The organism is Emticicia sp. W12TSBA100-4 (assembly GCF_040253585.1).
Taxonomy (GTDB): Bacteria; Bacteroidota; Bacteroidia; order Cytophagales; family Spirosomataceae; genus Emticicia.
In genome coordinates this window covers 1-57,671 of the sequence record NZ_JBELAU010000012.1, presented here as the reverse complement: position 1 = coordinate 57,671, position 57,671 = coordinate 1, and the positions used below count along the sequence as shown (strand labels likewise).

The following is a 57,671-nucleotide window of genomic DNA, read 5'->3' as shown; positions in this document are numbered from 1 at the left end:
TCTCCGACTTTTTATACCATTGTTTGAGCGTATTGTTGCTCAAAAGTGGCATTGTTCGTTCAGGATGGAAACCAATCACACGATTGGCAATCTTACGCAAAGGAGCATTTCCTAAAACCAAATTATAAGCCCATGGCACATACGATGCGATATTACTCATTTTTGAATAATTGCCAATCAACCAAGACCGCATCGGAACACCGTTTTTTTCTTGATAATGCTGCAAAAACTCCATTTTCAGCTTTGCAACATCGACATTTGATGGGCATTCCGACTTACAACCTTTACATAAAAGGCACAAATCCATTACTTCCTTAACCTCTTTGCTATCAAAGCGGTCAAGTTTTTCTGAGTTTGTCAGCACTTCACGCAAAATATTGGCTCTGGCACGAGTAGTATCTTTTTCGTTGCGAGTGGCCATATAACTCGGACACATCGTTCCACCACTCAATTCGGTCTTGCGGCAATCGCCCGAACCATTACATTGCTCAGCGTGCTGGAGTATATTTTGGTTATTGAATCGGAAAACTGTTTCAAATTCTGGAACTTTGTGGTCAGCCTCATAGCGAAGGAATTTATCCATCGGAGGCGTATCAACAATTTTATTTGGGTTGAAGATATTCTGTTCGTCCCAAACCTTTTTCAAATCCTTAATTAGAGCGTAATTTTTATCACCAATTTGTTGACGAATAAATTCACCTCGCAGGCGGCCGTCACCATGTTCGCCCGAAAGTGACCCTTTATATTTTTTGACTAAAGTCGAAATCTCCTCGGCAATCAACCTAAACTGGCGGTGTCCTTCGGCAGTTTTAAGGTTAATGATTGGTCGGAGATGAATCTCGCCCGAACCTGCGTGAGCATAATGCACCGACGACATACCATTTTTAGTCAGAATTTCATTAAATTCTCTAATAAAATCTGGCAAATCGTTTACGTCAACGGCCGTATCTTCGATAACTGCCACAGCTTTTTCGTCACCTGGTAGATTTGAAAGAAGCCCTAAACCAGCTTTGCGTAGTGTCCAAATCTTTTTGGTGTCTTCGCCGAAAAGAATTGGAAAATGATAACCCAAGCCAGCAGCACGCATTTCGGCTTCCATTTCGGTAGCACGAGCCTTTACTTCATCAATATCATCGTTTGAAAGTTCTACCACCAAAATCGCCCCAGGGTCGCCTTGTACAAAGAAACGATTTTGACTTTGTTCCTTATTTTCTTTCGTACACTCTAAAATATAATGGTCAATTAGTTCAACGGCCGTTGGTTTATATTTCAAAGCAATCAAGTTTGCTCTTAAAGATTCATCAACCGAATTGACATGCACACACACCAAACCTTGTACTTTTGGCGGAAGCGGGTTTACGTGAAGTTTGATTTCGGTAATAAACATCAAAGTTCCTTCCGAACCAGCAATCAGTTTACAGAAGTTAAAAGCACCACCCGATGAAACGCCAGATAAAGGTGGAGTTTTGATGGTTTCGTTTTTGCCTTGTTTTGTAAAAACCTCGGTTTCCAGAAGTTCATCAATGGCATAACCTGTATTACGACGCTCGATGCTCATCTTCGGAAATTCTTTACGAATTTCGTTCTGATTATCTTCGTCGCTCAGAATAGCATTAATATGATTGTAAATTCGCCCTTCAAGAGTTGTAGTATCATCCAGTTTTTGTTTGAATTCTTCAAGACTTAAATTTTTGAACTCAACAAACGAACCATCGCTCAAGAAACCCTTCACTTCCATCAAGTGGTTTCGGGTACTTCCATAAACTACTGAGTTTGAGCCACAAGAGTTATTGCCGACCATTCCGCCAATCATAGCACGATTTGCCGTTGAGGTTTCAGGGCCGAAGAATAGTCCGTTTTGTTTCAAGAAAAAATTCAACTCATCACGCACAACTCCCGGTTGTACTCTTACCCATCGCTCTTCTTTGTTTAGTTCGAGTATTTTAGTGAGAGTACGAGATACATCAACGATAATACCATTGCCCACTACTTGCCCAGCCAAGGAAGTACCAGCAGTACGAGGAATAAGCGAAGTATTATTTTTACGAGCAAAAGCTATCAATTTTTGAATGTCGGATTCATCTTTCGGAATTGCTACTGCCAGTGGCATTTCACGGTAAGCAGAAGCATCAGTAGCATACAGCGTACGCATGACATCATCCAGATAAAACTCTCCGGCCAATTCTTTGGCCAGTTGCTGTAATTGTTGATTAATCATTGATTCTCAAAGTTTTTGAATTTTTCAAAGATATTCATTTTTTAAGTTTACCATCAAAAAACAATATCTGTAAACATATTATCTTAAAAAAATACAAATCGAACCCTTACTGGTCGATTTGCTAATAATTAATTTAGTTGTTGACTTTGAAGCAATAATTGATGAATGAAATGGGAGCACAAAATTACGACTAAAAACCTAAAGCTATATTGTTTTTGTACAATTTTTAAAAATTGAATTATTTAAAGAAATTTTATTTTTTAATATAATATTTTGGACTTTATATATTTCTTTTTGTAATTTTGAGAGTTAATTAGAAAAATAATTCAACGATTTCTAAACAAATTTCTATATCACAAGGTTGGATTCGTCTAACCAACGTTATATAGACTATGAAAAAACAAGAAAAAGACGATTTATTTTTTAAGTTAAATTAATCATTTATTAATCTTTCTTTAATTACAACCTATGATGAAGTCCTACCAAGTGGGTCGCTATATTGGGCGACTATCAGCTTGTGTGAAAAAATCTATTTTCACAGTCGCTGCAATGCTGTTAACATCACTTACTTTCACTGTGATGGCACAAGAAGTAACTGTTTCGGGTACGGTAAAGGGTGCTGATGGCAGCGGATTACCAGGAGTAACTGTACAAACAAAAGGTACAACCAAAGGTACTCAAACAGGCCTAGATGGTACTTACAAATTGGCTGGTGTTCCGAAAGGCGGAATATTAGTTTTCAGTTTTGTAGGTATGGAAACTAAAGAAGTTGCTATCGGTAACAAAACTGTTGTTGATGTAACTTTAGTTGACGACACTAAAGCTCTTGAAGAAGTTGTTGTTGTTGGTTATGGTACTCAAAAAAGAAAAGAAATTTCAGGTACTGTGACAAGTCTCGGTAGCCGTGATTTCAACGCTGGTATCGTTACAAACCCATTAGCGGCTGCTCAAGGTAAAGTTGCTGGTTTGGTAATTACACAAAGTAGCGGTGACCCGAACTCAAGACCAACTGTACGTTTGAGAGGTACTGGTTCATTGAATGCTGGTTCTGAACCACTTTATGTAATTGATGGTGTGATTGGTGCTCCAATCGAAAACATTGCTCCAGAAGATATTCAAACAATGGACATCTTGAGAGATGCTTCTTCTGCTGCAATTTATGGTTCAAGAGGTGCGAATGGTGTAATCATCATTACTACCAAAAGAGGTAAATCAGGTGCTCCAAGTGTAGATTTCAACTCTTATGTGGGTACAGAGTCTATCTCTCAAAAACCAGATTTGATGAATGGTGCTCAATTTAGAGAAGCTGCAAAAAAATACAATCAACCATTTACTGATAATGGTGCTAATACTGATTGGTTAGATGTTATTACTCGTCGTGCAAGCACCCAAAACTACCAAGTTGGTGTTTCTGGTGGCTCTGAAAAAACTTCTTACCGTGCATCAGTTGGTTATTTAGACCAAGTTGGTACGTTGATTGGTTCAGGAAAAGACCGTTTGAACGCTCGTTTGAATATCGACTCAAGAGCATTGAATGACAAATTAAGTTTAAAATTCAATTTCTCTGCTTCACAAACAAACAGCGACATCGCTCAGAATATCGCTCTTGGTTTAGCTCAAAATATGCGTCCAACTGACCCTATTTACAATGCAGATGGCACTTATTACCAAATTCCAGGTACATTTGCTAACTATAACCCATTAGCAATTGTTGAGAACAGAACTCAAAAAGAGAAATTAAGCGATTTATTAGGAAATGTTCAGGCTGCCTACACAATTGTTGACGGTTTAATATTCAACGTAAGTGGAACGCTTCGTACACAAGCAAAAAATATCAGTGGATTCCAAAATTCATTTGCTAATGTGCCAATTAGAGGTTTCGCAGGAAACTCTGCTCTTCGTGAATTGAATGCTGTAACAGACCAACAATTGGAAACTACTTTGAGCTACAGCAAAGCTGTTACTTCAAACAGTAACTTAAATTTATTAGCAGGTTATACTTACCAAGATGTTGTTAATGATGGTTTTGGTGTAATTAATAATAACTTCTTGACTGATATCTTAGAAGGTAATAATATTGGTTCAGGTCTTGGTATCAGAACAAACCCAGGTTTTATTGGTTCTTACAAAAACGAATATAAATTGGTTTCGTTCTTAGGTCGTGCTCAGTATAGTTTAGCAAACAAATATTTTGCTACTGTAAACATACGTCGTGACGGTTCTACAAAATTTGGTGATAACAACAAATGGGGTTTCTTCCCATCGGTTTCAGTTGGTTGGACGCTTAGCGAAGAAGCTTTCTTGAAAGGAAATGCTGCAATTGATAACTTGAAACTACGTGTTAGCTGGGGTAGAACTGGTAACTCTGAAGGTATCAGACCATTGCTTTCTAAATCATTCTATGGCCCAAGTGGTTCTTATTATGATGGAAATACAGGTAGCTTCTTACCAGCTTATGCAATCCAATCAAACCCAAATCCAAACTTGAAATGGGAAGTTAACGAAAACTACGGTGCTGGTATCGACTACTCATTCTTGAAAGGAAAAATCTCAGGTACATTAGACTGGTACACTCGTCAAACAAAAGACTTGTTATTTACAGTAAATGCTCCGCAAGAAAAAGGATACGTATATCCAACAATCTTAGCTAACATTGGTAGTATGCAAAACCGTGGTGTTGAGATTTCATTATCTTACCAATGGATTGATACAAAAGATTTCTCATTTAGCTCTACATTCGCAGGTTCATTCAACAGAAACAAGGTATTGAGCTTGAAAAACAATGAATTTGCAGCTCCAGACCAAGTATTCTTAACAACAAGCTTAGGTAACTTCATCAGAGGTACATCTGCGGTAAACTTCTCTGTATTACAATCAGGTCAACCAGTTGGTGTATTCTACGGTGCTAAAGTTGCAAGCATTTCAGATAAAGGAACTTATGTATTCCAAGATTTGAATGGTGATGGTAAGATCGAGCCAAGTGCTGGTGACAGAGATTACTTAGGAGATCCAAATCCTTTCTTCGTTGGAGGTTTAACTAACAATGTTAAATACAAAAACTTTGACTTCCAATTCCAATTAACAAGCAATATGGGTGCAAAAATCATGAACACTAACGCATTGTTACTCGGAAGACAAGATGGTCGTATTGCAGAAAGTAATGCTTTAGTTTCAGCATTGACTTCAAAAATCAATGACTCACAAACAATCCCGATGGACTACTATGTTGAATCTGGTAACTATGTACGTTTAAACAACGCTTCATTAGGCTACACAATTCCAGTAGGAAAAGGTATTGTTAAAAGAGCTCGTGTATATGTTGCAGGTAACAACTTATTATTATTCACTAAATACTCAGGTGTTGACCCAGAAGTTAGCCAAGCATTGTCAATTGGTTCACAAGCACCTGGTATTGATGTTCGTGAAACTTACTACAAAACTCGTGGTCTAACGGCTGGTGTTAATTTAAGTTTCTAAAACATTTTATTAAACATTCTGTTTAAACATAATAAATATTAATTTTATCATGAATAATATAAAAAAACACATTTCAAAAGTACTTTCTGCTGCTGTTGTAGTGTCGGCGATGTCGCTACAATCTTGTACAGATTTAACAGAGCCAGTATATGATGCCATTCCTGCTGATCAGTTTTTGAAAACTGATGCTCAGGTTGCTGCGGCTCTCGGACCTGCCTACTCTGGTATGAGAGGTATTACTTGGGACTGGTTTAACCCAAGTGAAGCATCTTCTGACGAATTAATTGTTCCTACTCGTGGTGGTGACTGGTTCGATAATGGTGACTGGTTGGCGTATTCTCGTCACACTTGGACTCCACAACACGGACCAATCAACGGTATGTGGGGTTTCATCTTCGGAAACGTTGCTCAAGTTAATCAATTGATTCCTGTAGTAAGTGCAAATAAAGCTGCCGTAGATGAACTTCGTGCCATCCGTGCATTCTATTACTTTATGGCAATTGATGCGTTTGGTAATGTGCCAATCGTAACGGATGCTAAATCATCTGGTGCTACAAAAACACGTGCTGAAGTTTATGCTTTCATTGAGTCAGAATTGACTTCTGCTATTCCAAGTCTTCCTGCTGGAAAAGCATATAGCCGTATGACACAAGATGCTGCTAATATGTTATTAGCTAAATTGTATTTGAATGCTGGTGTTTATAAAGGTACAGCAGAGTGGCAAAAAGCTTATGATACTATTGATAAGGTTATCAAATCTAAAAATGGTTACTCATTAGCAGCAACTACTCTTGCTAACTTTACTACTCAAAACCAAAGCTCTCCAGAATCTATCTTCAATATTCCTTTTGATAGCTTCTTGGCAGGTGGTTTGAACTTCCAAATGAGAACTTTGCACTATGCTAACCAACAAACGTATGGTTTAGGTAATGCTCCTTGGAACGGTTTCTGTACGCTTGCAGATTTTTATAACTCATTTGAGGCAAAAGATGCTCGTAGCAAAATGTGGATCTCTGGTCAACAATTCTCGGCTTCTGGAGCTCCTTTACAAGATGCGAAAAACCAACCTTTGGCTTTCATCGCAGATTTCAATAAAGACCAAATGACAGATGCTGACCCTGAATTCCAAGTAGCTGGTATTCGTTCTCAAAAATATGAGATTCAAAGAAACAACCCGAACGGAGACCAAGATAACGACTACGTATTCTTCCGTTTGGCTGATGCTATCTTGATGAGAGCTGAAGCAGCTTTCAGACTTGGAAAAACTACTGAAGCTCTTGCTGATGTAAATACAATCAGAGCTCGTTCATTGGTTGACCCATTGAAAACTCTTACTGCTGCTGACATCTTAGCAGAAAGAGGTCGTGAGATGGCATGGGAAGGATGGAGACGTAATGATATGATTCGTTTCGGAACATTCAGCACTACTCGTAAATTCATGAAGGTTGTTGATAAGACAAGAGAATTGTTCCCAATTCCTCAAGCTCGTATCGACGCTAACCCATTGTTGAAGCAAAATCCTGGATATTAATATTTAGTATCTTTCTTAAAAAGGCAGTTCCTAACGGTTCTGCCTTTTTATTTTGTAAATATTTGATAATTAACGATTAAGACTTTCGGCTTTTTGCTATAAGGTTTATTTATTACTAATTTTGTAGTCCGAAATTTTTCAGTTTAAAATATCGGCAGCGAAACTTTTAACATCTTTGGTAGTTCAATAAATACTACAAAGAAAAAATACTTTAACCTATAATTGATGAAAAAAATACTCTGGGCTATCTCATGTATGGGGCTGTTGCTTTCTTGTTCAAAAACCGAAGATACACTATTTGAATCATTGCCAAGTTCGGTCACAGGAATTGATTTTGTAAATAGAAGCCTCGAAAGAAAAGACTTCAATATATTTAACTACCGTAATTTCTACAACGGTGGCGGCGTTGCTATTGGCGACATAAATAACGATGGCTTATCGGATATTTTTGTCACTTCAAATTTTGAAGATAATAAACTGTATCTAAATAAAGGCAAAATGGCCTTTGAAGATATTACAGTAAAAGCAGGTATTATTGGTAAAAAATTCTGGTCAACAGGTGCGACTTTTGCCGATGTCAACGGTGATGGTTTGATGGATATTTATGTTTGTAATTCGGGAAGCCGTGACCAACGTGGCAATCAGCTATACATCAATCAAGGTATCAAAAATGGCATTCCAAGCTACAAAGAGCAAGCCAAAGAAGCTGGTCTTGAAGATGGAGGTTTCTCAACACACGCAGCATTCTTTGATTATGACCGTGATGGAGATTTAGATATGTATCTGCTCAATAATAGCTTCACTCCTATTGATAAACTTGGCTACGTCAATCTTCGCAATGAACGTGACAAACTCGGTGGTGATAAACTTTTCCGAAATGATAGCCCAACCGCAACAGAAATAAAATTTACTGATGTTTCGGCAGAAGCTGGTATTTATGGAAGCTTGATTGGCTTTGGTTTGGGTATTACGATTGGCGATGTGAACAACGATAACTGGCCTGATATTTATATTTCTAATGATTTCTACGAACGAGATTATCTGTATATCAATCAGAAAAACGGCACATTCAAAGACGACCTTGAAAACCAAATGCCACACACGAGTTTGAGTTCGATGGGTGCTGATATTGCAGATATTAATAACGATGGAAATTTGGACATTTTTGTAACAGATATGCTTCCAGGTGATGACCGACGTTTGAAAACTACCAGTGTCTTTGAAGGCTATAATTTAGTAGATTTAAAGCTAAAACAAGGTTTTTGGCACCAATATATGCGAAATAACCTTCATCTAAATAATGGTGATGGTTCGTTTAGCGAAGTTGGGCAACTGGCGGGCGTTCACGCTACTGACTGGAGTTGGGGAGCATTAATTTTTGATATGGACAATGATGGGCTAAAAGACCTTTTTGTAGCAAATGGTATTGCAAAAGACCTTACAGACCAAGATTTTGTAGAGTTTTTGGGCAATAGAAACACCATGCAGCAAATGCTCGATGGCAAGATTTTCAATGCCAAAGAGTTTATTGATAAAATATCTTCTGTTCCAATTCCAAACTATGCCTACAAAAATGACGGTAATTTGAAATTTACGAACAATGCCAAAAGTTGGGGGCTCGAAGGACCAGGCTTTTCAAATGGTTCAGCTTACGGAGATTTAGATAATGATGGCGACCTTGATTTAGTAGTGAATAATGTAAACGCTCCACTTTCGGTTTTCAAAAATAAAACCAACGAAAAGACAAAAAATCACTTCTTAACAGTAAAACTGAAAGGAACTGGTAAAAACCTCAATGGAATTGGTGCAAAAATCACGGTTTATCAACAAGGAACGAGTATTGTTTTACAACAGATGCCTAATCGTGGTTTTCAGTCTTCGAGCGACCACCAAATGGTTTTTGGTCTGGGCGAAAAAGCCAATATTGATTCAATAAAAATCATCTGGCCAGATGATAAAATGCAGGTTTTAAAAAACCAAAAAGCAGACCAAACACTTACGCTTGATTATAAAAATGCGAACCTACTTTTCAAAGAAATCATCCCCACAAAAACGCCTATTTTCAGCGATATTTCAGCAAATACGCTTGCTTATACGCACCTTGAAAGTAGTTTTCAAGATTATGACCGTGACGTATTACTCAAACAAAAATACTCAACTCAAGGCCCAGCAATGGCCGTGGGTGATGTAAATGGCGATGGTCTTGATGATTTATATTTAGGGGGTGCAGCTGGTCAGGCAAAACAGCTTTTCATTCAGCAAAAAAATGGAAAGTTTGCAGAATCAAAGCAAATTGATTTTGGAATGGATTTGACGACCGAAAACACAGATGCGATTTTCTTCGATGCTGATAAAGACAACGACCTTGACCTATTTATCGTGACAGGCAGTAATGAATTCCCTGAAAATGCTCCCGAATTGCACGATTTACTTTACATAAATGATGGAAAAGGTAACTTCAAGCGTGATGTACGTTTTCCTTCTATTTTTGAAAATGGCTCGTGTGTAGCCGCTGCCGATTTTGACAAAGATGGCGACCAAGATTTATTTGTAGGCTCACGCATGATTTCGGGTAAATATGGAGTAAATCCTTCGAGTAATTTCTACATAAATGATGGCACTGGTGAATTCAAGAATCAATCGAAACGTTTCATGGCAGAAATCAACGAGCTTGGAATGGTAACAGATGCAGAATGGAGCGATATTGATAAAGATGGATTCATGGATTTGATTGTGACCCAAGATTGGGGGCAAATCGTGATTTTCAAGAATGACCGTGGCAGAAAAATGACACTTTCGAGCAAAATTAAAGATTCGGAAGGGCTTTGGAACTGCATTAAACCAGCCGATATTGATGGCGATGGCGATACTGATTTTATTGTAGGAAATATCGGTGATAATACTAAACTTAAAGTTTCACCCGAAAATCCTGCTTTACTTCATGTGAAAGATTTTGATAGCAACGGAACTGTTGAGCAAATAATTTCGTGCTTAACCGAAGATGGAAAAACCTACCCAATGGTACTAAAAGGCGAACTCCAACGTGCTTTGCCGATGATTAAACGTAAGTATGTAAAATACACCGATTACGCCAATCAAAGCATTACAGATATGTTTACGCCTGAACAAATGAAAGACTGTGTAGAAAAGAAAATTACAACTACCAAAACCGTATTTTTGATAAACGACGGCAAAGGTAACTTTGAAATGAAAGCCTTGCCCATTGAAGCTCAATATTCCAGAATTGCAGCAATCGAAACAGGAGACTTTGACAAAGATGGCATTTTGGATATTCTTCTGGCAGGTAATTTCTATGATGTTTTACCAGAATGGGGTCGTTTCGATGCCAATTATGGTTTGTTTATGAAAGGAAAAGGCAAAGGAAATTTTGAAGTAAAGAAATCAAGCGAAACTGGTTTCAAAACAATTGGGCAAGTTCGGAAGATGTATAAATTAAAGGCCAGTGCAAATCAAGAGGTAGTAGTGTTGGCAAAAAACAATGATAAAGCACAAGTGTTTAGTTTTAAAAAGTAAAACCTATGAAATCAATAGTTAAATTTTTAAGTACAATTACGTTCATTTCTTTAGTTTTTAGCTCTTGTAAGTCTGGTGAGAAAGAAAACGATGTAGTTTTATTCAAAAAACTTTCTCCAACCGAAACAAAAATTGATTTTATCAATCAAATAAAGGAATCTAAAGACTTCAATATTCTCGATTATCTCTATTTTTATAATGGTGGTGGTGTAGCAGCAGGCGATATTAATAATGATGGCCTAACCGATTTGTTTTTTGTTTCAAATCAAGGAAAAAGCAAACTTTACTTAAACAAAGGAGTAAAAGATGGCTCTCCTCAATTTGAAGACATTTCTACTAAAGCAGGCATTGAGGGCTTTTCCGACTGGAAAACTGGCGTAACAATGGCCGATGTCAACGGCGATGGCCTGCTTGATATTTATGTGTGTGCCGTTGGAAATTATAAAAGTTTAGAGGGTTCAAACGAACTCTATATCAACAATGGGGATTTGACTTTCACCGAAAAATCGGACGAATACGGACTTGATTTTACTGGATTTTCTACCCAAGCGGCCTTTTTTGATTATGATAAAGACGGTGATTTGGATATGTATTTGCTCAATCACGCTGTGCATAATACCCGCTCTTATGACCGTGTAAATACTCGTATGCTCAAAGACAACGAAGCTGGCGATTATTTGTACCGCAATGATAATGGTAAGTTTACTGATGTGAGCAAGGAAGCTGGTATTTATCAAGCTGCTATGGGCTATGGTTTGGGAATTTCGGTAGCCGATTTAAACAACGATGGCTGGCAAGATATTTATGTAAGCAATGATTTCCACGAAGACGATTATTACTACATCAATCAAAAAAATGGCACTTTTTCAGAAGAAGTAAAACAGCATTTCAAACATTTGAGCCGCTTTTCTATGGGTTCGGATATTGCCGACATTAATAATGATGGCTATCAAGATGTTATGACACTTGATATGTATCCCGAAGATGAAGCCGTTGAGAAATCTTCAGTTGGCGAAGACCCACTTGATATTTACTTATATAAACTCCAATTTGGGTATTTCAATCAATACAGCCGCAACTGCTTGCAGTTAAGCATGGGAGGCAAAAAATTTAGTGATATTGCACCTTCGGCGGGCGTTATGGCTACCGATTGGAGTTGGAGTACGCTTTTGGCAGATTATGATGGCGATGGAATCAAAGATATTTTTATCACTAATGGTATTTTACGCCGCCCGAATGATTTAGATTACTTGAAATTTATCGCCAGCGATTCTCTGCACTTTAATTTACCAACTTCCGAAAAACTCGACCAAGAAGCAATAGATAAAATGCCAAGCGGAAAATGGCACAATTATCTCTATAAAGGCACAAAAGAATTACGTTTTCAAGATAAATCGGCCTTTTGGGGCTTTGATGAAAAAGGCATTTCAAACGGTGCGGCTTATGCTGATTTAGACAATGATGGCGACTTAGACCTCATTTCAAATAATCTCAACGAGCCAGCGGCCATTTATCTCAACAATAGTCGTCAGGTTTTAAATAATAATTTCGTCAAAGTTAAATTCAAAGGTAATGATAAAAATACCTTCGGAGTTGGGGCAAAAGTTATTCTGAAAACCGCTGATGGCGAGCAACTACAACAAATGATGCCGACTCGTGGCTTTATGAGTTCGGTTGAGCCTTCATTAATTTTCGGCATCGGGAAACTCAAAGTTGATACAATGATGGTGATTTGGGAAAACGAAATGATGGAAATCATAACGAATCCCAAAATCAACACTTTACTTACGCTCGACCAAAACAATGCTAAAATAAAAGTAGCCGACCATCAATTCTTTGTGCCAGCAGTGCCGATTTTTGAAGAAATAACAAACCAAGTAAATATTCCGTTTGTACATCAAGAAAACGTTTATTTTGATTTCAATAGAGAATTCTTGATTCCATTCAAAGTATCAGTCGAAGGACCTAAAATGGCAGTTGGCGATGTGAATGGCGATGGTTTAGAAGACTTTTATGTAGGTGGTGCAAAATACCAAGCTGGTTCGCTTTATTTACAAAAGACCGATGGTAAGTTTGTAGCTTCACCGCAAGCTATTTTCAAAGAAGATTCATTGCAAGAAGATGTCGATGCTTTATTTTTTGATGCTGACGGAGACAAAGACCAAGACCTTTATGTGGTTTCGGGTGGAAATGAATTTTATGACCAAATGACTCAACTTTTCGACCGTCTTTATATTAATGATGGAAAAGGAAACTTCACAAAATCAACGGCTGCCCTACCGCCAATGTACGATAATAAATCGTGCGTGAGACCTTACGATTTTGATAAAGATGGCGATATTGACTTGTTTGTGGGCGGGCGTGTAGTTGGTTATAATTACGGGAAATCGCCTCGTTCGTATCTTTTAGTTAATAATGGTAAAGGACAATTCTCGGATGTAACCGTCAATAACGCTCCCGAACTCCGTGAAGCAGGCATGATTACCGATGCCATTTGGGCAGATTTTGACAAAGATGGCGACCAGGATTTAACTGTAGTTGGTGATTGGATGCCAATCAGAATGTTTGCCAACGATAAAGGTAAATTCAAAGAAATTGACAATAGTTTGAGCAAATTTACTGGCTTTTGGAATGGTATCACAGCGGCCGATTTCGATAAAGATGGAGATATTGACTACATAGTAGGAAATCTCGGCACAAATACTAAATTCAGAAAAGAAGAAGGTGGTAAGCTAAAAATGCTCATCAAAGACGTTGATGGCAATGAAGCAAAAGACCATATTATAGCTTATAATCGTGGCGATCATTGGTATCCAGTAAATAGCAAAGATGAAATGGGCAAACAAATGCCAAGCATTATCAACAAAAAATACGTTGAATACAAAAACTTTGCTGGCAAAACCATCGACGAATTGTTTACTAAAAAAGAACTAAAAGATGCCGAAGAGAAGCTCGTCAATACTTTTGAGTCGGTTTACCTCGAAAATAAAGGAAATAATACTTTCAAAATGACTGTACTACCGAGTTTGGCACAAGTCTCAAAGGTAATGTCGCTCGTAACCGAAGATGTTGACAACGACGGAAATTTGGATGTAATCGTAGGCGGAAACTTCAGCGGTGCGAATATGTACCAAGCTCGTTATGATGCTTTCTTTGGTCTGATTTTGAAAGGAAATGGAAAGGGCGGATTTACAGCATCAGTTCCGACCGATAATGGTTTATTGATGGAAGGCGATGTTCGTGACATCAAAACTTTGAAAACGCCTAAAACTAAATACTACTTCGTTACTCGAAATAACGATAAAATGCAGATTTTCAAGAAAATAACGAAATAAATCATTAGTTGGGGTTCAAGATTTTGAACCCCAACGTTTATATTCTGATTAATGAAATTAAGATATTCAAATCTACTTATTCTTAGTGCTTTTTTTGTAATTGGCATCTCGGCTATTTCAGTTAGTTGTAAATCTAAAGAAGCCGAAGGCGAAAAACTTGCCCAAACCTATTGTGCAAGCTGCCACCTATTGCCAAGCCCCGAAATGCTACCAAAGAATGTTTGGCAATACAGCACGTTGCCATACATGGGCATCATGATGGGAGTAGCTACCGAAATCAATGGTTTAGAAAAGCCACTTTCAGATTATGCCATTCTTCGCCCCGCTTCACAGATGATTAGCGATGAAGATTGGCTCAAAATCAAGCGTTATTACTTGGCTAATGCTCCAAAAACGCTCGATATGCCTAACTATGAAAACTTGGAAGAGCTTAAAGGAAGATTTGAAATCCAGAAGACCAATATTGCCATTCAAGGAGCAACGATTCCAAATTTTACAGCAGTTACGATTGATACGATTAACCAAAAGATTATTGCAGGCGACCAATCAAACCGTGTGATTTGGGTACTTGACCAAAATGGTAAGCCAACTCAAACAATCACAAATCAGAACGCATTAACAAACATAGATTTGACAAATGCCAAAAACAGCCAATATTTATTGACTTACATTGGCACCACGACACAGGCAAATCCTGATGTAAATGGCTCGGCTGAACAAGTAGAAATCAAGAATAATGCTTTTGTAAATGCAAAAAAACTTTTACCAAATCTCAATCGTCCGATTGAGGTTATCACGAAAAATCTTGATGAAAGCCCCGAAGATGAGCTAATCAGCAATGAGTTTGGTTTTAAAGAAGGCGGCTTATCTATATGGAAAAAAGATACTAAAAATCAATACCAAAAGCAGGTCTTGAGTACGCAAACAGGAGCTACCAAGACAATAGTCATGGATTTTAATGGCGATAAAAGAAATGATATTTTGGCACTTTTTGCTCAAGGAGACGAGCAAATTATTTTATATTTGAATAAAGGAGGCTTGAAATTTGAAGCAAAACAACTTCTACGTTTTCCTTCGATTTATGGAACGAGTTCGTTTGATATTGCTGACATCAATAAAGACGGAAAATTTGATATTGTCTGTACAGCAGGCGATAATGCTGATTTCTCGACAATTCTAAAGCCTTATCACGGAGTTTATGTTTATACAAATACTGGTTCGGCTGGTTCACCGCAATTCAAACAAAGCTATTTTTTTCAACAAAATGGTGCGACGAAAGTAATCCCAAGAGATTTTGATAATGATGGAGATATAGATTTAGTCTCGATTGCTCTTTTCCCAGATAATGACCATCGTCCGCTTGAAGGTTTCATTTACTTTGAAAATACTGGCGATGATTTCAAACAAAAAACGCTCAATATCAATCACTTAGGTCGTTGGAGTGTAATTGATGCCGCCGATATTGACCACGATGGCGATATTGATATGGTACTGGGAAGCCACCCAGTAGCCAAGTTTCCCGCAGGTTTCGACCAAGCATGGAAACAAGGCAGTGGCTTAATTATTTTAAGGAATAAAACGAAGTAGAATTTAAAAATTTAGCCAAGATATACTACTTAATAATAGTCTACTCATGTTTCATACAGAACCATCGAGTTTACTAAAAATTGTATAACATTCAGATAATTTTTGTTTATAATTTAAGTGTGGAGACAAGTCATGATCTGACTCTACACAAATCATCGCTTTTCTGATTCCATCTGTCGTTTATTCTTTGCCATTCTTCTATTTTTATGCTTATCAGTGGTAAAAATGCCTTATATTTGGTATTGATTTTACGAAAACCTATAGATGAAAAAGCATTTACTAATTTGGGCATTTCTATGTCTATCCACCACCTTACTGTATCACGAAACCTACGCTCAAAAAAAAGGCTTCTTGCTTTCGGGTACAGTAAAAGATGCCGAAACCAACATTCCTCTCGAAAATGCAAATATTTTGTTTTCGGGGCTGACGTTTGGTACACAAACCGATTCTTCTGGCAAGTTTTCAATTTTTCTTCCTGCTACTTCTTATCAAATTGTGGTCAGAATGTTGGGTTATAAAATCAAAATCGAACGATTTACGCTCAACAAAAACACCGAATTTGATTTTTTACTCGAAAAAACAGCTAAAATTCTTGACGAAGTAGTGATTACCGCCGAAAAAGCCGATGCCAACGTCAACCGAACAATGATGGGTGTCGAGAAACTTTCGGGTAAAACCATGAAAAAACTCCCCACACTAATGGGTGAGGCCGATGTTATCAGAAGTATCATGCTCTTACCAGGCGTAACGACTGTTGGCGAAGGTGCTTCGGGCTTCAATGTTCGAGGCGGAAATGTTGACCAAAACTTAGTGCTTTTAGATGGTATTCCGCTTTTTAATACTTCTCATCTCTTCGGCTTTTTCACAGGCTTCAATGCCGATATGGTGCAAGATGTGAGCCTTTTCAAAGGTGGAATTCCATCAATGTACGGCGGCCGAGCTTCTTCTGTTTTAGATGTACGATTGAAAGAAGGGAATTTCGATAAATGGAGTGTTCAAGGTGGTATTGGACCAATTTCAAGCCGATTACTGCTCGAAGGTCCAATTTTCAAAGGTAAAACTTCAGTCATTGTTGGGGCAAGAGCCTCATTATCAGATTTTTATTTACGCTACTTCAATAATCCTTCGCTCAAAAATAGTAATGCAAATTTTTACGATGTAAATGCCAAAATTACGCATCGTTTTGGTAATAATCAGCGTATTTCATTGGCGGCTTACACGAGTGACGATGCTTTTAAATTCGCCCAAGATACTTCTTATTATTGGAATACTCAGAATGTTAGTTTAAAACACAACGCACTTATCGGCACAAAAATATCGCACAATTTTACGGCCTTTGTGAGTAAATACAAATATGGAAACAAGGGTTTTAAACCTCAATACGAATATAACTGGCAACCATCCATCACGCAGCAATCAATCCGTGAAGATTTAAGTTATGAGCTATCATACAAAAGCCATATTGACTTTGGTGGAGATTTTAGCATTTATCGAAATGATGCAGGAAGTCTATTACCTAATTCGGCCGAGTCAATCATTGACCCATTCCGAATGCCTGTACAGCACTCACGAGAAATGTCGGTTTATGCAGGTCATAGCCTAAATTTGAGCAAAAAAATAAGCCTTGATTATGGTCTGCGATACGCTTATTATCAGCTTGTTGGCCCCGATAATATTTATGCTTATCAACTCGGAAAACCACGAGAAATTGAAACAATTATCGATACGTTGACTTACAAAAGAGGCTCAGTTATTCAATCTTATGGTGGTTTCGAGCCACGTTTTTCATTCGCTTTTAAGGTGGATTCGAGTCTTTCGGTTAAGATTGGGTTTAATCGTATGCAGCAGTTTATGCACTTGCTTTCAAATACAATGGCCATTTCGCCAGCCGATATATGGAAAAACAGCAATGCCCAGTTACCACAACAAATTGCCGACCAATTTTCGATTGGGGTTTTTAAAAACTTTAATAATGCACAAAATAATACTTTCGAGACATCGGTTGAAGTTTATTATAAAAACCTCAAAAATGTTATCGACTACGTTGATGGTGCAGCACTTTACCTCAATCAGGCAGTCGAAACACAACTTTTAGTCGGAAAAGGCTACGCTTACGGTGCTGAGTTTTTTCTAAAAAAATCTCGTGGCAAAAAGCTAACAGGCTGGCTATCATATACTTATTCTCGTACTTTCCGACAAATTGAAGCCAACGAAAATCAGATTGGAGCGAATTTTGGATTGAAATTTCCTGCAAACTTCGATTCTCCGCATAACGTAAAATTTGTATTGAATAATCGTTGGACAAAACGACTTACTTTCAATGCCAACTTTACGTACAATACGGGTCGCCCAATTACTTACCCGAACGGTCGCTATAAAATCTATGCTTTCAGCGATGTTTATGATTATATGGTAAAAAATGGGCTAAATCCACGTGCTGGCCTTGACAGTAAGTCTTATGTTTTCAATGGTCAAATCTATGTATTTCTCGACAACACCACTATTCAAGAAATCTTAGATGGCTATGCTTCGCCAAGTTTTACGCTGCGAAATGCCGAGCGAATCCCTGACTATTTTAGACTTGATTTGGGGCTTACACTTGACCCCAAAGAAAATAGCAAGTCGAATAGCAGTTGGAATTTTTCGATTTATAATATCTTGAATCGTCAGAACGTCTATTCAATCTATTTTAAATCATCAACGGGGCTTCGTAATCTTGCCCGAACCTACAAACTTTCGGTTTTGGGTGCGGCCATTCCATCACTAACTTATAACTTTAAATTCTGATGAAAAAAATAACATTTTTCCTAATGTTCTGTTCGTTATTTTTTTCTTGCGAAACAGAAATAACCGACTTCAAAACTCAAAATTTGAGTACCGCCTACGTTGTTTATGGTGAAATGAGCAACCTTAATGGTCCATATAGCGTGCGTATTAATCGCACAAGTTCATACTCACCTTACGACATCACAGCTTTTCAAGGCGATGCAATCAAAGGTGCAGACGTAAGAATTGTTGATGATGCGGGAGTTATAACTCAACTTACCGAGACTCGAAGTGGGTTATACCAGACTTCGTCAATTTTCAAGGGAATTGTGGGTAAAAAGTACCAATTAAAGATAAAAACAAACGATGGCATCGAAATAGAATCAACTGCTGAAACATTGAAAGCCCCAACTCCGCTCAATGATTTTACCTATAAATTTATCAATGCCGAGCGAGTAGAAGATATGCGTTTCGATGTGACGGCTTCTATCAAAGACTCGAAAGAAACAGAAGATTATTATTTTATCAAACGTCAGGATTTTATTCAGTTTCTGACAACTTGCCCTGAGCCGCCTCCACCGCCCGCTCCAGTACCTATTTGCTACTCAAAATGTTGGCGAGCTCCGCTCAATACTCAGCCAATACTTATCAATGATTTCTTGGTAAATGGGAAAAACTTGCCCATTTCGTTGGGAAGTGTTGATGCGAAAGACTTTCCTGAATGGATAATTCAATTAGATGTTTTTTCGGTCTCGAAAGAAACCTATAACTATTGGAAACGCCAAGAAGACCAACGGGTAATTGGTGGTGGCTTATTCGATAAAATTCCTGCTCAAATTATTGGCAACTTGAAATGTACGAATCGTGCAAACCAAGAAGTTTTGGGGTTATTTCAAGTGGGTGGAGTTGTAAAACAACGCTTGTCAGTTGACCGATTGGGAGCATTGAATGCTGAAAATCTCCAAAAAGTACAGACCTACGCCAATTTTAATAATATTCGTTACAAAGATTTAAGCCTCTGGGACTGTAAAAATGCAGGTTTTGTCGATTATAATATTGGTTATACGATACCCAGTTTATTTTGATTTTATGAACACCAAACACACTCCGATTTTACGAAAATAAAGCGATCGCTTGCAAATCACTGCGTAAGTGCTGAAATTGCAGATAATTTCCTGTAAAAATCACAAAAAATCGACTGCCTATTGCTGGCGGACTAAAATATGAGTGTAGTAAAAAAACTTGCGAGCGACACCGCCCTTTATGGTTTAAGTAGTATTGTTGGACGTTTTCTCAACTGGCTTTTGGTGGCGGTTCATACCCGTGTTTTCGACCAACCTAAACTCCTTGCTGATAATAACCAACTCTACGTTTGGGTAATTTTGTTAAATATTCTTTACACTTACGGCATGGAGACAGCGTTTTTCCGCTATGCCAAGAAAGAAAATCGCCAAGAATATTTCAATCTGATACTCTCTTACATCATTCTGACGAGTATAGTTTTTTCGCTTATTATTTTCTTTTTTGCTACACCTATCATCAACTGGATGGGTTTTCCTGGTAAAGAACGCCTCATCGTTTGGTTTGCAATCATCTTGGCGACTGATGCCATCGCAGCCATCGCTTTTGTAAAATTAAGAGCAGAAAACCGAGCAAAACGCTTTGTGTTTATTCGTATGACCAATATTTTTATCAATATTGGGCTAAATGCCTTTTATTTGATGTTTTGTAAATACATCCACGAAGGTCTTTTCCTTGAATCATGGAAGCCCTTTGCCAATTATTTTTACAATCCAGCCATCGGGCCAGATTATATCGTTTGGGCTAATTTTATTGCCAGTTTGATTACAATTTTGCTTTTGTGGCGAGAATTTATCGACTTTCGTTTTAGCTTCGATTTCCAAAAATTCAAGCCTGTGCTAATTTACGCTTACCCATTACTTATCATGGGTTTGGCAGGTGCAGTCAATCAAACCGCCGACCGCTTGATGTTTATCAAAATACTCCCCGAAGGATTTTATAAAGGTCTTACGAGTGACGATGCTTTTAGTATTTATGCCAATGTCTATAAACTTTCGATTTTCATGTTGCTCGTAGTGCAAGCGTATCGCTACGCAGCCGACCCATTCTTTTTCTCGAAAGCCGAAGATAAAAACTCTCCTTCGATGCTCGCTCTCGCCACCAAATGGTTTACAATTGCCTGTGTTCTGATTTGGGTGGGTGTAAGTATCAACATTGATTTAATTAGCTTGATTTTAGGCAAGAATTACCGTTCTGGTATAGTTGTAGTGCCAATTTTATTGCTGGCCAATCTGTTTATTGGGGTTTATCAGAATATTTCAATGTGGTTTAAACTGAGTGATAAAACCTATTTCGGCACCTATTTTACAATCATTGGAATGGTTATTACGGTGATTTTAAATATCGTTCTGATTCCAATTTGGGGATACGTGGGCTGTGCCGTTACGTTTGCTATTTCTTCGTTTATTATGATGATACTCTGCTATTATTACGGACAGAAACATTATCCTATTCCGTATGAAGTTAGCTCAGTTACTAAATACTTAATCGTTGCAGCAATATTTATTATTATTTCTTGGCAAATCAAAATCGAGAGCTTAGTGTTTTCGATTCCGTTTCATATATTATTGACAATTCTTTTTATACTTGGAATCGTAGTTTCAGAACGAACAAGTTTGGGCATTCGCTTAGGAGGTTCAAAGGCACAGAGGCACAAAGGTACAGAGTAAAAGACTTTTGTTTATTCAGCCTTATTCTTGTTAAAACTATATAATTCTATAAAAAACTTTGTGCCTTTGCCACTATGTGCCTTAGTGCCTCATAAAAAATGAATACCGAATTTTCTTTTATCATATTATCTTTCAACGAAGAACAGCACCTTCCCCGATTACTTGAGTCTATCAAAGAACTCAACGCCGAAACCTTCATTCTCGACTCTGGAAGTACAGACCGAACACTCGAAATTGCGGCCAGTTATGGGGCAATCGTCAAGTACAATAAGTTTGAAAATCACCCAAAACAATGGGATTTTGCTCTCAAAAATTTCCCAGTAAAAACTCCTTGGACAATTGGTCTCGATTCCGACCATATCGTTCTGCCTGAATTATTGGAGATGCTTAAAAACTTCAAGAATTCAGACACACCAGCTGATGTCAACGGAATTTTCTTTAACCGAAAAAATTATTTCAAAGGTCGCTGGCTCAAACACGGAGGCTATTTCCCAAAGTATTTGATGAAAATGTTTCGCACAGGCGTGGGTTTCTCAGACCTCAACGAAAACATGGATCATCGTTTTGTGGCTGAAGGTAAAAACATCGTTTGGGACAAAGGCTATTTGAAAGAAGAAAACCTCAAAGAAAACCGAATCGGTTTTTGGATTGAAAAACATAACCGATACAGCGACCAAGTTGCTCGTGAAGAAATTGAAAGAAAGAAGCAATTACGCAATCAAACGATTCAACCAAAATTCTTTGGGAATCCTGACCAACGAGTGGCATTTTTGAAAAAAATTTGGTGGGATATGCCACTTTTTGTGCGTCCATTTATCTATTTTTTCCACCGATATTTTATTCAACTCGGTATTCTTGATGGCAAAGAAGGTATGATTTTCCATTTCCTGCAAGCCCTTTGGTTTAGGTTTGTGGTCGATGTAAAGATTTTTGAATTGGAGAGCGAAGAAAAGTTGAAAAACGAAACAAGCAAATGAATAAATCAATAAGTATTTTGGGCTGTGGCTGGTTGGGTTTGCCACTCGGAAAACATTTTTCGGATAAAGGCTATACAGTAAAAGGAAGCACTACTAACGAAGAAAAACTACCTATTCTGACAGAAAATGGTATCGAAGCTTTTCGCATTCAACTTAATCCACAAGTTGTTGGCGAAAATGTGGATAACTTTTTAAATTCCGAAACGTTGTTGATAAACATTCCGCCACGTATTAGCCTTCAAAAAGTAGATGCCCACGTAGAGCAAATTTCTAATTTGATTACGTTCATCAAAACTTCATCCATCAAAAATATCATTTATATTAGTTCAACTTCTGTTTACCCCGAACTGAATAGAGAAGTATTTGAAGAAGATGTGATTACACCCGAGCAATCGGCCAGCCCGACGATGGTAAAAGCCGAAAAGTTGCTACTCGCTCTTTGGAAAGAATCTTCTGTTAATCTAACAATTCTACGCTGTGGTGGACTAATGGGCTATGAACGAATTCCCGCCAAATACTTTTCGGGTTGGAAAGGTCTCACAACGGGCGATATTCAAGTGAATTACGTCCATCGTGATGATGTAATTAAGGTTATTGAAACTATTATCGAAGATAAGATTTGGAACGAAACCTTTAATATTGTTTCGCCAATTCATCCTACAAGAAAAGAAATTTATGCCAAAAACTGCGAAGAATTAGGCTTTGAGATGCCCGAATTTGTAGCTCCTACCGAACCTCAGCCATTCAAAATCATTAGTTCAAAAAAATGGCTCGAATGCTCAAAATATGAGTTTATCTACGAAAATCCTTTAGATTATTACTATAAAAGAGCAAACTAAAATTAGTGAGAATGGCTATGACAAGCACGACGGTGAGAATTCCAGTTGATGTAATAAGCTAATGCCATCACTAAAGCACCCGTAACGTTGAAGAGGATTTCGTATGTACCTTTAGCCAAGAATAAACCCGTAAAATTAAAACAGAGAGCAACCACCAAAAGTCGAAGAGGCAATGGATTTTGGTGGTTACGGTAATCTTTAATCAATAAGAAAATTGCCAAAACTGCACTCGCACCAATCAAATACATTTCTGATTGTTCGCTCAAAAAACTCTCTCCTAAAAATGGTAAAGCGGTCATCAAAAAAGGCATCGCCAAACAATGAATCGTACAGAGTATTGAAAGCCACAAACCTACTTTGTTGAGTGTATGATAATGAGTGAATATTTTCCGCATAAAAAAACTCAAATTCTATAATTTATCGCAAGCAGAAACTTGCCTGCAATAGTGTTGCAAAGATAAGTATTAATGCAACGCTATTGCAAATATTTTGGTTCAAGTTTGAGTAAATATTATTAGTAGGATTCTTTTTCGTTCGGGAAATCGGACGATTTCACGTCTTTAGTGTAATTCATCACAGCTTCGGTCATAATCGAATGTAAATCTGCGTAACGGCGTAGGAAACGTGGAGAAAAGTCTTTATTGATGCCCAACATATCATGTACGACCAAAATTTGTCCATCACAGCCATTTCCTGCACCAATCCCAATAGTTGGAATTGCCACCGAATCGGTTACTTTTTTGGCAAGATTGGCTGGAATTTTCTCCAAAACCATTCCGAAACACCCAACTTCGTTGAGCATTTTAGCATTAGCCATGAGTTGTTCGGCTTCCTCTTCTTCTTTGGCACGCACGGCATAGGTACCAAATTTGTAGATAGATTGTGGTGTAAGTCCTAAGTGGCCCATCACTGGAATTCCAGCACTTAAAATACGTTCAATCGATTCTTTTATTTCGATTCCACCCTCCAATTTCACAGCGTGTCCACCCGATTCTTTCATGATTCTGATGGCCGAACGCAAAGCCTCTTCCGAATTACCTTGATACGAACCAAAAGGTAAATCAACCACGACTAAGGCTCTTTTTACACCCTTCACAACTGCTTGTGCGTGGTAAATCATATTATCGAGCGTAATCGGTAGCGTTGTTTCATGGCCAGCCATTACGTTGGAGGCCGAATCACCCACCAAAATCAGTTCAACGCCAGCCGCATCAACGATTTTTGCCATCGAATAATCATACGAAGTCAAACAGGCAATTTTCTCGCCTTTGCGTTTCATTTCTTGGAGCGTATGCGTGGTGATACGCTTAATTTCATTGTGTACAGACATAGATTTAATGTAGACGGGGTCGCCCGTGCGATGTAGAATTAAGAATGTAGAATAATTCAAAAATTAAAGAAAGTATCGCTTACGCAACTCCATATTCATTTTAAATTCTCAATTTTACATTTTCAATTCTCAATTAATAATTTATCTCGGAACAAGCCAACCTTCGGGGTTTAAATGCTGGCTATTATGCCAAATCTGAAAGTTTATTTCGGTTGCTCCGCCTGATTCGCCCGCAGTTCCGATGGTTTCTTTTGCTCCGACCTTCTGCCCTACCGACAAGAAAATTTGTCGTAAATTGGCATAAACCGTAAAATATTCGCCATGTTGAATCAAGACAACATTGCCAAGTCCTGGAATTTCAGTTACGTCTTTTACTTCGCCAGCATAAACTGAGCGAACAGTTGCGTTGGTAGAAGTTTGAATATCAATTCCGTTATTATTTATTAAAACACCATTCAAAACTGGGTGTTCTTTAATGCCAAATCTATCTGAAATAAAACCTCGCTGAACGGGCCACGGCAAACGTGCTTTTGAGGCCGCAAAAGACTTTCCGAGAGCGGTTTCTTCATCGTCTAAATCTTTCGTTACTTTCTTCGTAACAGGCTTTTTTACCTTATTTTTGGCCAACTTTGCTTCTCGGTCTTGCTTGAGTTCTCGTTCACGATTCTTACGAGCAATCTCTCGTGCCACCACAGCCGCAATAGAAGATTCGAGTTTACTGACCGATTTTTTTGTTGCTTCAATCTCTTTTCTCAAATCCTTCTCTTTTTTCGATAACTCACCTACCATTTCGGTTTGGCGGTTTTTGAGTTGTTCGAGATACTGAGCTTCGGTGAGTTTTGCCGAAATAATTCGCTTTTTATCTGATTTTTTACCTTCTAAATTGGCTTGTCGCTCACGCAATAAAGCCACCACTTTCATCATCTGTGCTACTTGCGACTTTCGGTTATCGGTATATTGCTGAAGGTATTTATACCTCATGATGAGGTCATTGAACGATGATGACGAAAATAAAAAGCTCAGTTGATTGATTTTTCCGCTAATTTTTGATGCTCCGTAAAGCATAGCAGCATATTCTCGTTGGAGGGTATCAAGTTTTTGTTCGAGTCCTTGTTTTGCCCCAATAATATCTTGCATTTCCATATCAATCAGCTCCATGTCTTGTTCCATGAGGCCAATCTGCTCTTCTTGCGACGAAATCTGTTCTTTGATTGCCTTGATTTTTCCGACAGTTACTTCTTTCTTTTCTTTGGTATTTTCTAAAGCACGTTTAGTTTCGGCAATTTTTTCGAGGTTTCTTCGCTTTTCGTTTTCAAGCTGAGCTCTACTTTTTTTTCGGTGTTGGGCAAAAGTATCAGTACCTGCAAATGTACTCATTACAAAAACACCAATAAAAAAATATATAAAGGTTCTAAGAGCCATTGCAATTAAGGAAGAAATTTATTTCGTCAGACTTTCGGTATAGACGACGCATTTATTTAGGCACATAAGATTTTGGAATACTAAACGCAAAACCTGGGCTTTGGTCGAGTGCCTCAATCTTATTATGCTGCAAATTTATTGAAGTTTGAAGAACCTTCCCATCTTTTTTGGCGTCAATCTTGGCTTTAATGTCTTGCGGGAATATCAAATCGGTGATAGTCAAGAAATTAGTATAATCAATCTCCATTTTGCTATCGCCAGTTTCATCACTGGCATTTACTTTCTGAAGTTTCAGATTGGCTTCGGCAATACTATTTTCGATTCTTACAAAACCTTCTTTTTGTTTTATCACAAAACTACCTTCTTGCTTCTCCACTACATCGGTTTCTCGTTTTTTAATTGGCATATTTCCAATCAGAATCGACTGAACGAGGTCATAATTCAGGTTAAAATTGAACTGTTTACTCAAACTTGCAAAATCGTATTTATAGTAAGTGCGGTGCAGACGGTCTAAGAAAATAACGGAGTCTTTAGTAATGATTCCTCGGCCACCTTCAAGCCCCACAACAATCGACAGCCAAATGATGCTATCTTTTTTGATATGAATATTTACAGGAAAACTCTGTTCTTCGCCACCTGCCGAGAAATTTACTTTTGATTTGATATTGAGATATTTAAAATCAATTTCGGCGGGTTTTACATCAACTTTAGCAACAGCAGGAGTCTCCACTTTAGGCGTTTCAGCTTTTGTTCTTTCATCAGTAACTAAAATCGGCTTTTCAGCTTTCATCGGCTGAGAATCCAGCGTATCAACGGCAACAATCTCTTTTTTGTGCATCTTGTGTCGCTTGCACGATGAAGCCGAAAGAATCACAAAAAAACTAAGTATTAGAAAAGAATATTTTGACATTTTATGGTTAGTTTATTTCTCCACCTAAATTCTGTGGATAATCGACAATGGACTATTGACTTACTCAATCAAAGCCCCAGATTGAATCTTTTTATCAATATTTGTACTATTTTCGCCCATTGAGCGAGCTTTTTTCCATTGTTCAATGGCTTTATCTTTTTCGCCAAGCTGAAACAAAACATCGCCATAATGCTCAACGATTGTGCCACTTACGCCTTTTTCTTGCTTCAAGGCACGCTCCAAAAACTCACGTGCTTTTTGGTACTCTTTCATGGTATAAAGCACCCAAGCGTGTGTGTCGAGGTAGGTGGCGTTATCACCAAATTTATCAGTTAAGCGAGTTGATAATTGCACTGCTCGGCTGAGTTTATCTTTACGCATCGACAAATAATAACTATAATTATTCAGTACGTGTTCGTAGTCTGGGTCGGTTTTCAAAACTGCTTCGTATGCTTCGTCCGACTTGGCGTATTTCTTCAACTCATTATAAGTATCGCCCAAAAGTGCGTTTACGTGCTTGCCCAATTCGGCATTGTCAACCGATAGATTTCTTGCTTCTTCGAGCGAAGAAACGGCTTTTTGATAATCTTTTTTGGCAAAATTGGCAAAACCATTGTGATACCAAAAGAAAGATTGATTCGGAAAATATTCGATAGCTTCTTCCGAATGTTTCGCCAAACTATCAATATGGTTTAATTTGGCATCCAACTCAACGATTGCCAACCAAACTTCAAAAACCGATTTATCAAACTGCGTTGACTTCACGTAATTATCACGAGCGGTCGCCATTTCGCCTTTTTTCATCAACAAATCGCCCAAAACTACATAGCCTTTTGCTTCATTTGGCGACTGTTTGATTAATTCTTGTGTCAGCGTCAGAAGGTTATCGAGTGTTTTATCGCTGTTGTCTTCTTTCATCATGAGCATATAGCTGCTCAAAATCTTGAACTTAACCTCAACAGGAAGATTTTTGTTGGCAAAAGCAGATTGAAGTTCTTCATTACATTTTTCAAGCTCATTTTGTTTGCGATAAATCTCGGCCAATAAAACGTGGGCTTCGGCAAAATCTGGATTTTTCTTCAACGAGTTTTTCAACATCGTGATGGCTTGGTCGTAGCGTTCGTTTGAGATGAGAATCTGAGCTTGTTGCACCACATATTCGGGAGCAGTTGGCTCAGACGCAATCAGGCGGTCGCCTTCTTCGATGGCCTTTTCGAGTTTATTTTGTTTCAGATAAATCAACTGCTTTTGGCGAGTAATTTCTTCGCTTACACCAATCGTACGCTCAATTTTATTGTAAATCTCAACGGCATCCGAAAACTTTTCCTGCAAAATATAAACATTCGATAAATCGAGATAATTGTCAACATCTTGCGGAAATTTATCGGCCAGCTTCTCATACATTTCGGCTGCATCTTTGTAACGCTTCTGCTTGGTGTAGATTTCGCCCAAAAATTTTCTATAAAACTTATTGGTATCATCGAGTTTGAGGGCTTTTTCGCTATAAACTGTCGCATTGGCAAGGTCGCTGTTGGCGTAGTATGCCTTCGCAACCATATAGTTTACGCCCGCACTCGTCGGATTACCTTCGGCAGCTTTTTTGAACAATGGAATAGCTTTATCGTAGGTTTCGGCAATGTAATACTTCATGCCTTCTACGAAATACGCTTCTGATTTTAAATCTTTCTCCGAAATGCCTTCGCTCTCAGTTTTTTTATTTTTCTGAGCTTCCGAAAGCATCGGCAAAGCAACCAAAGCTAAATATATGATTTGTTTGAATCTCATTGTTAAATTTTATAGTAGCTTTTCAACGCTAAAAAACACTAAATATTGCAAGTGTCAATGACGCAAGATTCTTGCCAAAGAACAGTCAAAGTTCTTAATTTTTCTTGATAAAACAGCTATATTCGCCCCATTCTTTTGATATTAAGAGCGAAACTTCTGCTCCCTCCCTATCGGGGAGGGCTGGGGAGGGGCTTGTTTTGGCAAGATAATTGAAATATTTTTGTGTAACCTAATATAACCCATTGAAATGGCAAAGCAAAAACCACAAGCAAAACCCATTGCTAAGAAAGAAAGCACGCAGTCAGTGGCCGTAGAGCAATCGGCCAATAATCAATCAATTAGCACATCACTCGAACAAAACCTTGTTCGCTGGACTCCAGCCATCTTTGCGGCACTTATTTTTGTGAGTTATTCTCCAGTATGGCAAAATACCTTCGTTTGGGACGATAAACCGTATATCATTCTCAACGAATACGTAAAAAACTTCGACCTTAAAGGGCTTTTAACCGAATACCACGTGGGTAACTACCACCCACTCACGATGCTCTCGCTTGCCATCGAGTACGCACTCGTGAAAGAACAAACGTGGCTTTATCACCTCGATAATCTTATTTTGCATACACTCAATAGTTGGTTGGTTTTCAAGCTCATTCAGAAACTCAACGGTAGCTTTTGGGTAGCGTTTTTTACGGGTGCTTTGTTTGCCATTCACCCACTTCATGTTGAGTCGGTAGCGTGGGCAGCCGAGCGTAAAGACGTACTTTATACGATATTTTTATTGCTTTCTCTCTGGTATTACATCAAGTTCGATGAAACCCAAGATAAAAAATGGTACGCAGTTTCTATCCTACTATTTTTGGCCTCGTGTTTGTCGAAAGGTATGGCGGTAGTTTTACCAGCTTTATTGATTATTACTGATTATTGTTTCTTGAAAAAACCAATCAATGCGAAGCTTTTCATCAATAAAGTCCCTTATTTTGTTCTGACGTTCTTTTTTGCTTACATGGCCACTCACGCCCAAAAAGATGCAGGTGCTGATGCAACTTCGGTGATTTCGAATGCTTATACATTGGGCGAACGTATCTTGATGTCGTGCTATGCCTTTTGCTTTTATTGGGTAAAAACCCTCGTTCCATTCAAACTTTATGCTTTTTATCCGTACCCAGGAAAACCAAACGGAAGCCTTCCAGCAATCTATTCGGGGGCTTTTCTTGGTGTGATTCTGTTGGTGGGAACCATCTTATGGTTTGGCAGAAAAGACAAACGTATCTGGTGGGCAGGTGCGTTTTTCTTGATTGCCGTTTCTACGGTTTTGCAGTTTCCATTTCCTGTGGGTAGTGCCATCGTAGCCGACCGTTATTACTACCTTTCATCCATCGGACCATTGTTTTTGTTAGGACTTGCTTTCAATCGTTTCTACCAAAAAAGCAAGGCAGCTTTACCAGTTTTTGCGATAGTTGCTTTAGGTTTGTGTGCCTTGAGTTTCAAACAAACAGGTACTTGGAAGAATGGTTTGACACTCTTTACTCCTGCCGATAAGGCGTTCCCAGACGATGCCATGATTTTGAGTAATTTGGGCTGGTATTACTTAGAAAACAAAGAGTTTCCAACCTCGAAAGGCTATTTGATGCGTGCCGATGATGGTGGTTTTAAGAATGGTGATGTTTGCCGCACGATTGGCTCAATGTTTTTAGATGAAGGCGATAGCAAAACTGCCCTTAAATATTTTGAAAAAGCAACGCAGTATTTACCAAAAACTAACCGCACAAACTGGTTACTGGGAACTGCTCATTATCGTTTAGGAAATATGGCAGAAGCCGAAAAATACTATCGTGAAGCCGTGGCCAACGAACCCAAAAATGCTGAATATCTGAATGTTTGGGGCTTATCGCTCACGGGTTTAAATAGATTTGATGAATCTCGTAAAGTTTTTGATGATGCCATTAAGCTAAATCCGCAGCTTTGGGACGCTTACCTTAATCATTCTTACACATACAGACTCGAAAAGAAATTTGACCAAGAAATAAAGGAATTAGACGCTTTATTGACCAAAAATCCCGATTATTTGACGGCTTACCGCAATATTGGTGTTACGTACGTTGACTTAAAGCAAGATGATAAAGCAGTTAGTTACTGGAAAAAAGGAGCAGAAAGAGACAAAACTGGCGAATACGAATATAATATCGGAATAAACTACGTTTCTCGTGGAGATATAAAAACCGCTACCGAATGGTACATAAAATCAGCCAAAGAAGGCAACGCCAATGCGAAAGGAATTTTGGAGAAGAATGGGGTGAAGTATTGAAATTAAGAATGAGGAATTAGGAATTAAGAATGATTTGTAACAAAAATTACCACATTCTCAATTCCTAATTCTTAATTGAATTAAATGTACTGATTGATAATCATCTCAAATAATTCTTGCTTGCCGCTGATTTGTTGAGGCTCGCCAGTTGCCAATGCAATGCGGTGCAAGTCAGCTAAACCTAATTTCCCAGCTTCAAAAGCAGCACCGTCTCCGCTATCAAATGAAGCGTAGCGATTAGCACGAAGTTTTTTGTACTCAGATTTTTCAAGAATATCATTTGCAATCAACAATGCACGAGCAAACGCATCCATTCCTGAGATATGTGCAATGAAAATATCTTCTAAATCAGTTGAATTTCTACGAGTTTTAGCATCAAAGTTGATACCACCTGTTGAGAAACCACCTGCTTCAACGATAATCAACATTGATTCTGTTAATTCATATAAATCAATTGGGAATTGGTCTGTATCCCAACCATTTTGGTAGTCACCACGGTTAGCATCGATACTTCCCAACATACCTGCATCAACCGCCATTTGAAGCTCATGAGCAAAAGTATGACCAGCCAAAGTAGCGTGGTTTACCTCTAAATTCAATTGAAAATCTTTATCTAAACCATACTGACGCAAGAAACCAATTACAGTCTGAGCATCATAATCGTATTGGTGTTTCGACGGCTCGCAAGGTTTTGGCTCGATGTAGAATTTACCCGTAAATCCTTGTGAACGTGCATAGTCACGTGAGATTGTAAGGAACTGACCTAAGTGGTCGATTTCTTTCTTAGTATTGGTGTTCAATAATGACATATAGCCTTCACGACCTCCCCAGAACACATAACCCTCACCACCCAAAGCGATAGTAGCATCAATAGCATTTTTCACTTGAAAACCTCCGTGAGCAACAACCGAGAAATCAGGGTTTGTTGAAGCACCATTCATATAACGCTTGTGCGAAAACAAATTGGCGGTTCCCCAAAGCAATTTCATGCCACTTTCTGCTTGCTTTTGTTTTGCTAAAGCAACGATTTCTTCTAAATTTTTCTGAAATTCAGCTTGAGAATTACCTTCTGGAGCAATATCAGTATCATGGAAACAGTAGTAAGGCGTTCCAAGTTTTGTCATAAACTCAAATGCGGCATCGAGTTTTTGTTTCGCTGCATCCATTGGGCTTGAAGCTACATCCCAAGGGAAAACTTTTGTTCCTGGACCAAATGGGTCACCACCGTTGCCACAGAATGTATGCCAGTAAGCAGTTGCAAAACGTAAGTGCTCGGCCATTGTTTTGCCAGCTACTACACGGTTTGCATCATAATATTTAAATGCTAAATAGTTATTTGATTCTCTTCCTTCGTAAGCGATTGCTTCTTTGATAAACGGAAAATACTCTTTTTGGCCAAGAGTTACTTTAAGATTTGACATGATGGTAGTATTTTTATTGGTTTTGTTCGGAAATATGATGCGAAGTAAATTATTAAGTGTCAAAATTACAATTAATTTTTAATAATTATTTTTAGCACGATTATAAAGATTACAAGATGAACAGGGTTATTGAGAGTTGGTTTTGCGAATAAAATGCGTCAACTAAAGATTCTGAATGGATTTTTTCTTTAAATTTGGATATAAATATTAATGCTATGGTCAAAGATAAAGAAATTATCACCCTGCCACGTACATTAGAAGAATTTCAAACTTGGGAGCCAAATGATGGCTTCAAATATGAATGGAATGATGGTGAATTGATTAAATTTACGGGAATGAATAAGCTACAAGTTAAAATTTATGACATCCTTCTTGATTTATTTATTGATAAAGGGTACAAAAAAAGAGGGACATTTGTTGCTGAATACGACGTGCAACTTACAGGAATCCAAATGAGAAGACCTGATGTTGCCTATTTGACAAAAGAACAAATTGAAACTGCCAATAAAGGTACAGATGTAATTCCTGAATTTGTTATCGAAATTATTTCTGGAAACGATAATATAAATAAAGTTGAAGAAAAAATTGGGGAGTACTATAAAGCAGGAATAAAAGTCGTTTGGTTGATTTTTCCAGAGAATAAATCAGTTCATGTTTATACTTCTCGCCGTGATGTAAAGATTTGTATTGAAAATGATATTTGCTCGGCAGCACCTATTTTGCCTGAGTTTGAGATTGGGGTGGATGTATTATTGGGGTGAAAAGCTGCTTGCAGAGTATTGCTGATGTAATTGATTTGAGTCATCTTAAATAGTATTTCAAAAATGATAAGTAGAGGTATCATAACCGATTTATAGAAAGAATATTAAAATTTATGATATTTTGAATACACTATTAATCAAAAAAGAATATTGGGAAACTGGTACTTATATTTCTGAACCTGATGTTTTCTATTTGACAAAAAACAAATTGAGGCTGCTGATAAAAGCAAAGATAATATTACTTTGCTATTGAAATTATCTTTGGAAATCAGTATTAATCACTTTCGGGAAAAAATAGCCTTCAAGTAAAACTTTATAATTATATTTTCTTGTAGTTTTGTAGCAAGAAACCTGACCCCAATATGCACAGAAAACTACTCTTTATTCTTGCCTTTGTATTTATTGCTGAAGTATCACAGGCACAAGCCTTTACATATTATCCATTTAATTCTGTATTTTCGATTGCCACAAATCCCAGTAAAGCTGTTTGGGCTGATTTCAGATTTCAGATGAATTCTTACTTTTCATCACTAAGCACTGAGGTTTCGCCGATGTTTAATTTGAATAAATCAGAACGAGCAAAATTCTACATTGGTGCTGGCGTGAAAGCTAATTTTCTGAATGCTTTAAACCCTGATGCGTCAAAGCAATCGCCATTAGAAGGTTATTGTTTGAATGCAGGGGTCAGAACTTCACCAGTTCAAAAATTACCAAGATTACAGGTCGTTTTTGAACTTTCGCCTTATGCCAACAAAGACTTTGATTTAGGTGTTTTTCGAGCAAATTTAGGTTTGGGCTACGTTTTAGGCAAGAAAAAGCAATAAACTATATTTTACGTTCGTTTGTAGGTTTATGTGAACCAACAACAGTAAACTATAAATGAAAACTTTTGCTACCTTAACGATTACCTTATTGAGTTTTTGTGCATTTTCTCAGCAAAAACTACCATTTATTCCACGCCCAGCTATCTCGTTTTTCTTCAATGAAAAACTCGCAGACAACAAAAAAACGATTTCAAAGTCCGACACGCTTCTCGAAGTGAAAGCTATTTTGCAAGGTGAACAAAAACAAAAAATGCCCAATCTGACCTTTGTGATTAGTGAAGTTGAAGTTGCTCTTATAAGAAATAATAAAAAAATAGCAGGTCTGGTGCTTGCAGAAGGGAAAGGAAGCCTTGCACCACTCGCCTTACTGATTTCGGCAGGAGATAGGTGCCAGCTAACTGTAAAAGGAATAAAATTTCTACATGAGGGTACTTATTCCGATGTAGGCACAGGCGATGTTATTAAAAATTATGTTTTTGAATAAAAATAAGAATAACGTCGGCAGCGTTCGAAACGCTGCCGACGTTTGTGTTTTTTATAGTTTCTTTTCTTTCTCCAATTTTTCTGCTTTACTAAATTGTTTAATGGCCGTCGTAACGATTGGGTCTTGGCTATAAACAATTTGATAAAACTCATTATTTAAACCATTTTTTATGTTTCGTTGCCAAATATGTCGGGCAATATTTGCTTTGATTTGTAGTTTGATAAACTCTTTCGAGCGACCAAACTCAGCAGCATTAAACTTAATTTCAGAATTATTGGCAAGTTTTTTTACTTCTTCGAGCATTGCATCGCTTATCACAAAACTATTTAAAAAAGCACTAAAAGGTTGTTTTTCAAGCGTTTTACGATTTACGTTTGAATAGTTGAGAGCATATTCACGCAAGATATTTTTACCGTAAAGTTCGAGTAAGTATTTGGTAATGTGGCTTGTATCTCTTGGCACAAAAATATCGGGCGTAACGCCACCACCGCCATAAACCGTACGGCCACCTTTGGTTTTGAAACGCATTTTGGGATTATTCTTGATGCTATCAGCAATGAAAAACTCACCCGATTTCCCACGTTCGTCGAGTTCGTGTTCATAGTTTTCTAAATGCCCTTTTTCGTAAGGTTTCTGAATACTTCGTCCACTCGGAATATAATAACGAGAAATTGTTAGGCGTAGCTCTGAGCCATCAGATAGCTGAATTGGCTGCTGAACTAATCCTTTTCCGAAGGTTCGACGACCAACAATCAAGGCACGGTCGTAGTCTTGCAAAGCACCAGAAAGAATCTCCGATGCCGAAGCACTTCCTTCATCAACCATCACTACAATTGCCCCTTTTTCAAACATTCCGTCGTTTCCTGCGTAGGTTTTTCGGTTATTTCGTGAATCTTTACCATCAGTATATACAATCACGTCTTTTCCGCCTACGAGTTCATCAACGATATCGGTTGCTCTGTCCATGTAGCCGCCAGGGTTTCCTCTTAAATCAAGCAATAATTGTTTCATACCTTGTTTTTTGAGGTCGGTCATGTGTTGTTTAAACTCGTCGTAAGTAGTTTCGGTAAAACGATTAATTTTTATGTAAGCTGTTTTTTTATCTTCCATCAGATAGGCCGCATCAATCGAATATTGAGCGATTTTATCTCTCACAACCGTAAACTTTAATAAATCTTTAAATCCTCGGCGTTTTACTTCCAGTTTTACTTCAGTGCCTCGTTTTCCACGCAGACTTGCAAAAATATTCGTGCTGTTGGCTTCTTTTCCTGTCAGTTTATTATTGTTTGCTTTCAGGATGGCGTCGCCACTTTGAATTCCAACTGTTTCAGAAGGTCCGCCCGCCAAAGGTGTAACTACGTAGAGTGTGTCATTAAATACATTAAACTCAATACCGATACCATCGAAGCCACTTTCGAGTTGCGAGCGAGCAATATCGGCTTCTTGCGGCGGAAAATAATAGGTATGTGGGTCGAGTTTTTCGAGCATTTTTGTAATCGAATAATCGACCAACGAATCGGTATTTACGCTATCGACGTAGCTACGATTAATGTACGTCAGAATCTCCTTAAATTTATTAGAACTCCGAGAAATATCACCTCCAACTCGACGTCCGCCAAAAAAAGTTGCCCCAATCAATATTCCAATTACAAGTGTAGTTGCTACCACAATCGGTGTGCGAATCGTTGTTTGATTATTTTGAATTTTATTTTCTTCCACTTTTTATTTTAGTTTAAAGATTGTTTTCTTTGTTTCATATCGTTTCATGTTATTTTGGAAGTCAATACCTTTGAAAAAGGAATATCCCAACAATTTTCAACAATTTGTAACAAATTTAAACAAACACTTAAAAATTAGTTCGTACTTTTAGAAACAGATTCTTGTGATAATAAATTACATTAAATAGCATAAATTTCTATTCTCAACCCCAATTTACTAAAGAAATGTCTGAAAATCAATCTCGACGCTCGTTTCTACAAAACCTCGGTGTCGGACTTGGCACAACGGCGGCCGCTTTTGCCGTACCATCTGTAATGGCTGTGCCAGAAGTTGCCCCTCCAAAAGATGATAAAAAACTCGGTGTTGCCCTCGTTGGTTTGGGTAGTTACGCCAAAAATCAGTTGGCTGTTGCCTTAGAAAATGCCAAAAATTGTTACTTAGCGGCTATCGTAACTGGTTCACCTGCAAAAGCCGAAGAATGGACTAAGAAATACAATTTGCCCAAAGAAAGTGTTTACAACTATCAAAATTTTGATGAAATAGCCAAAAATAAGGCCGTTGATATTATTTACGTGGTTTTACCAAATTCGATGCACCCCGAATTTGTGATTCGTGCGGCAAAAGCTGGCAAGCATGTGATGTGCGAAAAACCAATGGCTAATTCGGTAGCCGAATGCGATGCTATGATAAAAGCCTGCAAAGATGCTGGTGTACAATTGGGTGTAGGTTATCGACTTCATTTTGAGCCATTTACGCAAGAAGTGATGCGAATCGGTCAGAAAAAAGAGAAAGGTAATGTGCGATTCATGCAAACAAATTTCGGCTTTACCATCGGCGACCCAACGCAGTGGCGTTTGAAAAAAGCAATGGCAGGTGGTGGGCCATTGATGGATGTGGGCATTTATTGCGTACAAGCTTCTCGCTACGTAACGGGCGAAGAACCACTTTGGGTAACGGCTCAGTTTGGGCCAATTACTGATAAGGAACGTTTCAAAGATGTAGAGGAAAGTGTTTCGTGGCAAATGGAGTTTCCAGGCGGAGCAATGGTGAATGGTTTTACTTCATATAAATCAAATATTGAGCAACTTTATGTATCGGCCGATAAAGGTTGGCTTCAGTTAGGCCCTGCGTATAGTTATGGACCAATCAAAGGCCGAAGTAATGAAGGAGAAATGAAATTGCCTGTAGTGCATCATCAGACAGTAATGATGGAAGCAATTTGTAAAGAAATGATTGAAACAGGAAAATTCCCGAAACACATCGATGGCGATGAAGGCAAAAGAGATATGAAAATCTTGATGGCCATCTACGAAGCCGCTCAAACTGGAAAACGAATTAGTTTGGTGTAAATTTTGAGATACGAGATGTGAGATAGGGGATTCGAGATTTTAAACACAGGTTTTGGGGAAGATAAAATTTACTTTAATTTTTTCTCGAATCTCCTATCCCTAATCTCATATCTACAAATAAACCATTTTCCAAGTTTTATCGTTATACGTATTCAAACAAAATCTATCAAACACAAATGAAAAAAATCGTTTTACTATTCTCTCTTTTTGTATCAATGGGAGCAATGGCACAAGGCATCAAAACGCCAGCTCCGAGTCCAACCCAAACTATCAAGCAAGACTTTGCACTTTCATCAATCGAAGTAAATTATTCTCGTCCGTTGGCTAAAGGTCGTAAGATTTTTGGTGATTTAGTGCCTTTTGGTGCTATGTGGAGAACGGGTGCTAATGGTGCAACCAAAGTAACTTTCGGAGAAGATGTGAAAGTTGGAGGTGTAGCAGTAAAAGCAGGTTCGTATGCACTTTATTCTATTCCAAATGCTGGTGAGTGGGAAATTATCTTGAACAAAGGCGTAAACAATGGTGGCTTGAATGGTTACAAAGTAGAAGAAGACGTAGCTCGTTTCAAAGTAAAATCAATGAATTTACCAATGAATATCGAATCGTTCACGATTATTATTGGTGATGTAATGGCTGCATCGGCAAATATCCAAATCATGTGGGAAAACACAGTTGTTAGTATTCCAGTAGAAGCTGACATTGATAGCAAAATCATGAAATCAATTGATGCAGCTATGAATGTTGATAGCCGTCCGTATTTTGCAGCAGCCAGCTATTATTTTGATAATGGTAAAGATATGGCAAAAGCATTGGAGTGGGTAAACAAAGCAATTGATGCTCAACCAAGTGCTTATTGGATGGTGCACTTAAAAGCAAAAATCCAAGCTAAAATGGGTGATAAAGTTGCTGCAAAAGCAACAGCCACGAAAGGAATTGAGTTAGCAAAAGCTGGTGGAAACCCGGATTATGTAGCTTTAAATGAAAAATTGATTGCTACGTTGAAGTAAGGGTTGTTTCACAACCTAATAAATACTAAACGCCTCCAGTTTAATCAAAACTGGAGGCGTTTAGGTATCTTACTTACAAGCTTATTCTTTATAATATCCATTCACAATAAATGACTCATTGGGTTTTAAATTATACATAAACCCTCGCCTTAAAATAATGACAACTGCACAAGTTGCACGACCATAACTGGCAGGTATCACATCATCAAAGACTAATACTTTTTCAACACTTGAAGGACTAATATCAAAATCCAAATTATCAATATCATCTTGTGTAAGTTCTTGTGAATCAACAAAAACTTTGAGACCTGGCCCATGCCTACGTTTACGTACAGGAATAATGCTAAATAGTAAACCTGACATTGTTGATGCATTTGTTACTCTATTTTCATCTAAAACAAAATTTGGCCTTATTCCATTTATCGTATTTGGGTCAATTTTCTTAGCCTTTACTACAACTTCTTCGAGCATTATATTTTCTCGTTCTTTTCTGATTTTCTCTAAAGTCAACATGTTTTTTTTCTTTTCCAATTCAGCTAACTCGTAAGAATTATCAACCAATTTCCAGTTAATAGGTAGTTTTTGGCTATAAATAGGAGGTATCGATAGTGTAGAATCTAACGTTATTGTATTATTTGGAGCAACAAACGTCACCCTCTTTTTGCCATAAAAATCAAGATTTTCAAAAACAAATTTATCTCTACTTGTTATAAAGAAAGGAGTAGTTTTTTGTTTAGTTGTATCATCTTTCGGTGCGGTCAAAACCATTGAAAGTGAAATTTCTTTTTTCTGTTCTTTGCCATTCAGACGATTTATTCGTCCAGAAATAGAAAGACCTTTTTCAATTACAAACGGAAAAGCGGTATTAATTCTTAATGAATGTGAAGGGGCTTTAGTCAATAAAACTTTGTCTCTTCTTAAAATATCGGCCGATGTCTTACTTGATGCAATTTCAATAGTACGTTCGCCCAGTTCACGCCCATTTTTATCAACTAAAAAACATTGAATCAGTCCATCCAAATCATTTTTAGGAATAATAATTAGTAGTGATGGTTTATTATTCAGATAATATTTCCAATAAATCAATTGCCCATCTTTCATTAAAACCAAACCAACAGAATCGGTTTTAACATTATTGTTTTGTATAAAAACCCGAATTTTCTCTTTATTACTCAAATTATCAATCATCAAAACTGTGCCTTCAGTTTGTGCATTTTGGAGTAAAAAGGACTTGTTATTGACGACAATTCGGTATTTTTCGTCAATTTTTGGTACCAAGTCAAAAACTGCAAGCCCTAAAGTGTCTGTTTGCGAATTAGCCAATGTATCATTTTTATTGCTTATTAATAAAAACGGCACACTCATTTTTAAACCAAAATTATCTTTGGCTTCAATCGCAATTTTAGATTTTAGTCCATTAACCAAATATCCTCCTTCAACATGAATTGTCAAAGTATCGAAGTACGTTTGTTTATTGACCTTAGATATTTCCTCTTTAAAATTTTGAGAAAAAATAGTAAAGTTTTGTTTGAAAAAACCTTTCTCCGAAAAATTTCTCATCCAATTTGTATAAGCTCTTATTTGATAATGACCAGTTGCTAAATCAGATGGAAGCACGAAAGAAAGCGAAGCATGAGCATTATCCAGTTTTAAAGTGAATCGTTTTAGTAGTTTTCCATTGGTCAAATCAATAAAATCAACATATAACGGAATACTTATTTGTGTTTCACTTTTAGTATCTGCTTCCTTAACTATTGCAACAATACTAATTTTTTCGCCAGCTAAATAATAACTTTTAAGTCCATTAACGGTCACAACTTCATTCGGATTTTCAACTAATTTTTCAAGGAAGAGGGGCATTTGGGCAAAGACTTTCAACGAACACACAAAAAGTAGAAAAATCAAATTAATTCTCATAAGGTTGCAGTTTAAATAGATAATATTGTGTTTTTTTGAGAAAATCATTCTAAAGAGAAAATGCAATTAAGGATTGAAAGGTTGTATTATAAAAGTTGTTTTTTGAATTAGTTAAGAAATACACCTAAGTACTTACTTTGAGAAAACTGAAAGGAGGTCCTTTACATCCAGAACGAGCGTTTTTTAACGTTTTTTTTCTTAAAAAAACAAAATCCGTCAAATAAAAATTATCCAAAAAAAATTGATTTGGCAAATAATTTATCCTAATTTTGTCTAATATTTAGAAAAAGCAACTAAATAAAGAATTTTAAAAGGATAATTTAACTTATATCAATAATGTCAGCAGCAAAAAAAACTTATCTCCCTTACAAGGTAAAAGACATCACTCTTGCCGATTGGGGTCGCAAAGAAATTAAATTAGCAGAAGCCGAAATGCCAGGTTTAATGGCAATCCGTGCTGAATATGGCCCGTCGAAACCATTGGCAGGTGCAAGAGTAGCAGGATGTTTACACATGACAATCCAAACGGCTGTTCTTATCGAAACCCTTGTGGAGTTAGGTGCTGAAGTAACTTGGTCTTCTTGTAATATCTTCTCAACTCAAGACCACGCTGCTGCTGCTATTGCTGCTGCTGGTATTCAGGTGTATGCTTGGAAAGGTCAAACAGCCGAAGAATTCGACTGGTGTATTGAGCAAACTTTGTTTTTCGGTGAAGAACAAAAACCATTGAACATGATTTTGGATGATGGTGGAGACCTTACAAACATGGTATTTGATGTATATCCAGAGCTTATCGCTGGTATCAAAGGTTTATCAGAAGAAACTACTACGGGTGTTCACCGTTTGTATGAGCGTATGAAAAATGGCACATTATTCTTGCCAGCTATTAACGTAAATGACTCAGTAACAAAATCGAAATTCGATAATAAATACGGTTGTAAAGAATCATTAGTTGATGCGATTCGTCGTGCAACTGACGTAATGATGGCAGGTAAAGTTGCTGCTGTTGCAGGTTATGGTGATGTAGGTAAAGGTTCGGCAGAATCACTTCGTGGTGCTGGTTGCCGTGTATTGGTTACTGAAATCGACCCAATCTGTGCTTTACAAGCGGCAATGGATGGCTACGAAGTAGTTCCGATGGACGAAGCAGTAACTCGTGCGAATATCTTCGTAACGGCTACTGGTAACGTAAACATCATCCGTGACCGTCACTTCAAGGCAATGCGTGATAAGGCTATCGTTTGTAACATCGGTCACTTCGATAACGAAATCGACATGGCTTGGTTGAACCAAAACTATGGTCACACAAAATCGACTATCAAACCACAAGTTGATATGTATGAAGTGGATGGCAAAGAAATCATTATCTTAGCAGAAGGACGTTTAGTAAACTTAGGTTGTGCAATGGGACACCCATCATTCGTGATGTCATGCTCATTCTCTAACCAAACGTTGGCACAAATCGAATTATGGAACAACCCAGAGAAATACGAGAAAAAAGTTTACGTTCTTCCTAAGCAATTAGATGAGAAAGTAGCTGCTTTTCACTTGGCTCACGTGGGTGCTAAATTAGATACTTTAGATGCAGAACAAGCTGCTTACATCGGTGTAACACCAGAAGGTCCATTCAAATCTGAAATGTATCGTTATTAATTAGTCGATAATCCATGGACGAAAGTCGATAGTATTTTATATCAAAACGCTCATTTATTGAAAAATAGATGGGCGTTTTGTTTTTCTTATCGTAGGAGTGTCCAACTTGGACGTTCTTGGAGTAAAATAAGATAAATTCAGGAAAACGTCTATCTTTTTATGCTTTAAGTCTCCAAAGTGCTTACAAATGCTTTTTAATCACTAATTTCACTTCGTTAAATCATCCCTTCATCAAATTCACTAAATTACTAACCATGAACAAGAAAATTGTCATTTTATTGGCAGCGTTTGCAATGTGTTTTGGGTCTTTCGCTCAAGATGCTGTAAGCTACCAACTCCCACCTAAAGAAGTTGCTGATTTGCTTTTGGCAAAACCCACACCCGATGTAAGCATCGACAGTCAAGGCGAATGGATGCTCCAAAGCGAACGTAATTCTTATCCGACCGTTGAGGAATTAGGTCAGCCTGAAATCCGCATTGCAGGTTTGAGGTTAAACCCCAATAATTTCTCGCCAAGCCGACAAACTTTTATCAATAATTTTACACTGAAAAACATCAAAACTGGCAAAGAATTTAAAATCAGTGGCTTACCAGCAAATATGTTGGCAGGAAATGTAAGATGGAGTCCGAATGAAAAGAAGATTGCTTTCACGAATACCACCAACAACCGAGTTGATTTGTACATTGTTGACGTAGCTACCAAAGTAGCGACTAAAGTCAATAAAAAGGCCTTAAACGTAGTTTTAGGTGCTGATTTGACTTGGTTCGACGATAATGCGATTGTCTATAAAACCGCAATTAGCTTGCCAAGTGCCGCACCTGCAAAGCCAATCACGCCAAAAGGCCCAACCGTACAGCAAAATATCGGAAAAGCAGCACCAGGCCGCACTTACCAAGATTTAATTAAAACTCCTCACGATGAACAACTTTTTGAGTTTATGGCAACCGCTCAAATGGTGATTAATCGTGGAGGTGTTGAAACGCCGATAGGTAAACCTGCCATTTACGAATCTTATACGCTATCTCCCGATAAAAAATATTACTTGTTAGAGGTTTTGAAGAAACCATTTTCATATTTGGTTACTGCCAGTGGTTTTCCAACATCAGTTTCGGTAGTTGATGTTACTGGGAAATTGGTAAAAGAAATAGCAGATTTGCCAAGTGCCGAAACACGACCTTCGGGAAATGATAATGTACAGAATATACCTCGTGGTTTTGAATGGAGAAGCGATGAAGCCGCAACTTTAGTTTGGGCAATGCCTTTGGATAGTGGATTGATAAAAAAGAACGTAGAATTTCACGATGTAGTTTATGCACAAGCAGCCCCTTTCAAGGCCGAAAAACAAGAGTTATTCAAAACCAAAATGCGTTTCCGTGGCATAACTTGGGGAAATGAAAGCTTTGCGTGGGTTTCAGAAGGTCTTGCAGGCAAACAAACAGTCAAAGTGAGTAGATATAATAGTAGTACAAAAACGATTTCTACACTTTTTGAACGCAATACTACCGATGCTTATGGAAACCCAGGTTCGCCTTTGATGGAGAAAAATAGTTTTGGTAAACAGGTGATTTTGGTAGAGGGAAACAAGATTTTCTTGAACAACACGGTTGGTTCTTCGCCAAAAGGAGATTTGCCATTTTTGAGCCTTTTTGATATTGACACCAAGAAAACCGAACAACTTTGGCGTTGCAGCGAAGGTACGTATGAGTTTATAGTAGATGTGTTGGATGCTAAAAACTTGACATTTATTACTCGTAAAGAATCGAAAACTGATGTACCTAATTTTTATATCAAAAACTTGAAATTACGCATTGCTGATATGCCAATAACGGCATTTACAAACCCTTATCCTGCATTGGTGGGTGTAACGAAACAAAAAGTAAAATATACCCGCAAGGATGGTATCGAACTTACTGGAGATTTGTATTTACCAAAAGGTTATAACAAAGAGAAAGATGGCCCATTGCCAGTATATATGTGGGCGTATCCGAGAGAGTTCAATAATGCGGCTGATGCCGCTCAAGTACGTGGAAGCGAGAATAGATTTATAACTATTGCTTGGGGAAGCCCGATTTACTACGTAACGCAAGGTTTTGCGGTGCTTGATAATGCCGAAATGCCAATCGTGAGCAAAGGTGGTGATACCAAACCAAACGATAATTTTATTGAGCAACTCACACTAAATGCCGAAGCGGCGGTTAATCATTTGGCCGAAATGGGCGTAGGTGATAAAAACCGTATGGCAGTTGGCGGGCATAGCTACGGTGCGTTTATGACTGCCCATTTATTGAGTCACACAAAGTTGTTTAAGGCAGGAATTGCACGAAGTGGTGCTTATAATAGAACACTGACACCATTCGGTTTTCAGGCCGAAGACCGCACTTATTGGGAAGCTCCAGATTTGTATTACAAAATGAGTCCGTTTAGCTACGCCGATAAAATCAAAACGCCACTTTTATTGATTCATGGTGATTCTGATGATAATCCTGGTACTTTCCCGATTAATAGTGAGCGTATGTTTGCCGCTATCAAGGGACACGGAGGAACCGTACGTTTTGTATTTTTACCTTACGAAGCTCACGGCTACCGTGGTAAGGAAAACCTTCTTCACATGCTTTGGGAGCAAAACGAATGGTTGAAGAAATATGTAAAAGAGGCTAAATAAGTCGAAATTTCTATATGCAAAACGCCCAGTTATTGAGATAGCTGGGCGTTTTTGATTTTCTTATTCTTTCAAACCAGTATTAAGGACTGGTTTTTCAAAGCTCCATTCGCTGCGTTCGAGTTTTCTTTGTGTCGGATAAATTTCGTCAAGGGTATTTCCATCATAAATTCGGCCATTTTTGATAACCATTTTAACCGAATTAGAATTACGAATATTTTCTAAGGGGTTTTTATCTAAAATTAGTAAATCAGCCAGCTTTCCGTTTTCGATACTTCCTAAATCTTTGTCAAGTCCAAGAGCAGTAGCACCCAAAATCGTGGCGGTGCGGAGAGCATCATGGTTTTTCATTCCTCCACTTTGCATCGACCACAACTCCCAGTGATAGCCCAAACCTTGAAACTCTCCGTGACTACCAATTCCTGCTAAAGCTCCACTTTCAACCATTGATTTCATTGACTTGGCGTGTTTTTGGAATACATGCTCTTCTGGCATAAACCAAGCTGGCACACGACGAGTTTTTTCGGCCAATTCTTCATAAGGCATGAAGTTTTGCATCTTTTTATCGTGGTAAGGATTTTCGGTTTCAAAATAAAAAATCTCAGCAAAAGGTCCACCGTAAGCTACCAAAAGTGTAGGTGTAACACACATTTTTGAAAAAGAAATAGCCTTTACTACATCATTATAAAGCGGATAAACAGGAATGGCATGTTCGTGGCCAGGGTATCCATCGAGCATATTGGTCATGTTTAGCTTGTAATTCAAACCTCCCTCCGTTGTTGGCATCAATTGTTGTCCTTTAGCAGCTTTTATAATCCATTGACGAATTTGGCGATTGCCTGTCAAATACATTTTTATGTATTTAGTATTATAGTATTTGCTGTATTGACGTAAAGCATTGATAGCCTGCGTTGAATCTTTGATATTATATGACCAATACCCAACACCTGGGCCTGTTGAGTAAACTCTTGGACCAACCATTTTGCCAGCCTCTACCATATCCGAATAGGTAAGCACGTCTGTTGTAGCGGTCTGAGGGTCACGGGTAGTGGTAACTCCATAGGCAAGATTGGCAGAATATACCCACGCCTGATTTTTTTGAATACCCCATTGCGGCCACATGTGAGCGTGCGTATCGACAAAACCTGGAATAATAGTTTTCCCTTTAGTATCAATTACTTTTGCCCCAGTAGTATTCTTGAGTGTTCCGCTTTTTCCATAGCTTTTGATTCGATTGTTCTCTATCAAAATATCTCCATTTTCAATTATTTCATCGCCTTTCATTGTGATGATTCTTGCTCCTTTCAATAAAACATTTCCAGTCGGAGCATCTTTTGCATAGAAAACTTTGATTTCTACTTCTTGAATTTTGTATTTAGGGTCTTCTTTCTTTGGAGTTGCTTTTTTGCTTACATTCGAGCTATCGGATTTTACCTTCACTGAATCGGTTTTGGCTTTATTGAGCGAATCAGCTTTTTGTTTTTCTTGCAGTTTTTTGGCAGTTTTTAAACTATCATCAAAAGCTTTTGACTTCTCTAAATCATATACAAAATGAAAACGCCCCAAAGACCAATGTACTTTTTGAGCATTGCTCGACCATGCAGGAAACTCCCCTCCTAATTCGGTTAACTTTTTTGCAGGAAACTGCGAAGCCGAAGGCTCAGAAACAGAGATATTAACGGTTTTACCTGTTTTAGGAATACTCACTACATAAATTTCATTATTGATTTGAGCCAAGGCTTTTTCGCCATCAGGTGACATCAAAGTTTGCGAAGCGGGCGAAGGTTTATTAACTTCCATAGCTTCGGCGGTTTTTTCTGAAAGCATACAATTATGCACAAATTCCTCTCCTTCGATACTCATTCCGTAGGTCGTGATTCCTGTAATTTTAGCGTGAACTTTTTCATCAGTTCCATCCCATTTGATAGATTGAATTGCACCTTCACTTCCACTCAAATAAATACGGTCTTCATTTTTTACAAAGTGAGGATTACTACGGTCACGAGCTTTATCAATGATAGTGATATTTCCGCCATTGGCATCAATCCAGCAAATTTCATCTTCGGCATTATTAGCTACTGGCCCGATAGATTCACGATAGCTTTGTAACTTACTGCGAATAAATACAATTCTGTCACCTTTAAGTGTCCAAACAGGTTGGCTGTAAAGGGCAGAAATAGATGTTAGTTTTTGTAAATTCGCTGCTCCGTTTGTATTGGCTTTGTATAGATTTCCACCTTCGGGTGTCCACGTTGTAAAGACTAATTGTGTTCCATCTGGCGACCAAGCAAGATTGGCTTCTGTAAAGTCATTGTTGCTAAGACGTCGAGGAGTACCATTCGGAAAATCCATCACATAAGCTCGATTGAGTGCTGTAAAAGCTAATTTACGGCCATCGGGAGAAGGAACTGCGTCACGAATTTGGGTAACAAGTGCGTGGGTTGTGTCAGAGATTGGATACTTAAATTCGAGTTGAGGCCCCATTTCAAGTTCCATGTTTACGTCAAATGGAATTTCGGTAGAGCTACCACCATTAATGGCAACTTTGTAAATTTTACCACCATAAGAAACGATAAGGTTTTGATTATCTGGCGTGAAAGACATGGCAGGTAAAACACCCATGGTTGCGATTGACTCTTGTTCATCTCTTTGAACTGGATAAGCCAGCCATTTTTCATCGCCAGACTGTAAGTTTCTTAAAACCAAACCTGTTTTATCTTCAAATCGTGAGCCATAAACCAGCCATTTACCATCGCTCGAAAGTGTAGGCGTAAAAGCTGAGCCATATCTTGATGTAATGGTGGTACGTTTGGCATTTTCACGGTCATAAATACCAATTTGGTACTGTGGCATCATGGCATTGTAATTCCAAGCACCTGTTCGTTGCGAAAAATAAATATATCGACCGTCGTGGCTAACAGCAGGGTCAATTGTTTTTAATTTTTCTGGTTGGTCGATGAGTTGTACGCCTCCACCTCCGTCTTGGTGTACCATCCAAAGTTGCACATTCATTCGGCCTTTTGAGAAAACAATATAATTTCCATCGGGAGTCCAATCAGCAGAAGCGTAGTTTTGGTCACGGTCTTTGGTTACTTGAACGGTGTCTTTTTTATTAAAATCAATGTACCAAATATTATCAGAGCCACTTCTGTCGGAGATAAATAGTAACTTTTTGCCATCTGGACTATATCTTGGGTGCGTATCGTATGCCAAACCTTTGGTAATAGTTGTTGCTTTTCCACCACCGAATGGGATTGTGTAAATATCTCCGACCAAATCAAAAGCAATGTTTTTTGCATCGGGACTTACATCCACCGAGAGCCACGTACCTTCAGAGATGGTGTGTTTGAATTTTCGAGTTGCTTTCAAAGGTAAATCCTTATACCGCACATATTGAGTTGTATCTTTTTTTAGAGAGTCACTCAGAAAATGTTTATCAAAAGAGTTTTTCCCATTAACAGCTCCTACTACTAATGTAAAAGAAAGTATTTCTATGATAATTGCAGTGAAGAGCGACAACATTAAATAATTAGTAAACTTTTTGTTCATTGATAGAAATGTTTTTAGTTGATAATCAAATATAAATAAAACATTTGAGATTTAGCTTTAGTGAGAATTATCCAACAAAAAAATCCCCAAATGATGTAGCATTTGAGGATTTTTTAGCTTAACTGAATGTTATTTCTTCGGTGGCACAGTCCCCATTTTGATTAAAACTGCATCTGTGAGGTCATCTTTTCCATTATCGGCAGAATAAAGCATCACTGTATTTGATTCTCTATTTCCTGAATCAGCATTTCTTCTGAACACAATCTTATAACCCTTTTCGGCAGCTACGGTCTTGATAGTTGCATTTACTTTTTCTCGAATTGCCAGAAATTTATCTTGAATCATTTTTTGTAATTCGGTCTCTGAATTTGCCTGAAATTCTTCTGCATCTTTCTTAAGGTTCTGCACAAGTTTTAGTTTAGCATTTAAAGAATCGGTTGTAAGCCCTGTAATATCTTTCATCATGGCTTGATAAGCTTCATATTCTTCTTGATATTTTTTTGCTTTTTGCTCAAGTTTTGTTTCAAAACCTACTTTTTTTGAAGCGATTTCGGCTTGAAGATTCTTCATTTCTTTTACATTCTGAAGAATATAATCTTCATAAACATACGCAAGTTTTAGGCCTTGTGTAGCTGGCTTAGGTGCCTGTGAAAATCCTAATTGACTGATTAGTACTATAATAGCGATAAAAACTGTTTTTTTCATTAGTTTGATTTGGGTGTTTTTTTAATCAAAATTACGGAATATTTTTTACCGAAAACAAAAAAGACGAGTAAAACTCGCCTTTTTATCGAACCGCAATCTGTGAACTGTTGTTCGTTGACTGTGGACTAAATTAGATTCTTGACAAGATTTGCTCGCCCATTGCATCTGTTCCCAAAATCATATCTTTTGGTGTGTTGGCATCTGCAATATCGCCCGTACGGTAGCCAGCTTTCAAAGTGGCATCTACGGCAGCAATAATCGCCTCCGATTCGGCTTTTAAGCCAAATGAAATATCCAACATCAAAGCGGCTGATAAAATCGAAGCCAATGGATTCGCAACTCCTTTTCCAGTAATATCGTGAGCCGAACCATGGATTGGCTCATAAACGCCCGTGCTATCGCCCACCGAAGCCGAAGCTAACATTCCCATCGAACCAGCAATTTGTGAAGCTTCGTCGGTAAGAATATCTCCGAAAAGATTTCCTGTTACTACCACATCAAATTTACGTGGGTCTTTGATTAAAAGCATGGCTGCTGCGTCAACAAATTGGTGTTCGAGTTGTACTTCTGGGTAGTCTTTGGCTACTTCAAGCACTACTTCACGCCACAAACGGCTACTTTCGAGTACGTTTGCTTTGTCAACCGACATCAACTTTTTGCCACGAGTCATGGCAGCATCAAATGCCTTGCGTGCGATACGCTCAACTTCGTATTTTGAATAAATCATGGTATCGTAAGCGGTATTTCCTTCGTCGATACGCTCACGTTTTCCGAAATAAACATCACCTGTTAATTCACGGAAGAACAAAATATCTGCACCTTTCAAAAGCTCTGGTTTGATGCTTGATGCTTCTAATAATTCATCAAAAAGTTTGATAGGTCGAAGATTGGCATAAAGACCTAATTCTTTACGCATTTTCAATAAACCTTGTTCTGGACGAACTTTTGCCGAAGGGTCGTTATCATATTTTGGGTGGCCTACTGCACCGAATAAAACGGCATCAGAGGCTTTCATTTTTACGAGTGTTTCTTCGGGAAGCGGGTCGCCAGTTGCTTCGATGGCAGCATGACCGATGAGTGCTTCGTCATATGTAAATTCATGACCAAATTTTGCAGCGATTTTCTCTACTACTTTTTTACCAACGGCAGTTACTTCCTGCCCAATTCCGTCTCCTGGGACGATTAGAATATGTTTTTTCATTTTTTATTTGAGGCACAGAGGAGCAAAGGCACAGAGGGACAAAGTTATACTTAAAACCACAAGAGTTATAAAGTATAAATTAGGCATTTATGGCACAAGACTACAACGTGTCATTTTTTTAATTTATTAATCAAACTTGATAACATTCTTTCAATCTCACGACTTTGTTCAAATAAAGATTGAAAGTCACTTTCTGAAATATAATTGAGATTAAAGGCAATTTCTATTTGGGTTTGAATCTCAAACAATGAACCCAAAGCTATTTGTAAAAATCGAGTATAATCACCAGTACTATTTCTGCCATAGCCTTCTGCAATATTACTTGGAATTGAAACAGCAGAACGTCTAATTTGTGAGGTAAGACCAAATTGCTCGTTTTGAGGCAGTAAAGCACTTTTTGAATAAATATTTGTAACAAATTGCATAGCCTTTTGCCAAACAATCAAATCTCGATATGTTTTTATTGAACTATCCAATTTATGTAAAGTTACGTTTAATTTTACTTTGTGCCTTTGTCACTATGAACCTTTGTGCCTATAAACTAAATCAAATTCAGCATCTTCTGAGTAGCTTTGATAGCTGAAACAGTTTGGTCTGAATCTAAACCACGAGTTTTGAAGCTTTTTCCGTTGTATTCCCAACTAATGATGGTCTCACAAAGTGCATCGGTTTTTCCGCCTGGCGGAATCCTTACGGCATAGTCTGTCAGCGTTGGAAGACTTTGTTTCTTTTTCAGATAAATTTTCTTCAAGGCATTCATAAAGGCATCGTATTGACCATCGCCTTGGGCGTTTTCTTCAAAAATATCCTCGTCGATTTTTACCATTAAAGTGGCCGATGGACGAAGGTTTTTCGAGTGAGTCATTACATAATTAAGCACATGCACTCGCTCGGCAACTGCCTCACTATCAAGTACATCGGAGATAATGTATGGCAAATCTTCTTTCGTGACGACTTCCTTACGGTCGCCGAGTTCGATGATTCTTTGTGTAACTTTCTTGATTTCTTCGGGTGAAAGAGAAATACCAATTTCTTGGAGGTTTTTCTCAATATTAGCCTTACCTGATGTTTTTCCGAGAGCGTATTTTCGAGTACGTCCGAAACGCTCAGGCATCAAATCGTTGAAATAAAGATTGTTTTTATTATCGCCGTCGGCATGGATACCCGCCGTTTGCGTAAATACGTTTTCGCCAACGATTGGCTTATTTACAGGAATACCAAAGCCCGAAAAACTCTCAACGATTTTACTAACCGTATGCAAAGACTGCTCAACCACCGAGGTAGTAACATCGGGCATAAAATCATTAATAACCGCAATCGTACTGGCCAACGGTGCATTTCCTGTGCGTTCGCCCATGCCATTTACAGTTAGGTGCAAGCCTTGTATGCCTGCACGAATGGCCTCCATAACGTTGGCTACGCTCAAATCATAGTCATTATGAGCGTGAAAATCGAAATGCTGAGTTGGATAACGCTCAACGATAGCTTTGATAAAATCGTAGGTTTCGTAAGGTGTCAAAACTCCCAATGTATCGGGCAAAAGCACTCGTTTGATTGGTTGTGTACTCAGAAAATCGAGAAATTGAAAAACGTATTCTTGTGAATTTCGCATTCCGTTGCTCCAATCTTCTAAATAAACATTTGCTTCAATACCTTTCGATTTTGCCAATGAAATCACCTGTGCAATTTCGCCAAAGTGCTGTTCGGGTGTTTTTTTCAACTGGTGCGTCAGATGATTCATTGAGCCTTTGGTCAATAAATTCATAACTTTAGCACCTGCTTGTAGCATCCAGTTGATAGAAGCTTCACCATCGACAAAGGTCAAAACCTCTACTTTTTCAAGCAAATTATGTTCTTTTGCCCAATTGGTAATTTTTTGTACAGCTAATAATTCACCTTCCGAAACACGAGCAGAAGCCACCTCAATTCTATCCACTTTCACTTCAGTGAGTAGCATCTGGGCGATTGCCAGTTTTTCGGTAGCTGAAAAAGACACTCCGCTGGTTTGTTCACCATCACGGAGCGTTGTATCCATTATTTCAATGTGTCGCATCTTCAATTTTGAATGTGCGAATGATAGAATGATAGAATAATAAAATGGTTTAACCCATTCACTCATTCATTCATTTAATCATTCAAAATTAATAAAGACTCTTCTCAGCAAAGGCCGAAATCTCTGATTTTACAGATTGAAGATAATCAATATCGTCGTAGCCGTTAATCATGTTATTCTTTTTGTAGCCGTTTATGCCGAAACTCTCCGACTCGCCCGTTGCCAAAATAGTGATGGTTTGGGCAGGAAGATTTACTTCGAGTTCGGTATTTGGGTCTGCCTCAATAGCCGTGAAGATTTTATGCAAAAATTCTGGACTAACTTGCACTGGAAGAATACCAATATTCAAGGCATTTCCTTTGAAAATATCAGCAAAGAAACTCGACACTACGCAACGGAAACCGTAGTCGTAAATCGCCCAAGCGGCGTGTTCACGGCTTGAACCACTACCGAAGTTGCGGCCACCTACAAGGATTTTGCCCGAATAGATAGGGTTGTTTAATACGAAATCTGCTTTCGGAGTATCGTCAGCGTTATAACGCCAGTCTCTGAATAAGTTTTTGTCGAAATCGACTCTGCTTGTTGCTTTCAAGAAGCGTGCAGGGATAATTTGGTCGGTATCCACATTTTCGATGGGCATCGGAACTGCGGTGCTTTTGAGTACTGTAAATTTATCGTATGCCATTTTATCTGTCTATATTTTTACCACTAAGGGACAAAGTATCACTAAGCCTTTTCTTAGTGAACCTTAGTTTCTTAGTGGTTGAGTTTTATAAAAATTCTCTTGGGTCAGTAACTTTTCCTGTAACAGCCGCTGCTGCTGCCACTAACGGAGATGCCAAAAGTGTTCTTGCACCTGGTCCTTGACGGCCTTCAAAGTTTCGGTTTGATGTTGAAACTGCATATTTTCCAGCAGGAATTTTATCATCGTTCATCGCCAAACACGCCGAGCAACCTGGCTGACGCAAAGCAAAACCAGCTTCAGTCAAAATATCCAAGATACCTTCTTCTTTGATTTGAGATTCTACGATGTGCGAACCTGGTACTAACCAAGCCGTTACGTTATCCGCTTTTTTGCGTCCTTTCACGATTGAAGCAAAAGCACGGAAATCTTCGATACGGCCGTTTGTACAGCTTCCTAAGAAAACATAATCAATTGGTTTACCAACGATTTGGTCGTTTTCGGCAAAGCCCATATAGTTTAATGATTTTGCATAAGATGCAGCACCATCAAGTACTTCAGCGGCTTGAGGGATATTTTTAGAAATACCTGTTCCCAAACCTGGGTTTGTTCCGTAAGTGATTTGTGGCTCAATTTCAGAAGCATCAAAAGTATATTCAATATCGAAAACTGTTCCTTCTTCGGTTTTGAGGGTTTTCCAGTAAGCCAAAGCTTTGTCCCAAGCCTCGCCTTTTGGAGCTTGCTCACGGCCTTGCAAGTAGGCGAAAGTAGTTTCGTCAGGGGCAATCATGCCACCTCTCGCACCCATTTCGATTGACATATTACAAACTGTCATACGTCCTTCCATCGTCATGTTTTCAAAAACCTCACCAGCATATTCACAGAAATAGCCTGTTGCACCTGCTGCCGAAAGTTTTGAAATAATAAAGAGCGTTACGTCTTTTGGCAATACGCCTTTGCCCAATTTACCATTGATGGTCACACGCATTTTCTTTGGTTTTGGCTGCATGATACATTGCGAAGAAAGTACCATTTCCACCTCAGAAGTACCAATTCCGAAGGCTATTGCACCAAAAGCACCGTGCGTAGAAGTATGAGAGTCGCCACAAACGATAGTCATACCAGGAAGTGTAATGCCATTTTCTGGTCCAACTACGTGAACGATACCATTTTTTGCGTGACCTAATCCCCAGTGCGAAATGCCGTATTTAGCCGAATTTGTTTCCAATGCTTTCAACTGATTGGCCGAAAGTGGGTCTTGAACCGGCAAATGTTGGTTGATTGTTGGTGTATTATGGTCGGCTGTTGCAAATGTACGATTTGGGAAAAGTACGCCTAAACCACGACTTTCAAGACCCAAAAAGGCAACTGGACTCGTTACTTCGTGAATGAAGTGGCGGTCGATGAATAAAACGTCGGGCCCGTCTTCGATGTTACGAACAACGTGGGCATCCCATACTTTGTCAAATAATGATTTTGGTGCTGACATATTTTTTTAATTGTTTTAATGCGTTTTTTGTTTGTTCGCCGCCGTAGAGACGTTGCATTTCAACGTCTCTACCAACCAACCGTCCCTATTCGGGTTTCATCTCCTCTCCAAACATTCTATCTTCTTCCCAATTCAAAGGATTATTGATAATGTACTGGCTAATAATATTAAATGCCTCGTCATCACGAATAATATTGTCCCAAAAGCGTGTTTGCCATTCAAAATTCAATGTCGGAAATGCGGCATGAATGTGTTTTGTACATATTGATTTGTATGACCGAATAATGGTTGAAATCGACCCAGATTTTGGTGATATTTTTTGATAAAATTCGTTTTTGTTCTCGGTAGAGACGTTGCATTGCAACGTCTCTACGGGGGCGATTATGTCGATATTTTCATCAAAACCATTTTTATTCACAATTAAAATACCATGAATATGATTAGGCATCACTACAAATTCACCCAATTCGATAAATGGAAAATGATTAGGAATTTCATACCAAAAGCCCTGCACAATCGCACCAATGGTCGATAGTCTCATTTTGCCTTTTTCACATTCTCCCAAAAAATATTGTCGGTTTTTCGTACAAATCGTAATAAAATATGCCCCATTTGTGCCATAATCCCAGTTGGGATGTCTTGCCGAAGGAATGCGATATTTATTTTGGAATTTGTCCGCCATTGGAGTTTGTGGAATAGGCGATGCAAAATTGAGTATAATAACCTAATAATGATTAACGAAATACGACCAAAAAATAACGTTTTTGGTTTAAGCTATTTTATTGGGCGTAAAACCGTATTTTTCTTTGAAGGCTTTGATGAAATGAGAAACGCTTTCATAACCGATTTCGAGACTTATCTCGGAAACATTTTTCTTTGAGTTTTGTAGAAGAAAATAGGCATACTCCAAACGCTTATTTCTAATCCAAGCGGCGGGAGAAGTATGAAATTGTAGTTCAAAATCACGTTTGAAAGCCGAAAGGCTTCGCCCCGAAATTTGGGCTAATTCGGCAATCGAAAGAGGTTTTAGGTAGTAATTTTCAAGAAAATAAGCCAAATCTGCTTTCTGACCTTGATAAATATTAAAAAGGGTCTGACGAAATTGGTCGCTGCGGTCGAGTTCGATGAGATGCAGCATCAACTCATTGAATTTCAGTCTTAAAAACTGATTCATGAGTTTCGTGCGAGTGCTAAAAAACGGAATCAGCGAATCAACAAACTTATCGAAGTTTTCGCTGCTTTCGAGGCTCAAGATTTGTTCGATAGCGTTTTCGGTCAAATCCTCAAAAAGTGTGAGGTTTTGGGCCACAAATTCTTTCAGCAGGTTTTCGGGAAAGAAAAAAACAAGACTACGATAATTGACATCAATAGATTCGTTCATCGAATAACAGCCCCGTTGAAAAAATAGGATTTGGCCTTTCTGAACGTGAATGTCTTGTGTAGGAGAAATAAACTTTTTTTCGCCTTCGAGTACATAAATAATGGCGTGTTCCTCAAAGAAAATCTCGTTTTTTGAAGGATAAATATTATTTCGATAAGCCACAAAAGTCATGTCCTGAATCTGCAAAGACTCAAATTCTTTTGAACTTATCGAAGAAGGAACACGGAGCATGACTGAAAACTTTTATTTCGGCCAAATATACAGGATAAAAATGAATCTTAATAAAAACTACTTTATAGTCCGTTGTCTGTGACGACACAAACAACGGACTTAAATCAATCAATAAACTTTCTCATAATATTCCGCCGCCATGCGGTCAGAATCAAAGAACGCATTTACATCATTCATGCTCTGTAAAACCATTCTTTGCCATTCGTCGGGGCGGTCGTAGTACATAGGCAAAATTTTATTTTCGAGCATATCGAGCATGTTATGAATATCAACTCTATCTCGTTCCCAATCAGGCGAATGCGGAGCATCTGGTACAACGAATGAGTTCTGCTCAGTAGCAAATTCACAAACCCAGCCATCAAATGTCGAAAAGTTCAAAGAGGCATTCATGGCAGCAGTCATTCCGCTCGTACCAGACGCTTCACGAGTTACGATTGGCGTATTAAGCCAAACATCCGAGCCATCTTTGATAAGTTTCGATAAGTTCAATTCATGTCCAGTCAGCACTGCCATATTTGGGTAAAGATGACTCAAATAATAGAGTTGATTGAAATTATTGATTGCTCCACCATCAAACGGATAAGGTTTTCCTGCCCAAATAAACTGAATCGGGTATTTAGTATTTTTCATCAATTTATCGAAGCGTTCACGGTCACGAGTGAGCAAATCGGGGCGTTTGTAAGCCGCAAAACGTCTTGCCCAAATGATTGTAAACACATCGGGTTTAAAGAGTTTGCCTGCTTGGTCGGCTACGGTTTTGAACAATACTTCTTTCAGTTCTTTTTTGCGAGAAGCTATCATTTTTACATCGCTTTTCTTGCGGGCTTTTTCTAAAATATCGTCAGCCCAATAAAGATTATTTTGGGCATTGGTAACGTGCGTAATTTCACAAATTCCTTTATAATCCCCCCACATTTTGCGGGAAACGTCGCCGTGAAGTTTAGATACGGCATTGGCTTTTCGGCTCAAACGTAAAGCAACTAACGAGTGATTGAAAACATTATCAGTAATTCCAGAAATCTTACGTACTTCATTCATCGGTACGCCCGCAAAGAAATTCATGCTTTCAAGCATATTGATGTCGTGTTTTTCATTACCTGCTTCTTCCGGTGTGTGAGTCGTGAAAACCAAACGTTTTTTTACATCGGCCACTTTTCCAAATTTCTTGTACAGATGAAAAGCCCCCGAAAGTGCATGAGCTTCATTGAAATGATACACATCGGGTTCGTAATTGATTTTATCCAGAAAAGTAGTTCCGCCAATACCCAAAAGCATACATTGAGCCACTTTGATAGAGGCATCGGCATCGTAAAGATGATAGGAAAGTGACCTACCCCAAGTATCATTGCCATCGGTGTCGGTGGTCAGAAAAAACATCGGGACAGTGCCAAAAGTAGTTGGGGGTAAGAAATACGCAGCCACCCAAACGGCACGATTTTGCACATTAATCTGAAATTTTACGCCAGTATCTTGCAAAAAACTATACATTTTCTCACGAAACTGCACGGCCATACTGTTGTCGGTATTGCGAACTTGGTCGTAGTAACCATATTTCCACAAAATACCAATACCAACAAGGTTTTGCTTCAGTTGATACGCACTACGCATGTGCGAGCCAGCCAAAAAACCGAGTCCGCCAGAATAGGTTTTTAATGCTTGGTCGATGGCAAATTCCATCGAAAAATAAACGGCAGATTTCTTAAACTTTGGGGCAAAGGAATACGGATGAGCAAATTGCTCAGGAAGATTTTTCATTTTATCATAGGTTATTTTCTATGACAAATGTAGAGAAATTTCTCAATTTACGTATAAAGAACTA

Annotated in this window: 37 protein-coding genes (1 of these 37 running past the window's edge); 18 read left to right on the top strand and 19 right to left on the bottom strand. The window is 38.2% G+C overall.

The features are described from left to right. On the bottom strand, nt 1–2,218 hold the 5' portion of the coding sequence (locus ABR854_RS18355) for an FAD-binding and (Fe-S)-binding domain-containing protein (protein ID WP_350267273.1). The gene continues 749 nt to the left of window position 1, outside the view; 2,218 of the gene's 2,967 nt are visible here — the first part of the coding sequence; the start codon lies at nt 2,216–2,218; its stop codon lies beyond the left edge, outside the window. 468 nt (nt 2,219–2,686) lie between these two features. Between ABR854_RS18355 and ABR854_RS18350 the strand changes: the two genes are divergently transcribed. The 10 genes from ABR854_RS18350 (at nt 2,687) to ABR854_RS18305 (ending at nt 23,014) form a co-directional block, all read left to right on the top strand. Continuing rightward, nucleotides 2,687–5,695, top strand: a complete 3,009-nt coding sequence (locus ABR854_RS18350) for a SusC/RagA family TonB-linked outer membrane protein (protein ID WP_350267271.1) — start codon at nt 2,687–2,689, stop codon at nt 5,693–5,695. A gap of 49 nt (nt 5,696–5,744) precedes the next feature. Then, nucleotides 5,745–7,226, top strand: coding sequence for a RagB/SusD family nutrient uptake outer membrane protein (locus tag ABR854_RS18345; protein WP_350267269.1), 1,482 nt, complete (start codon nt 5,745–5,747; stop codon nt 7,224–7,226). A gap of 225 nt (nt 7,227–7,451) precedes the next feature. Next, nucleotides 7,452–10,760: a VCBS repeat-containing protein gene (locus tag ABR854_RS18340; protein ID WP_350267267.1), complete on the top strand. Its 3,309-nt coding sequence runs from the start codon at nt 7,452–7,454 to the stop codon at nt 10,758–10,760. Nucleotides 10,761–10,765: 5 nt separating this feature from the next. Then, complete coding sequence (locus ABR854_RS18335) at nt 10,766–14,095, top strand: VCBS repeat-containing protein (protein ID WP_350267265.1); 3,330 nt, start codon at nt 10,766–10,768, stop codon at nt 14,093–14,095. A 51-nt stretch (nt 14,096–14,146) separates the two neighbouring features. Beyond that, entirely contained in the window at nt 14,147–15,682 is a 1,536-nt protein-coding gene (locus tag ABR854_RS18330; RefSeq protein ID WP_350267263.1) for an FG-GAP repeat domain-containing protein, read from the top strand. A gap of 264 nt (nt 15,683–15,946) precedes the next feature. Further along, on the top strand, nt 15,947–18,469 hold the full coding sequence (locus tag ABR854_RS18325; protein ID WP_350267261.1) for a TonB-dependent receptor: 2,523 nt from the start codon (nt 15,947–15,949) through the stop codon (nt 18,467–18,469). Beyond that, complete coding sequence (locus ABR854_RS18320) at nt 18,469–19,533, top strand: DUF4249 domain-containing protein (RefSeq protein WP_350267259.1); 1,065 nt, start codon at nt 18,469–18,471, stop codon at nt 19,531–19,533. The genes ABR854_RS18325 and ABR854_RS18320 overlap by 1 nt, the downstream gene beginning before the upstream one ends. Before the next feature lie 138 nt (nt 19,534–19,671). Then, a complete protein-coding gene (locus tag ABR854_RS18315) occupies nt 19,672–21,198 on the top strand; it encodes a lipopolysaccharide biosynthesis protein (protein ID WP_350267257.1) in 1,527 nt (508 codons plus the stop codon). 98 nt (nt 21,199–21,296) lie between these two features. Next, nucleotides 21,297–22,175: a glycosyltransferase family 2 protein gene (locus tag ABR854_RS18310; protein WP_350267256.1), complete on the top strand. Its 879-nt coding sequence runs from the start codon at nt 21,297–21,299 to the stop codon at nt 22,173–22,175. Beyond that, the gene (locus tag ABR854_RS18305) at nt 22,172–23,014 is read left to right on the top strand and encodes an NAD-dependent epimerase/dehydratase family protein (protein ID WP_350267254.1); all 843 of its coding nucleotides are present in this window, start codon (nt 22,172–22,174) and stop codon (nt 23,012–23,014) included. Before ABR854_RS18310 ends, ABR854_RS18305 begins: the two co-directional genes overlap by 4 nt. Before the next feature lie 2 nt (nt 23,015–23,016). Here ABR854_RS18305 and ABR854_RS18300 read toward each other — a convergent pair whose 3' ends face one another. The 5 genes from ABR854_RS18300 to ABR854_RS18280 all read right to left on the bottom strand — a co-directional run bounded on the left by ABR854_RS18300 (nt 23,017) and on the right by ABR854_RS18280 (nt 28,461). Further along, a complete protein-coding gene (locus tag ABR854_RS18300; RefSeq protein ID WP_350267252.1) occupies nt 23,017–23,409 on the bottom strand; it encodes a MerC domain-containing protein in 393 nt (130 codons plus the stop codon). Nucleotides 23,410–23,528: 119 nt separating this feature from the next. Continuing rightward, the gene (panB, locus tag ABR854_RS18295) at nt 23,529–24,344 is read right to left on the bottom strand and encodes a 3-methyl-2-oxobutanoate hydroxymethyltransferase (protein WP_350267250.1); all 816 of its coding nucleotides are present in this window, start codon (nt 24,342–24,344) and stop codon (nt 23,529–23,531) included. Nucleotides 24,345–24,485: 141 nt separating this feature from the next. Continuing rightward, nucleotides 24,486–25,766, bottom strand: a complete 1,281-nt coding sequence (locus ABR854_RS18290; RefSeq protein ID WP_350267248.1) for a murein hydrolase activator EnvC family protein — start codon at nt 25,764–25,766, stop codon at nt 24,486–24,488. Nucleotides 25,767–25,818: 52 nt separating this feature from the next. Continuing rightward, nucleotides 25,819–26,676 carry a lipoprotein insertase outer membrane protein LolB1 gene (lolB1, locus tag ABR854_RS18285; protein WP_350267246.1) on the bottom strand — a complete coding sequence of 286 codons (858 nt, stop codon included), beginning with the start codon at nt 26,674–26,676 and terminating at the stop codon, nt 25,819–25,821. A 60-nt stretch (nt 26,677–26,736) separates the two neighbouring features. Continuing rightward, entirely contained in the window at nt 26,737–28,461 is a 1,725-nt protein-coding gene (locus ABR854_RS18280; protein ID WP_350267244.1) for a tetratricopeptide repeat protein, read from the bottom strand. A gap of 247 nt (nt 28,462–28,708) precedes the next feature. Between ABR854_RS18280 and ABR854_RS18275 the strand changes: the two genes are divergently transcribed. Beyond that, nucleotides 28,709–30,766 (top strand): tetratricopeptide repeat protein, encoded by a 2,058-nt coding sequence (locus ABR854_RS18275; protein WP_350267242.1) that lies wholly within the window; start codon nt 28,709–28,711, stop codon nt 30,764–30,766. Between the two features lie 80 nt (nt 30,767–30,846). On the opposite strand, the gene xylA is transcribed toward ABR854_RS18275, so the two are convergent. Next, nucleotides 30,847–32,187: a xylose isomerase gene (gene xylA / locus ABR854_RS18270; RefSeq protein WP_350267240.1), complete on the bottom strand. Its 1,341-nt coding sequence runs from the start codon at nt 32,185–32,187 to the stop codon at nt 30,847–30,849. Nucleotides 32,188–32,402: 215 nt separating this feature from the next. On the opposite strand from xylA, the gene ABR854_RS18265 reads away from it, so the two are divergent. The 3 genes from ABR854_RS18265 (at nt 32,403) to ABR854_RS18255 (ending at nt 34,256) form a co-directional block, all read left to right on the top strand. Continuing rightward, the gene (locus tag ABR854_RS18265) at nt 32,403–32,948 is read left to right on the top strand and encodes a Uma2 family endonuclease (protein WP_350267238.1); all 546 of its coding nucleotides are present in this window, start codon (nt 32,403–32,405) and stop codon (nt 32,946–32,948) included. 362 nt (nt 32,949–33,310) lie between these two features. Then, nucleotides 33,311–33,772: a hypothetical protein gene (locus ABR854_RS18260; protein ID WP_350267235.1), complete on the top strand. Its 462-nt coding sequence runs from the start codon at nt 33,311–33,313 to the stop codon at nt 33,770–33,772. A 55-nt stretch (nt 33,773–33,827) separates the two neighbouring features. After that, nucleotides 33,828–34,256 carry a hypothetical protein gene (locus ABR854_RS18255; protein WP_350267234.1) on the top strand — a complete coding sequence of 143 codons (429 nt, stop codon included), beginning with the start codon at nt 33,828–33,830 and terminating at the stop codon, nt 34,254–34,256. 51 nt (nt 34,257–34,307) lie between these two features. On the opposite strand, the gene ABR854_RS18250 is transcribed toward ABR854_RS18255, so the two are convergent. Continuing rightward, a complete protein-coding gene (locus tag ABR854_RS18250) occupies nt 34,308–35,975 on the bottom strand; it encodes a S41 family peptidase (protein ID WP_350267232.1) in 1,668 nt (555 codons plus the stop codon). 224 nt (nt 35,976–36,199) lie between these two features. On the opposite strand from ABR854_RS18250, the gene ABR854_RS18245 reads away from it, so the two are divergent. Together ABR854_RS18245 and ABR854_RS18240 are read left to right on the top strand one after the other, a co-directional pair. Further along, the gene (locus ABR854_RS18245) at nt 36,200–37,324 is read left to right on the top strand and encodes a Gfo/Idh/MocA family protein (protein ID WP_350267230.1); all 1,125 of its coding nucleotides are present in this window, start codon (nt 36,200–36,202) and stop codon (nt 37,322–37,324) included. A 176-nt stretch (nt 37,325–37,500) separates the two neighbouring features. Further along, nucleotides 37,501–38,331 (top strand): DUF2911 domain-containing protein, encoded by an 831-nt coding sequence (locus ABR854_RS18240; RefSeq protein WP_350267228.1) that lies wholly within the window; start codon nt 37,501–37,503, stop codon nt 38,329–38,331. 81 nt (nt 38,332–38,412) lie between these two features. On the opposite strand, the gene ABR854_RS18235 is transcribed toward ABR854_RS18240, so the two are convergent. Next, complete coding sequence (locus ABR854_RS18235; protein ID WP_350267226.1) at nt 38,413–40,248, bottom strand: hypothetical protein; 1,836 nt, start codon at nt 40,246–40,248, stop codon at nt 38,413–38,415. Nucleotides 40,249–40,584: 336 nt separating this feature from the next. On the opposite strand from ABR854_RS18235, the gene ahcY reads away from it, so the two are divergent. Then, nucleotides 40,585–41,901: an adenosylhomocysteinase gene (gene ahcY, locus ABR854_RS18230; protein WP_350267224.1), complete on the top strand. Its 1,317-nt coding sequence runs from the start codon at nt 40,585–40,587 to the stop codon at nt 41,899–41,901. 254 nt (nt 41,902–42,155) lie between these two features. Next, nucleotides 42,156–44,564: an alpha/beta hydrolase family protein gene (locus tag ABR854_RS18225; RefSeq protein WP_350267222.1), complete on the top strand. Its 2,409-nt coding sequence runs from the start codon at nt 42,156–42,158 to the stop codon at nt 44,562–44,564. Nucleotides 44,565–44,624: 60 nt separating this feature from the next. On the opposite strand, the gene ABR854_RS18220 is transcribed toward ABR854_RS18225, so the two are convergent. The 10 genes from ABR854_RS18220 to glgP all read right to left on the bottom strand — a co-directional run bounded on the left by ABR854_RS18220 (nt 44,625) and on the right by glgP (nt 57,607). Then, entirely contained in the window at nt 44,625–48,110 is a 3,486-nt protein-coding gene (locus ABR854_RS18220) for an amidohydrolase family protein (RefSeq protein WP_350267220.1), read from the bottom strand. 129 nt (nt 48,111–48,239) lie between these two features. Further along, the gene (locus ABR854_RS18215; RefSeq protein WP_350267218.1) at nt 48,240–48,815 is read right to left on the bottom strand and encodes an OmpH/Skp family outer membrane protein; all 576 of its coding nucleotides are present in this window, start codon (nt 48,813–48,815) and stop codon (nt 48,240–48,242) included. 130 nt (nt 48,816–48,945) lie between these two features. Then, nucleotides 48,946–50,016, bottom strand: a complete 1,071-nt coding sequence (gene leuB / locus ABR854_RS18210) for a 3-isopropylmalate dehydrogenase (protein ID WP_350267216.1) — start codon at nt 50,014–50,016, stop codon at nt 48,946–48,948. Between the two features lie 110 nt (nt 50,017–50,126). Continuing rightward, complete coding sequence (locus tag ABR854_RS18205; protein WP_350267214.1) at nt 50,127–50,492, bottom strand: four helix bundle protein; 366 nt, start codon at nt 50,490–50,492, stop codon at nt 50,127–50,129. A 65-nt stretch (nt 50,493–50,557) separates the two neighbouring features. Next, nucleotides 50,558–52,069, bottom strand: coding sequence for a hydroxymethylglutaryl-CoA lyase-like TIM-barrel protein (locus ABR854_RS18200; protein ID WP_350267213.1), 1,512 nt, complete (start codon nt 52,067–52,069; stop codon nt 50,558–50,560). An 88-nt stretch (nt 52,070–52,157) separates the two neighbouring features. Continuing rightward, nucleotides 52,158–52,754, bottom strand: a complete 597-nt coding sequence (gene leuD, locus ABR854_RS18195; RefSeq protein WP_350267211.1) for a 3-isopropylmalate dehydratase small subunit — start codon at nt 52,752–52,754, stop codon at nt 52,158–52,160. An 85-nt stretch (nt 52,755–52,839) separates the two neighbouring features. Then, nucleotides 52,840–54,240 (bottom strand): 3-isopropylmalate dehydratase large subunit, encoded by a 1,401-nt coding sequence (leuC, locus tag ABR854_RS18190; protein ID WP_350267209.1) that lies wholly within the window; start codon nt 54,238–54,240, stop codon nt 52,840–52,842. An 85-nt stretch (nt 54,241–54,325) separates the two neighbouring features. Then, nucleotides 54,326–54,922 (bottom strand): transposase, encoded by a 597-nt coding sequence (locus ABR854_RS18185; protein ID WP_350267207.1) that lies wholly within the window; start codon nt 54,920–54,922, stop codon nt 54,326–54,328. Nucleotides 54,923–55,009: 87 nt separating this feature from the next. Next, complete coding sequence (locus tag ABR854_RS18180) at nt 55,010–55,852, bottom strand: helix-turn-helix domain-containing protein (RefSeq protein ID WP_350267205.1); 843 nt, start codon at nt 55,850–55,852, stop codon at nt 55,010–55,012. A 108-nt stretch (nt 55,853–55,960) separates the two neighbouring features. After that, nucleotides 55,961–57,607 (bottom strand): alpha-glucan family phosphorylase, encoded by a 1,647-nt coding sequence (gene glgP, locus ABR854_RS18175; protein ID WP_350267203.1) that lies wholly within the window; start codon nt 57,605–57,607, stop codon nt 55,961–55,963. Nucleotides 57,608–57,671 lie beyond the last annotated feature (64 nt).

Coding starts and splice junctions, on each gene's coding strand:
- ABR854_RS18180 (WP_350267205.1), bottom strand. CDS start 55,852: ATGCTCCGTGTTCCTTCTTCGATAAGTTCAAAAGAATTTGAGTCTTTG.
- ABR854_RS18325 (WP_350267261.1), top strand. CDS start 15,947: ATGAAAAAGCATTTACTAATTTGGGCATTTCTATGTCTATCCACCACC.
- ABR854_RS18340 (WP_350267267.1), top strand. CDS start 7,452: ATGAAAAAAATACTCTGGGCTATCTCATGTATGGGGCTGTTGCTTTCT.
- ABR854_RS18350 (WP_350267271.1), top strand. CDS start 2,687: ATGATGAAGTCCTACCAAGTGGGTCGCTATATTGGGCGACTATCAGCT.
- ABR854_RS18330 (WP_350267263.1), top strand. CDS start 14,147: ATGAAATTAAGATATTCAAATCTACTTATTCTTAGTGCTTTTTTTGTA.
- ABR854_RS18310 (WP_350267256.1), top strand. CDS start 21,297: ATGAATACCGAATTTTCTTTTATCATATTATCTTTCAACGAAGAACAG.
- lolB1 (WP_350267246.1), bottom strand. CDS start 26,676: ATGTCAAAATATTCTTTTCTAATACTTAGTTTTTTTGTGATTCTTTCG.
- ABR854_RS18260 (WP_350267235.1), top strand. CDS start 33,311: ATGCACAGAAAACTACTCTTTATTCTTGCCTTTGTATTTATTGCTGAA.
- ABR854_RS18245 (WP_350267230.1), top strand. CDS start 36,200: ATGTCTGAAAATCAATCTCGACGCTCGTTTCTACAAAACCTCGGTGTC.
- ABR854_RS18235 (WP_350267226.1), bottom strand. CDS start 40,248: ATGAGAATTAATTTGATTTTTCTACTTTTTGTGTGTTCGTTGAAAGTC.
- ABR854_RS18265 (WP_350267238.1), top strand. CDS start 32,403: ATGGTCAAAGATAAAGAAATTATCACCCTGCCACGTACATTAGAAGAA.
- ABR854_RS18185 (WP_350267207.1), bottom strand. CDS start 54,922: ATGGCGGACAAATTCCAAAATAAATATCGCATTCCTTCGGCAAGACAT.
- leuC (WP_350267209.1), bottom strand. CDS start 54,240: ATGTCAGCACCAAAATCATTATTTGACAAAGTATGGGATGCCCACGTT.
- ABR854_RS18275 (WP_350267242.1), top strand. CDS start 28,709: ATGGCAAAGCAAAAACCACAAGCAAAACCCATTGCTAAGAAAGAAAGC.
- ABR854_RS18280 (WP_350267244.1), bottom strand. CDS start 28,461: ATGAGATTCAAACAAATCATATATTTAGCTTTGGTTGCTTTGCCGATG.
- ABR854_RS18220 (WP_350267220.1), bottom strand. CDS start 48,110: ATGAACAAAAAGTTTACTAATTATTTAATGTTGTCGCTCTTCACTGCA.
- ABR854_RS18305 (WP_350267254.1), top strand. CDS start 22,172: ATGAATAAATCAATAAGTATTTTGGGCTGTGGCTGGTTGGGTTTGCCA.
- ABR854_RS18335 (WP_350267265.1), top strand. CDS start 10,766: ATGAAATCAATAGTTAAATTTTTAAGTACAATTACGTTCATTTCTTTA.
- ABR854_RS18300 (WP_350267252.1), bottom strand. CDS start 23,409: ATGCGGAAAATATTCACTCATTATCATACACTCAACAAAGTAGGTTTG.
- ABR854_RS18315 (WP_350267257.1), top strand. CDS start 19,672: ATGAGTGTAGTAAAAAAACTTGCGAGCGACACCGCCCTTTATGGTTTA.
- ABR854_RS18320 (WP_350267259.1), top strand. CDS start 18,469: ATGAAAAAAATAACATTTTTCCTAATGTTCTGTTCGTTATTTTTTTCT.
- ABR854_RS18345 (WP_350267269.1), top strand. CDS start 5,745: ATGAATAATATAAAAAAACACATTTCAAAAGTACTTTCTGCTGCTGTT.
- glgP (WP_350267203.1), bottom strand. CDS start 57,607: ATGAAAAATCTTCCTGAGCAATTTGCTCATCCGTATTCCTTTGCCCCA.
- ABR854_RS18290 (WP_350267248.1), bottom strand. CDS start 25,766: ATGGCTCTTAGAACCTTTATATATTTTTTTATTGGTGTTTTTGTAATG.
- leuD (WP_350267211.1), bottom strand. CDS start 52,754: ATGGCATACGATAAATTTACAGTACTCAAAAGCACCGCAGTTCCGATG.
- ABR854_RS18200 (WP_350267213.1), bottom strand. CDS start 52,069: ATGCGACACATTGAAATAATGGATACAACGCTCCGTGATGGTGAACAA.
- xylA (WP_350267240.1), bottom strand. CDS start 32,187: ATGTCAAATCTTAAAGTAACTCTTGGCCAAAAAGAGTATTTTCCGTTT.
- ABR854_RS18255 (WP_350267234.1), top strand. CDS start 33,828: ATGAAAACTTTTGCTACCTTAACGATTACCTTATTGAGTTTTTGTGCA.
- ABR854_RS18225 (WP_350267222.1), top strand. CDS start 42,156: ATGAACAAGAAAATTGTCATTTTATTGGCAGCGTTTGCAATGTGTTTT.
- panB (WP_350267250.1), bottom strand. CDS start 24,344: ATGTCTGTACACAATGAAATTAAGCGTATCACCACGCATACGCTCCAA.
- ahcY (WP_350267224.1), top strand. CDS start 40,585: ATGTCAGCAGCAAAAAAAACTTATCTCCCTTACAAGGTAAAAGACATC.
- ABR854_RS18240 (WP_350267228.1), top strand. CDS start 37,501: ATGAAAAAAATCGTTTTACTATTCTCTCTTTTTGTATCAATGGGAGCA.
- ABR854_RS18215 (WP_350267218.1), bottom strand. CDS start 48,815: ATGAAAAAAACAGTTTTTATCGCTATTATAGTACTAATCAGTCAATTA.
- leuB (WP_350267216.1), bottom strand. CDS start 50,016: ATGAAAAAACATATTCTAATCGTCCCAGGAGACGGAATTGGGCAGGAA.